The organism is Chryseobacterium sp. 27AL (assembly GCF_057815395.1).
Genome location: NZ_JBYRIW010000002.1, coordinates 1 through 57,671, shown reverse-complemented (window position 1 = coordinate 57,671; position 57,671 = coordinate 1). Strand labels below are relative to the sequence as shown.

At 36.4% G+C, this 57,671-nt stretch carries 53 protein-coding genes and 1 rRNA gene (1 of these 54 running past the window's edge); 35 read left to right on the top strand and 19 right to left on the bottom strand.

The features are described from left to right. The 9 genes in view from AC3WV0_RS05790 to AC3WV0_RS05750 are tightly spaced (at most 23 nt apart) and all read left to right on the top strand, a layout consistent with a single transcriptional unit that may run on beyond the window. Positions 1–48, top strand: partial view of a glycosyltransferase family 2 protein gene (locus tag AC3WV0_RS05790; RefSeq protein WP_488844816.1) — the 3' end only. The gene continues 717 nt to the left of window position 1, outside the view; only the last 48 of its 765 coding nucleotides appear in the window; its start codon lies off the left edge, out of view; its stop codon occupies positions 46–48. A gap of 4 nt (positions 49–52) precedes the next feature. Next, positions 53–1,042 carry a WaaS/CpsH family glycosyltransferase gene (locus tag AC3WV0_RS05785; protein ID WP_488844814.1) on the top strand — a complete coding sequence of 330 codons (990 nt, stop codon included), beginning with the start codon at positions 53–55 and terminating at the stop codon, positions 1,040–1,042. Positions 1,043–1,044: 2 nt separating this feature from the next. Continuing rightward, positions 1,045–2,232 carry a glycosyltransferase family 4 protein gene (locus AC3WV0_RS05780; protein WP_488844812.1) on the top strand — a complete coding sequence of 396 codons (1,188 nt, stop codon included), beginning with the start codon at positions 1,045–1,047 and terminating at the stop codon, positions 2,230–2,232. Positions 2,233–2,237: 5 nt separating this feature from the next. After that, complete coding sequence (locus AC3WV0_RS05775; RefSeq protein ID WP_488844810.1) at positions 2,238–3,269, top strand: glycosyltransferase family 2 protein; 1,032 nt, start codon at positions 2,238–2,240, stop codon at positions 3,267–3,269. A 6-nt stretch (positions 3,270–3,275) separates the two neighbouring features. Then, a complete protein-coding gene (locus AC3WV0_RS05770; RefSeq protein WP_488845356.1) occupies positions 3,276–4,256 on the top strand; it encodes a WaaS/CpsH family glycosyltransferase in 981 nt (326 codons plus the stop codon). Positions 4,257–4,279: 23 nt separating this feature from the next. After that, on the top strand, positions 4,280–5,380 hold the full coding sequence (gene glf, locus AC3WV0_RS05765; RefSeq protein WP_488844808.1) for a UDP-galactopyranose mutase: 1,101 nt from the start codon (positions 4,280–4,282) through the stop codon (positions 5,378–5,380). Between the two features lies 1 nt (position 5,381). Further along, the gene (locus tag AC3WV0_RS05760) at positions 5,382–6,233 is read left to right on the top strand and encodes a glycosyl transferase family 90 (protein WP_488844806.1); all 852 of its coding nucleotides are present in this window, start codon (positions 5,382–5,384) and stop codon (positions 6,231–6,233) included. Beyond that, positions 6,230–7,129, top strand: a complete 900-nt coding sequence (locus tag AC3WV0_RS05755; RefSeq protein ID WP_488844804.1) for a glycosyltransferase family 2 protein — start codon at positions 6,230–6,232, stop codon at positions 7,127–7,129. The genes AC3WV0_RS05760 and AC3WV0_RS05755 overlap by 4 nt, the downstream gene beginning before the upstream one ends. 9 nt (positions 7,130–7,138) lie before the next feature. Further along, positions 7,139–8,011 (top strand): glycosyltransferase family 2 protein, encoded by an 873-nt coding sequence (locus tag AC3WV0_RS05750; protein WP_488844802.1) that lies wholly within the window; start codon positions 7,139–7,141, stop codon positions 8,009–8,011. Between the two features lie 53 nt (positions 8,012–8,064). Here AC3WV0_RS05750 and AC3WV0_RS05745 read toward each other — a convergent pair whose 3' ends face one another. Next, positions 8,065–8,409 carry a phosphomannose isomerase type II C-terminal cupin domain gene (locus AC3WV0_RS05745; RefSeq protein WP_233112383.1) on the bottom strand — a complete coding sequence of 115 codons (345 nt, stop codon included), beginning with the start codon at positions 8,407–8,409 and terminating at the stop codon, positions 8,065–8,067. 123 nt (positions 8,410–8,532) lie between these two features. On the opposite strand from AC3WV0_RS05745, the gene gltX reads away from it, so the two are divergent. Next, positions 8,533–10,038, top strand: a complete 1,506-nt coding sequence (gene gltX / locus AC3WV0_RS05740; RefSeq protein WP_488844799.1) for a glutamate--tRNA ligase — start codon at positions 8,533–8,535, stop codon at positions 10,036–10,038. Between the two features lie 48 nt (positions 10,039–10,086). Next, on the top strand, positions 10,087–11,043 hold the full coding sequence (locus tag AC3WV0_RS05735) for an acetyl-CoA carboxylase carboxyltransferase subunit alpha (protein ID WP_488844797.1): 957 nt from the start codon (positions 10,087–10,089) through the stop codon (positions 11,041–11,043). A gap of 150 nt (positions 11,044–11,193) precedes the next feature. Here the strand turns inward: AC3WV0_RS05735 and AC3WV0_RS05730 are convergent, their stop codons facing one another. Further along, on the bottom strand, positions 11,194–11,898 hold the full coding sequence (locus tag AC3WV0_RS05730; protein WP_488844795.1) for a DUF6759 domain-containing protein: 705 nt from the start codon (positions 11,896–11,898) through the stop codon (positions 11,194–11,196). Positions 11,899–12,043: 145 nt separating this feature from the next. Between AC3WV0_RS05730 and tsf the strand changes: the two genes are divergently transcribed. The 9 genes from tsf (at position 12,044) to AC3WV0_RS05685 (ending at position 24,189) form a co-directional block, all read left to right on the top strand. Further along, the gene (gene tsf, locus AC3WV0_RS05725) at positions 12,044–12,868 is read left to right on the top strand and encodes a translation elongation factor Ts (protein ID WP_089998439.1); all 825 of its coding nucleotides are present in this window, start codon (positions 12,044–12,046) and stop codon (positions 12,866–12,868) included. Between the two features lie 75 nt (positions 12,869–12,943). Then, positions 12,944–13,225, top strand: a complete 282-nt coding sequence (locus AC3WV0_RS05720) for a T9SS type B sorting domain-containing protein (RefSeq protein WP_488844793.1) — start codon at positions 12,944–12,946, stop codon at positions 13,223–13,225. Positions 13,226–13,301: 76 nt separating this feature from the next. After that, positions 13,302–16,442 (top strand): T9SS type B sorting domain-containing protein, encoded by a 3,141-nt coding sequence (locus AC3WV0_RS05715; protein ID WP_488844791.1) that lies wholly within the window; start codon positions 13,302–13,304, stop codon positions 16,440–16,442. Between the two features lie 191 nt (positions 16,443–16,633). Then, a complete protein-coding gene (locus tag AC3WV0_RS05710; RefSeq protein WP_488844789.1) occupies positions 16,634–20,035 on the top strand; it encodes a T9SS type B sorting domain-containing protein in 3,402 nt (1,133 codons plus the stop codon). Between the two features lie 141 nt (positions 20,036–20,176). Further along, a complete protein-coding gene (locus AC3WV0_RS05705) occupies positions 20,177–20,965 on the top strand; it encodes a hypothetical protein (RefSeq protein WP_488844787.1) in 789 nt (262 codons plus the stop codon). 157 nt (positions 20,966–21,122) lie between these two features. Continuing rightward, positions 21,123–21,908, top strand: coding sequence for a DUF6759 domain-containing protein (locus AC3WV0_RS05700; protein WP_488844785.1), 786 nt, complete (start codon positions 21,123–21,125; stop codon positions 21,906–21,908). Between the two features lie 75 nt (positions 21,909–21,983). Beyond that, entirely contained in the window at positions 21,984–22,661 is a 678-nt protein-coding gene (trmB, locus tag AC3WV0_RS05695; RefSeq protein ID WP_312899867.1) for a tRNA (guanosine(46)-N7)-methyltransferase TrmB, read from the top strand. Positions 22,662–22,801: 140 nt separating this feature from the next. Continuing rightward, a complete protein-coding gene (locus AC3WV0_RS05690) occupies positions 22,802–23,443 on the top strand; it encodes a DUF6759 domain-containing protein (RefSeq protein WP_488844783.1) in 642 nt (213 codons plus the stop codon). A gap of 290 nt (positions 23,444–23,733) precedes the next feature. After that, entirely contained in the window at positions 23,734–24,189 is a 456-nt protein-coding gene (locus AC3WV0_RS05685; RefSeq protein ID WP_488844781.1) for a DUF6759 domain-containing protein, read from the top strand. Positions 24,190–24,265: 76 nt separating this feature from the next. Here the strand turns inward: AC3WV0_RS05685 and rpsB are convergent, their stop codons facing one another. The 3 genes from rpsB to rplM form a co-directional block, all read right to left on the bottom strand. Continuing rightward, entirely contained in the window at positions 24,266–25,027 is a 762-nt protein-coding gene (gene rpsB, locus AC3WV0_RS05680; protein WP_089998447.1) for a 30S ribosomal protein S2, read from the bottom strand. A gap of 207 nt (positions 25,028–25,234) precedes the next feature. Continuing rightward, positions 25,235–25,621 carry a 30S ribosomal protein S9 gene (gene rpsI / locus AC3WV0_RS05675; RefSeq protein WP_072883409.1) on the bottom strand — a complete coding sequence of 129 codons (387 nt, stop codon included), beginning with the start codon at positions 25,619–25,621 and terminating at the stop codon, positions 25,235–25,237. A 5-nt stretch (positions 25,622–25,626) separates the two neighbouring features. Continuing rightward, positions 25,627–26,082 (bottom strand): 50S ribosomal protein L13, encoded by a 456-nt coding sequence (gene rplM, locus AC3WV0_RS05670; RefSeq protein ID WP_027381190.1) that lies wholly within the window; start codon positions 26,080–26,082, stop codon positions 25,627–25,629. 319 nt (positions 26,083–26,401) lie between these two features. Here rplM and AC3WV0_RS05665 point away from each other — a divergent pair, with 319 nt between their 5' ends. Next, the gene (locus tag AC3WV0_RS05665) at positions 26,402–27,517 is read left to right on the top strand and encodes a DUF3667 domain-containing protein (RefSeq protein ID WP_488844779.1); all 1,116 of its coding nucleotides are present in this window, start codon (positions 26,402–26,404) and stop codon (positions 27,515–27,517) included. Here AC3WV0_RS05665 and AC3WV0_RS05660 read toward each other — a convergent pair. Continuing rightward, on the bottom strand, positions 27,514–27,846 hold the full coding sequence (locus AC3WV0_RS05660; protein ID WP_488844777.1) for a hypothetical protein: 333 nt from the start codon (positions 27,844–27,846) through the stop codon (positions 27,514–27,516). The two genes, AC3WV0_RS05665 and AC3WV0_RS05660, sit on opposite strands and share 4 nt — an antisense overlap. Before the next feature lie 266 nt (positions 27,847–28,112). Between AC3WV0_RS05660 and AC3WV0_RS05655 the strand changes: the two genes are divergently transcribed. Further along, positions 28,113–31,478: a methylmalonyl-CoA mutase family protein gene (locus tag AC3WV0_RS05655; protein WP_488844775.1), complete on the top strand. Its 3,366-nt coding sequence runs from the start codon at positions 28,113–28,115 to the stop codon at positions 31,476–31,478. Positions 31,479–31,584: 106 nt separating this feature from the next. Next, entirely contained in the window at positions 31,585–32,295 is a 711-nt protein-coding gene (locus tag AC3WV0_RS05650) for a Dph6-related ATP pyrophosphatase (RefSeq protein WP_488844773.1), read from the top strand. Positions 32,296–32,306: 11 nt separating this feature from the next. On the opposite strand, the gene AC3WV0_RS05645 is transcribed toward AC3WV0_RS05650, so the two are convergent. From AC3WV0_RS05645 to AC3WV0_RS05630, 4 genes are read right to left on the bottom strand one after another with little or no spacing between them, the layout of a single operon-like run. Continuing rightward, positions 32,307–33,032 (bottom strand): hypothetical protein, encoded by a 726-nt coding sequence (locus tag AC3WV0_RS05645; protein ID WP_488844771.1) that lies wholly within the window; start codon positions 33,030–33,032, stop codon positions 32,307–32,309. 20 nt (positions 33,033–33,052) lie between these two features. Then, entirely contained in the window at positions 33,053–33,670 is a 618-nt protein-coding gene (locus AC3WV0_RS05640) for a hypothetical protein (RefSeq protein ID WP_488844769.1), read from the bottom strand. Continuing rightward, on the bottom strand, positions 33,667–34,383 hold the full coding sequence (locus AC3WV0_RS05635; RefSeq protein ID WP_488844768.1) for a hypothetical protein: 717 nt from the start codon (positions 34,381–34,383) through the stop codon (positions 33,667–33,669). Before AC3WV0_RS05635 ends, AC3WV0_RS05640 begins: the two co-directional genes overlap by 4 nt. After that, positions 34,380–34,703 carry a PadR family transcriptional regulator gene (locus tag AC3WV0_RS05630; protein ID WP_488844766.1) on the bottom strand — a complete coding sequence of 108 codons (324 nt, stop codon included), beginning with the start codon at positions 34,701–34,703 and terminating at the stop codon, positions 34,380–34,382. Before AC3WV0_RS05630 ends, AC3WV0_RS05635 begins: the two co-directional genes overlap by 4 nt. A 192-nt stretch (positions 34,704–34,895) precedes the next feature. Here AC3WV0_RS05630 and ruvC point away from each other — a divergent pair, with 192 nt between their 5' ends. Continuing rightward, a complete protein-coding gene (ruvC, locus tag AC3WV0_RS05625) occupies positions 34,896–35,450 on the top strand; it encodes a crossover junction endodeoxyribonuclease RuvC (protein WP_488844764.1) in 555 nt (184 codons plus the stop codon). A gap of 54 nt (positions 35,451–35,504) precedes the next feature. Here the strand turns inward: ruvC and AC3WV0_RS05620 are convergent, their stop codons facing one another. Next, positions 35,505–35,915 carry a hypothetical protein gene (locus AC3WV0_RS05620; protein WP_488844762.1) on the bottom strand — a complete coding sequence of 137 codons (411 nt, stop codon included), beginning with the start codon at positions 35,913–35,915 and terminating at the stop codon, positions 35,505–35,507. Positions 35,916–36,084: 169 nt separating this feature from the next. Here AC3WV0_RS05620 and AC3WV0_RS05615 point away from each other — a divergent pair, with 169 nt between their 5' ends. Together AC3WV0_RS05615 and AC3WV0_RS05610 are read left to right on the top strand one after the other, a co-directional pair. Then, positions 36,085–37,155, top strand: coding sequence for a DUF4407 domain-containing protein (locus tag AC3WV0_RS05615; protein ID WP_488844760.1), 1,071 nt, complete (start codon positions 36,085–36,087; stop codon positions 37,153–37,155). Positions 37,156–37,256: 101 nt separating this feature from the next. Continuing rightward, the gene (locus AC3WV0_RS05610) at positions 37,257–37,454 is read left to right on the top strand and encodes a KTSC domain-containing protein (protein WP_488844758.1); all 198 of its coding nucleotides are present in this window, start codon (positions 37,257–37,259) and stop codon (positions 37,452–37,454) included. A gap of 115 nt (positions 37,455–37,569) precedes the next feature. On the opposite strand, the gene guaB is transcribed toward AC3WV0_RS05610, so the two are convergent. The 7 genes from guaB to AC3WV0_RS05575 form a co-directional block, all read right to left on the bottom strand. After that, the gene (gene guaB / locus AC3WV0_RS05605; protein ID WP_488844757.1) at positions 37,570–39,030 is read right to left on the bottom strand and encodes an IMP dehydrogenase; all 1,461 of its coding nucleotides are present in this window, start codon (positions 39,028–39,030) and stop codon (positions 37,570–37,572) included. A gap of 162 nt (positions 39,031–39,192) precedes the next feature. Further along, a complete protein-coding gene (locus AC3WV0_RS05600; protein ID WP_488844755.1) occupies positions 39,193–39,693 on the bottom strand; it encodes a DUF4252 domain-containing protein in 501 nt (166 codons plus the stop codon). Positions 39,694–39,705: 12 nt separating this feature from the next. Beyond that, a complete protein-coding gene (locus AC3WV0_RS05595; protein ID WP_488844753.1) occupies positions 39,706–40,974 on the bottom strand; it encodes a DUF4252 domain-containing protein in 1,269 nt (422 codons plus the stop codon). 64 nt (positions 40,975–41,038) lie between these two features. Beyond that, positions 41,039–41,713: a hypothetical protein gene (locus tag AC3WV0_RS05590; protein ID WP_488844752.1), complete on the bottom strand. Its 675-nt coding sequence runs from the start codon at positions 41,711–41,713 to the stop codon at positions 41,039–41,041. Next, positions 41,688–42,197, bottom strand: coding sequence for an RNA polymerase sigma factor (locus AC3WV0_RS05585; RefSeq protein WP_312902800.1), 510 nt, complete (start codon positions 42,195–42,197; stop codon positions 41,688–41,690). Before AC3WV0_RS05585 ends, AC3WV0_RS05590 begins: the two co-directional genes overlap by 26 nt. 99 nt (positions 42,198–42,296) lie before the next feature. Further along, complete coding sequence (locus AC3WV0_RS05580) at positions 42,297–43,457, bottom strand: GlmU family protein (protein WP_488844750.1); 1,161 nt, start codon at positions 43,455–43,457, stop codon at positions 42,297–42,299. A gap of 103 nt (positions 43,458–43,560) precedes the next feature. After that, positions 43,561–43,812 (bottom strand): type B 50S ribosomal protein L31, encoded by a 252-nt coding sequence (locus AC3WV0_RS05575; protein WP_002976190.1) that lies wholly within the window; start codon positions 43,810–43,812, stop codon positions 43,561–43,563. A 228-nt stretch (positions 43,813–44,040) separates the two neighbouring features. Here AC3WV0_RS05575 and AC3WV0_RS05570 point away from each other — a divergent pair, with 228 nt between their 5' ends. The 9 genes from AC3WV0_RS05570 to AC3WV0_RS05530 all read left to right on the top strand — a co-directional run bounded on the left by AC3WV0_RS05570 (position 44,041) and on the right by AC3WV0_RS05530 (position 57,162). Next, positions 44,041–45,450, top strand: a complete 1,410-nt coding sequence (locus AC3WV0_RS05570) for a hypothetical protein (protein ID WP_488844748.1) — start codon at positions 44,041–44,043, stop codon at positions 45,448–45,450. Between the two features lie 10 nt (positions 45,451–45,460). After that, positions 45,461–45,652, top strand: coding sequence for a hypothetical protein (locus AC3WV0_RS05565; RefSeq protein ID WP_488844746.1), 192 nt, complete (start codon positions 45,461–45,463; stop codon positions 45,650–45,652). Beyond that, positions 45,652–45,978: a nucleotide pyrophosphohydrolase gene (locus AC3WV0_RS05560; RefSeq protein WP_488844744.1), complete on the top strand. Its 327-nt coding sequence runs from the start codon at positions 45,652–45,654 to the stop codon at positions 45,976–45,978. Before AC3WV0_RS05565 ends, AC3WV0_RS05560 begins: the two co-directional genes overlap by 1 nt. Positions 45,979–46,065: 87 nt before the next feature. Then, a complete protein-coding gene (locus tag AC3WV0_RS05555) occupies positions 46,066–47,292 on the top strand; it encodes a 3-phosphoshikimate 1-carboxyvinyltransferase (protein ID WP_488844742.1) in 1,227 nt (408 codons plus the stop codon). Further along, the gene (locus AC3WV0_RS05550; protein ID WP_488844740.1) at positions 47,289–48,086 is read left to right on the top strand and encodes an SDR family oxidoreductase; all 798 of its coding nucleotides are present in this window, start codon (positions 47,289–47,291) and stop codon (positions 48,084–48,086) included. Before AC3WV0_RS05555 ends, AC3WV0_RS05550 begins: the two co-directional genes overlap by 4 nt. 152 nt (positions 48,087–48,238) lie before the next feature. Beyond that, a complete protein-coding gene (locus tag AC3WV0_RS05545) occupies positions 48,239–49,843 on the top strand; it encodes a BamA/TamA family outer membrane protein (RefSeq protein WP_488844738.1) in 1,605 nt (534 codons plus the stop codon). Between the two features lie 187 nt (positions 49,844–50,030). Continuing rightward, positions 50,031–53,171: a SusC/RagA family TonB-linked outer membrane protein gene (locus tag AC3WV0_RS05540; protein ID WP_488844736.1), complete on the top strand. Its 3,141-nt coding sequence runs from the start codon at positions 50,031–50,033 to the stop codon at positions 53,169–53,171. Between the two features lie 17 nt (positions 53,172–53,188). Beyond that, entirely contained in the window at positions 53,189–54,664 is a 1,476-nt protein-coding gene (locus AC3WV0_RS05535; RefSeq protein WP_488844734.1) for a SusD/RagB family nutrient-binding outer membrane lipoprotein, read from the top strand. 146 nt (positions 54,665–54,810) lie between these two features. Further along, positions 54,811–57,162 (top strand): phosphocholine-specific phospholipase C, encoded by a 2,352-nt coding sequence (locus AC3WV0_RS05530; protein ID WP_488844732.1) that lies wholly within the window; start codon positions 54,811–54,813, stop codon positions 57,160–57,162. 428 nt (positions 57,163–57,590) lie between these two features. Here AC3WV0_RS05530 and rrf read toward each other — a convergent pair. Next, positions 57,591–57,671 (bottom strand): 5S ribosomal RNA (rrf, locus tag AC3WV0_RS05525); the annotation flags it as partial.

Genomic DNA, 57,671 nt, shown 5'->3' with positions numbered 1-57,671 from the left:
TTAAGTGTTTTTGAAACTTATGAATCATTAAAAAAGGAGCAAAACTAAGTGAATGAAAATTTGTGTAATTAGTTTCGATTTTTGGGGATATGATTACTATATTGTTGACACGCTACGTTCTAAAAATATAGATGCCCGACACATTAAAATAGGCGACGTAACGCATTCCAATTTTAGTGAAAGGGCAGCCAATGCGGTAAGCAAAATTTTCCTTAATAAAAACCTGAAGACAGAAAAAAGACAAAAATTTGTCATCGATTCTCTTGAGCAACAGGGATATCAGGATCAGATCCTTGTCATGAATCCTGATACTTTTGATCTTTCTACACTTCAGGAAATCAGAAAATATACCGGGCGTCTTATAACTTATCTTTATGACAGCCTTGACAGGGTTCCGGTCGACGAAAAAAAGCTTGAACTTTTTGACAAAATTTTCTCATTTGATATCGCCGATGTGGAGAATTACGGCTTTGAAAAACTGACGAATTACATCTATATGCCGCTCACCCGGTGTGAGAAACAAAAACCTGAAATGGACTTGTTTTACATCACCTCTTATGACAATAAACGAGTGGAATTTATTAAGCTTTTAACCAAAAGATTACTGGAATTGAAACTTAAATTCCAGATTATTGTAATTGGTAAAAAAGGTTGGAAACATCAGTTGAAAAATGCTTTCATTAAGATCCCGGAAAATCTGCACATTATTTTCAGCATAAAAAAAATAAGTCATAAAAAGCTTCCGGAATATTACAAAAATTCGCGAGCTTTGCTTGATCTTACACGAGAAAACCAATATGGGTTAAGCTTCAGGGTTTTTGAAGCAATGGCTTTAGAAAAAAAGATTATTACTGATAATGAATGGATTAGAGATTATGACTTTTACAATCCGCAGAATATTTTGGTTTTAAATGAAACCTGCAGTAATCTTGAAAAATCCTTCTTTGAAACTCCATACGAGAAAATTCCTGAGGAGATTTATTATAAATACACGTTGGATCATTGGACAGATAAAGTGTTCGGACTCAATAAAAAAACTTAATAATGGGAATTATAAAGAAAATAAAAAAACACTTCAGAAGAAAAGAAAAACTTAAGGCTCTTGGTACACAGGAGATCATCAACATAACATCTTTTGACTCATCCAGAAAAACCATCCTGTTTGTATCCAGAGACTTCCCCACTCATGATAAAGATTCAGGGTCTAACAGACTCAAAGAAATTATTTTAATCTACAAAGATTTAGGCTATAACTGCATTTTATTTGCGCCTAATATGTTTGAAGATGATGCTTATGTAAAATTCTATGAACAAAAAGATATTATTGTATTTGTAGAAAATAATAAGTTCAACACTATTTATGATTTTATTACTGTTTTCAGAAAAATAGACTTCGTTTGGTTTAATGGTCCACTCGCATTAAATTTATTTTACAAAAAGATGAAAGCAATCTTGCCACATGCAAAATTCATGTATGATATGGTAGACATTCATTTTTTACGTTATAAAAGGGCTATCGAAATAGAACCAAACCGGATTTCATTAAAGAAAAAATATAAGCACTTCTTCCACCTGGAAACAGTTGTTGCACCTCAGCTTGACTATATCATTGCCATTTCTGATAAGGAAAAGGAGATCATGAGCCAATATGCGGATAAAAATAAGATCATCACTATCTCTAACATCCATTATCCTAAAATTGATATTTCTGAAAGAAAGGATTTTGCAACGAGCGAGGGAATTATTTTTATCGGATCAATTCATGAGCCTAATATTGATGCCGTAAAGTTTCTGTATGATAAAATAATGCCTATTGTATGGAAAACAAATCCTGAAATTGAGGTGAGCGTTATCGGGAATGTAGCCGACAAACTTGATCTTAAACTTTATCCTAAATTTAAATTTTTAGGATTTGTGGAAAGCATTGAAGATCATTTTATGAAATCAAAAATAATGGTTGCTCCGTTACGATTTGGCGCCGGAGTAAAAGGCAAAATAGGCCAGGCTTTCGAATATTTCCTGCCGGTCGTCACTACAGATATTGGCGCAGAAGGCATGCAGCTTGTAAATGAGAAGAATGTTCTGATCGCCAATGACGAAAAATCCTTTGCAGAAGCGATTATCCGGTTGAATAACGATGAGAAGCTGTGGAATAGGCTACGAGATCATTCTGTTGACAGTCTGAAACCGTTTTCAATTGCAGCAGTAAGTGAAACCCTGAAAAAAAATTAATTAAGATGAGTCTTTCGGTAAGCATTATTGTGCCATGTTATAACGCTTCGCATTACATTGCAGATGTTCTAATGAGCATTCAGAATCAGACTTATAAAAACATTCAGTGTATTTTAATTAATGATGGAAGCACAGATAATACGTGGGAAATGATCAAAAGTTTTTCGGATGAAAGGTTCGAAATGTATAATCAGCAAAATAAAGGACTTTCAGACACGAGGAATTTCGGGATAGAAAAAGCTAAAGGTGACTTCATTTTTTTCTGTGACAGCGACGATCTTCTTCCTCCAAAAGCAATTGAAACGCTCATTTCTGCTTACACCGGCAAAGAAGATATTATTATCGGTAAAACAGCAACGTATGCATGGAATAAGAAAGAAAATATTTCATTTTTGCCACATCCCGGCAAACAACAAATCATTTCCAACAACAATTCTGAAGTTCTTTTAAAAAATATTACAGAAGGCTTAAGCCCGATTGCTCAGAATAAACTTTATAAAAGATCATTTATAACAGAAAACAACCTGAAATTTCTAAGTGGAATTTATCATGAAGATGAATTGTGGTTCTTCGAAACCATGTTCAGAGCTCAAAATGTAGTTTTCATCCCGGAAACCACTTATCTCTACACCGTAGATAATGCGCAATCGATCACCAAAAAGAAAAGCGATAAAAATCTTTTAGGATATCTGAGCGTGATTAAAACCATTTATCATAATTATTATCTGAAATATCCAGACAGGAATATTAATGCATATTATATTGCCTATCTTAAGAAAATTATCATCGGAAACTTTAAACACGATTCTAATTATTCCAAAGAAGCAGTGCTCGAAATGGAAAAAACTTTTAAAGAAGTAAATCCTGCATTTAGTGATCATATTAATTTGAAAAACATTGATAAGACCTACTTTAAATACCTTAATAGCATCAGCCTGAAAAGCAGTGATGCCATAAAAAAAGAATATTTCAACCGTCCTGTCAGCAGTCTGAGAAAGCATTTTAAGATCATAATGTTCCGCCTTTTTAATTCCTAAATAATGATGACTAAAGAAAAATTTCTTCTGGTGATGCCTGATTATTCGGATTTCCCACGCCTTTTTCTGGATAACCTGAAAAGTACCGGCTTTGAGCCTTTTCTTATTACCGATAAGGTTTCGGAATTTAAATATAAAGGCTTGGAAAATATTAAGAATTTCTTTATTAAAAACATCTTCAGAAATAAAGAGTACAAACAAAGCCTCATCAAACGCCATTTCCTGGAAGAGCTTGAACGTAATCTTTCATCCATAGAAGGTAAGCTCGATTATATTCTGGTCATACGCCCCGATAACTTTCCGGTTTCATTTATCAAAAAACTGAAAGAAAAAGCTTCGAAACTGATCGCCTACCAATGGGACGGGATTGAAAAGTTTCCTGAGGTTAAAAAATATTTCGTTTTATTTGATACTTTTTTCTGTTTTGAAAAAGTAAAAAACCAACACAATATCAGGCAGATCACTAATTTTTATTTTGATCATCTTCCTCCTTTTTATAAACCCTACAATACGGAAAATCCGAGGTTATATTTCGTTGGATTATACTGGAAAAGCAGGGAAGCAAAAATCGACAGATTTATTGATGAAGTTTCTGGTTTCAATGTAGATCTGTCAGTATTTATACAGTATTTCCAAGAACCGGATAAGAAAAATACCAAGATCACTTATATTAAAGACAGGATCACATTTGAAGACAATCTGGAACTCGTGAAAAATTCTGACATTCTTCTCGACTTTGTAGATCCTTTACACAATGGCCTTTCCATAAGATTTTTCGAAGGCTTATACTATCGGAAAAAAGTAATTACTGATAATATTACGGTTAAAAATTATGACTTTTACCATCCTGATAATATCTTTGTCGTTGAAAACAATAATTATAAGAATATTGATACGTTTTTAAAGAAGCCATATCATGATCTGTCTGAAGATATTGTTAAAAAATACGGCTTCAGCAACTGGATACAAAAAATTATTAAAGGCTAAAAACGTTAGTAAAACATCAATACATGAAAAAATATCTGATAATAGGAAGCGGTTTTTCCGGAAGTGTTTTGGCAGAACAGCTCAGCAAGAATAATATTGTTCACGTCGTAGAAGAAAGGAACCACATTGGTGGAAACTGCTATACGGAAAAGGATGAGGAAACAGGAATTACAGTTCATCAATACGGACCTCACATTTTTAATACTGACAATACAGAGGTTTGGAACTATATACAGCAATTCTGTGAAATGGTTCCTTTTATAAATCGTGTAAAATCTGTATACCAGAAGCAGGTATATTCGTTGCCGATAAACCTTCATACCATTAATCAGTTTTTTCAAAAAGACTTTTCCCCAAAAGAGGCAAGAGAATTTATGGCATCACTAAGCGACACATCCATAGATATGCCACAAAGTTTTGAAGAACAAGCTTTAAAGTTTGTGGGCAAAGATCTTTATAAAGCTTTCTTTTACGGATATACAAAAAAACAGTGGGGCTGCGAACCTTCAGAGCTTCCCGCAAGCATCCTCAAAAGACTTCCGGTACGGTTTAATTATGATGATAACTACTACGCCATGCCTCTTCAGGGTATTCCCAGAAACGGCTATACGGAGATCTTTGAAAAAATGCTTGACCACCCCAATATTACAGTTACTTTGAATAAAAAACTTTCCGCTCAGGAAATCGATTTTTCCGAATATGACCATGTTTTCTATTCCGGTCCTATAGATGCTTATTTCGATTATAAGCATGGAAGATTAGGTTACAGAACCGTATTTTTTGAAAAATTTACTAAAAAAGGAGACCATCAGGGTAATGCTGTGATCAACTATGCCGATCAGGAAATCCCCTATACAAGGATTCATGAGCATAAACATTTCACACCTTGGGAAGAACACGAAAAAACCGTATATTTTAAAGAATTTAGCAAAGAAACTGGGGAAAACGACATCCCTTATTATCCCAAAAGACTACAGAGAGATATGGAAATGCTTGATAAATATATAATGGAAAAAGAACAGCTTTCTGATATTACATTCATTGGAAGACTGGCAACTTACCGTTATATGGATATGCATCATGTCATTGCAGAGGCACTGGAAATTGCTAAAAAATTCGTGTAAGATGTGGTTTAAAAAAAAGAAAATACAGGAGCCTGTAAAAGAATTATTAAATGTAAGAATACGAAACAGACAACTTGTAAGGGCAGAAAATTACAATTCTTTCCAAACCAGAGCTGAATCTTCCCTGAAGCAGATTTTGGATGCTATTGCAATGGGAATACCTGAAAAAGAAATCTTTTTCAGTCTTCATACCGGCGATTTCCCCACCAAAAATCTTGTGAAAGGGAATTTTTATTATTGCTGTGAAAGAAAAGAGGACCTCGATTTTGTATTTCCCGATTTTATTTTTGACCACTGGAAGCAGGCTGGCATTCCCAATTTTGCGGGGACAGTCTCAGAAATTTCAACAAGAGCTGAAAAGCCTTATGAGTATAAAAGAATGTTATGGATCGGCAACGTGCAGACTCACCTGATCAGAAAGAAAATCATACAGTATTCCGAAGAATTTCCGGATCTCATTGAAGCATATGACACTTGTGTAGATCAGGCTGTAGAAGGGAAAAAGGACATTCCGTACATTTCGTTGAAAGATCACACAAAATATAAATATCTGATTGACATTGAAGGAAGGGGCTACAGTGGAAGAATTAAAATGTTGTTATTCACCAAAAGACTTCTTTTTATCCAGGACAGGCAATGGAAATCTTATTATCACTTTGAGCTGGAACCGTATAAACATTTTATTCCCGTAAAAAATGATCTCTCCGATCTGATAAGGCAGATTCAATTCGTTGAAAAACAAGGCGATAAATATTATCATGAGATTGCACAAAATGCTTATCAATTTGCTATTGAAAATCTCCGGTACGAAAAAGCTGTAGGGAGAATACAAAAATTAATTTCACACCTATGAACAAATCCGGCACCATATGCACCGTTGTAGTTACCTATAATAGACTGGCCCTTTTAAAAGAATGTATACAAGGCATACTGAACCAGTCTTTCCCTATTGACAAAATAATAATTGTGAACAATGGATCTACGGATGGCACCGGCGACTATCTTCAGACGCTTGACCTTCACCAGTTCGAGATCATTACCCAAGGAAATCTTGGCGGGGCCGGAGGGTTTCATACCGGCATAAAACGAGCATACGAAAGTGGCTTCGACTGGATCTGGGTGATGGATGATGATGTAGAACCTTTCAGAGATTGTCTTGAAAACCTTTTACAGTTCCAAGAAAAATCAAAGTGTATGCACCCGCTTCGGGTCTTTAGTGATAATAATGAGGTTTTTAAATGGGAGCATTATTTTGACCACAGAACCTGTATGCCTATTATTCATCATAACATTTCTCTGGAACATAAAAATTATTGTTATGTAAATACGGCGTGCTTTGAGGGCATGCTTATCCACAGAGACATTATAGAAAAGATTGGTTTTCCGAAAACAGAATATTTCATCGCGGGAGACGACACCGAATACGGAATCCTGGCAAATCTTTACACGAATGTACTATACACAAAAAAAGCAGGGATGTACAGAAAAAGAACAGTGGTTTCTAATAAAATTCGTCCTTTACAGGCTTATTACGAATATCGCAACCTCTTTTTACTCAGAAAAAATATTAAGCCTTACTTTCCGGGAAGGTTTAGTTCCATATTTTATAAAAATTTATATAAAGACTGCTTTTCAAAAATAATGATGATCCTGAAAGGAAAAGAATATTCTTTTTCGGAAAAAAAACTTTTGATCGGCAAAATGATCAAAGGCATACAGGACGGAAAAAAAATTTACAAAAACAAATAATCAAAAAAAATGAACAGCTCTTTAAAAATCTCCGTTATTGTTCCCTGTTACAATCAGGCAATCTTTTTAGATGACTGCATACATTCACTTCTAAGCCAGACTTATGAAAACTGGGAGTGCATTCTTGTAAATGACGGCAGTACCGATAATACCGACCAAAAGGCTTTGGAATGGCAAAAAAAAGACAGCAGAATAAAATACATCAAGAAGCAGAACGGAGGTCTCAGCTCTGCAAGAAACTCAGGCATAGAGTATATAACCGGTGATTTCGTACAGTTCCTGGACTGTGATGACTTTTTGTATAAAGAAAAATTTGAAAAGTCTATAAATGAAATTAATCAGCCTGCCAATACGATTGTAATTACCGACTTCCAACGTTTTGATAATGATACTAAAACTAATCTTCCTCCTCACTGTAAGCTGAAGGATGACTACTTTAATCAAAAAGATATTCTGCTTAAATGGGACAACACATTTTCGATCCCGATTCACTGCGCTATCTTTTCACGTGACATTGTAGAAAAATATAGATTCAACGAAGATTTGAAAGCAAAAGAAGACTGGATTTTCTGGTTGCAGGCGTATGGAGATCACCCCAAAACCCATTTTATTAAAGAATATCTTATTGCTTACCGCATGAGTTCTGGAGGAATGACCAACAATGAATTTTTTATGTATGAAAATAAAACCAATGCAATAAATAAGCTGGAAGAAATTATTACTGACAAAGATTTATTAAGAGCATTTTTTCTACAAAATCTTCTTGCCACAATGAATGAAAATTTCCAGCTGATGGAAAGAATCAAACTTCTGGGCTATAAAAGGACAATGAAATATAAAATTGGTAAGGTTTTAAAAATAATCGGTATAAAAAATAATTAAAAAAATGGCTGTCGGAATTTTTCGACAGCCATTTTTTATGCTTGTTGCAAAGATTAACTTCTATCATACTCATCCTCAATCCTTACAATATCATCTTCTCCAAAATAAGTTCCCGTCTGCACTTCAATAAATACAACAGGCTTATCGGACAGATTCATCATTCTGTGCTTTGCACCAAGAGGGATGAAAATACTTTCTCCATATTTTAAACTGATCTCTTTATCATCCAGAACCACGGTAGCATCACCTTCGATAATGGTCCACTGCTCTTGTCTTTTGTGATGATATTGGTAAGAAAGCTTCTGACCCGGATTTACTTCAATTCTTTTTAGTTTATAATTGGGCTCATCTGCCAATACAAAATATTTTCCCCACGGCCTTTCCCCTATTTCTAACATAATTTACGTCTTTTTTTATTATACAAAAGTAAATATAAGGATTAAAAAACCAAGCAACCGAACCATTAAACATTCTTAAAAACATTTAATTTTAAGTAAATTTGCACAAAATTTAAATTGAAAATGGAGAAAGTAAGAGTACGTTTTGCTCCAAGTCCTACCGGGCCATTGCATTTGGGAGGCGTAAGAACTGCATTATATGATTATCTTTTTGCTAAAAACAAGGGTGGCGAATTTGTTTTGAGAATTGAAGATACCGACACCGCTCGATACGTGGAAGGTGCAGAAGAATATATTGAAGAAGCCTTGGAATGGTGCGGAATCATTGCCGATGAAAGTCCTAAAAAAGGCGGAAAATTCGCTCCATACAGACAATCCGAAAGAAGAGATATTTACGACAGATATAAAGAACAGCTCCTGAAAACGGATTATGCTTATATCGCTTTTGATACAGCAGAAGAACTTGATGTAATCCGTGCCGAATATGAAGCCAGAGGCGATGTTTTCTCCTATGACAACAGAACGAGAAATCAGTTAAGAAACAGCTTAACCCTTTCTGAAGAAGAAATTCAGAAATTATTGGATGAAAAGACTCCCTATGTGGTAAGATTCAAGATGCCGGTTGACAGAACTCTGAACCTTGAAGACATCATCCGTGGAAAATTCTCTGTCAATACCAATACTTTAGATGATAAAGTTCTGGTAAAAAATGACGGAATGCCAACCTACCATTTTGCCAACATCATCGATGATCACGAAATGGAAATTTCCCACGTCATCCGTGGAGAAGAATGGCTGCCATCTTTAGGTCTGCATACTTTACTGTATGAAGCAATGGGTTGGGAAGCACCACAGTTTGCGCACCTTTCCTTGATTTTAAAGCCGGAAGGAAAAGGAAAACTCAGCAAAAGAGACGGCGACAAATTCGGATTCCCTGTTTTCCCTTTGAATTTTACAGATCCTGCAACAGGAAATACATCTAAAGGATACAGAGAAAGCGGATATCTTCCGGAAGCATTCATTAATATGGTTGCGCTTTTAGGCTGGTCTCCTGCAGATGATAAAGAAATTCTGTCTTTGGATGAAATGGCAAAAGAATTTGATTTAAATAAAGTCCATAAAGCCGGAGCCAGATTCAGCAAAGAAAAAGCAGAATGGTTCAACCATCAATATATTCAGCAAAAATCTGATGAAGAATTGCTTCAAATTTTAAAAAGCTCAGATTTACATTTAACTCTTTCGGATGAAAAATTATTGAAAATTATTCATCTGATGAAAGAAAGAGCCACCTTCCCAAAAGACATCTACGAAAACGGAAAATTTTTCTTTGAAGCACCGGTTTCTTATGATGAAAAAGCTTCAAAAAAAGCTTGGAATGATGAAACATCTGCTGTTTTAGGAGAGCTTGCTTTAAATTTAGAAGGAATAGATTTTACAGCTGAAAATATAAAAAGTACAGTCCATGATTTCGCAGAAAATAAGGGCTTGGGAATGGGTAAAGTCATGATGCCTCTACGTTTGGCTTTGGTAGGAGAATTAAAAGGACCGGATGTACCGGACATCATGGAACTTCTTGGAAAAGAGGAAACTATCTCCCGAATAAACAATGCAATCAATAATTTTAAATAGATTCATATAATTTTTCATAAATTTGAAAGATTTAATTTACTTCAAGAAATGGAATATTTAAGTTTCGAACTTCCTATCAAAGAACTGATGGATCAACTTCAGACTTGTTCTTTAGTAGGAGAAGAAAGTGGTGTTGATGTAAAATTAGCATGTAGCCAAATCGAGGATAAGATTTTGGAAAAGAAAAAAGAAATCTACAGTAATCTTACCCCTTGGCAAAGAGTACAGCTGTCCCGTCATCCGGATCGTCCATATGCGTTGGATTATATCAATGGCATGGCAGATAAAGGCAGCTTCCTGGAACTTCACGGAGACAGAAACTTCGCTGATGACCCGGCTATGGTAGGAGGATTACTAACCCTGGATGGCCAGAAAGTAATGGTAATCGGGACTCAGAAAGGAAGAACAACCAAAGAAAGACAACACAGAAGATTCGGAATGCCGAATCCTGAAGGATACAGAAAAGCATTAAGACTGATGAAGCTTGCTGAAAAATTTCAGATTCCTGTAGTAACGTTGGTAGATACACCGGGAGCATACCCAGGTCTTGAAGCTGAAGAAAGAGGGCAAGGTGAAGCTATTGCGAGAAATATCTTTGAAATGGTACAGCTTAAAACCCCGATCTTTACCTATATCATTGGTGAAGGAGCCAGTGGAGGTGCATTAGGAATCGGTGTAGGAAACAAGGTATATATGTTGGAAAATACATGGTATACCGTAATCGCACCGGAAAGCTGCTCATCCATTCTTTGGAGAAACTGGGATCACAAAGAAGATGCAGCCAATGCACTTAACCTTACACCTAAAGATGCTTTAAGAGAAAAATTCATCGACGGTATCATCGAAGAACCACTGGGTGGGGCACACTATGATCCGGCAACTACATTTCAGCATCTGAAGACTTCTATTTTGCAGAATATCAAAGCGTTCTCAAAATTTACCGGTCAGGAGCTTGAAACTCAAAGACAAGACAAATTTATTGCGATGGGGCAATTTAAAGGATAAAATAAAGAAGGTGTATCACAACTAAACGATGTGGGTTGAGAATCGCTTAAACGAAAACCCTTCTCGTATAGGGATACAGTAAAATTTCATAAAAAAGGCCGTTTTCACGAGTTGTGAGACGGCCTCTTTTATTTTTAGTTCTCAATTTTATTATTCTCTCAGATTTAGTTCAATCTCAATATCCTTGTTGATTTTCTTTAATGATGAATATTTAGCATCACAAACCATCGTTGTCAGGATATATTCCCCTTTTTCTACCAGCAGGAAATTTTGTCCGTTAGCCGGAACATCAAGATTATAATATTTTTTTCCGTTGATTTTTACGATAAGATTGCACTTCGATCTGTTTTTGATATTGATATACGCTTCCTTATCCATCGGATCGTTATTAAACAGATGCGTGAGCATGGCTGCTGTTTTCTTATGCTGCTCACTTGTCCCGGATTTTTTGCCTGCAGCCCCGGTAACGCTGGCATAATTTACTGTTCGTTCAGGAGTGGCAGAACTGGCATTTGCCGCTAAAACTTTAGATTTATTCAGGCTGTTCTCATCAAGAACCATCTGCTTGATTTTATCTTCACTTATTGTTTTAATTGTCGGTTTAGCTTCAGGAGAATTATTGGCCATCACGATCTGCATCAGTTTTCTCTTAAAATAGTCCGTTCTGGCATGACCTGGATTTTGCTTCAGAAATCCCGCAACAATTCTGGCTTCCGCAGTTGCTTCAGCATCACTTTCCGTGTAGATAATCACGGTTTCCTTCTCTACAATAGCTTTTGTTTTAGCTTTTTTCTTTTTTTGCGAAAAACCAAGCGTAAATATGCATAAAAATATAAGGAGAAATATTTTCTTCATTAAGTAAACATTTAAAAATTTATTAAATATACAAATAACGCAAAAAGTCATTTTTTAGTTTATCATTAAAATCATTATCTTTGCATCGCTTTAAAATTAAGCTAAAAATTAATACTAATCTTAAATAAAAAAAATAATAGATATTATGTCTTATACACCAGTAGCTGCTGACGTAGCAAAATTGAGAAACCAAACGGGTGCAGGTATGATGGACTGCAAAAAAGCTTTAGTAGAAGCTGAAGGAGATTTCGAAAAAGCGGTAGATATCCTTAGAAAAAAAGGACAGAAGGTAGCTGCAAACAGAGCTGACAGAGAATCTACTGAAGGTGCAGTAATCGCAAGAGTAAACGAAGACAACACGTTAGGTGCTGTAATTTCGTTAAACTGTGAAACTGACTTCGTTGCTAAAAATGAAGCTTTCATTGAATTGGCTTATGAACTTGCTGAAATGGCGATCTTTGCTGCTACAAAAGAAGAACTTTTGGCTACAGATTTCCACGGAATCACTGTTGCTGAAAAATTAGTTGAGCAGACAGGTGTAATCGGTGAAAAAATCGAGATCGGAGCATTCGAAAGAATTGAAGGACCTTTCTTGGGAGCTTATATCCACGCAGGAAACAAAATCGCTGCTATCACTGCGCTTTCTGCTAACGTAGAAGGAGCTTCTGAAGCTGCTAAGGCTGTTTCTATGCAGGTAGCTGCTATGAACCCGATCGCTCTTGACGAAACTGCTGTTTCTCAGGCAACTATCGATAAAGAACTAGAAATCGAAAGAGAACTTCTTACAAAAGAAGGTAAGCCTGAAAATATCATTGAAAATATCCTTAAAGGTAAAATGCAGAGATTCTACAAAGACAACACTTTGGTACACCAGTCTTTCATCAAAGACGGTAGCATCACAGTTGCTGACTACGTAAAATCTGTAAATTCTGATCTTAAAGTAACCGGATTTGTAAGAGTAAGCTTATAATCCTTTTTCAGATTTAAAATATGCATCCCGGTGATCTTCTCCGGGATTTTTTGTATTTAGTTATTAAAGAATTTAGTGTTAAATCTTATTAATGCGATCACACCAAATGGAGACGGACTTAATGATTTACTTAATTATTCGGATTTAAAAATCAAACAAAATGTTTCTATTGAAGTCGTAGACCGTTACGGAGCACCTGTTTACAGATCTACAGATAAAAATTATACGTGGGATAGAAAAGTAAATGAAAGACCTTTGCCTACCGGAACATATTGGTATGTATTGAGGTGGACCGAACCCGACACCAAATTACCAGTTTCGTATTCCGGATGGATATTAATTAAAAATCGTGAATAAAAACAACTTTCTTAATGTTTTATTAACAATATACTGAATAAAAGTTTATTTTTGTAGAAATCATAATCCATATCACATGAGAAGATTTCTACTATCTTTTGTATTAATGCTTTTAACCATTAATACGGTTTTTGCGCAAAGAGATACAGAGCATTGGTTTGCACCGATGAAGAACAATACGGGCCTTATTGGCGGACAGAACAGCCAGTCCATTTATTTCTCTACCGATTCTGTCGAACCTTTCGATGTTGATATTTATAATAATAATCAGGTAATCGAAACAGTGACCGTCTCTAAAGGAAATCCTGTTATATACAATATTCCTATAACAAACGGAAATTCAAATATCATCACGCCATTACAGACCGATCTTTTCACGCCAATCACAAAAGGGCTATATACAAAGGGGCCTAAACCCTACTACGCCAATCTCAGATTTTCAATCCCCAGTCATGGAGAAATCTTAACATCTAAAGGAAAAGCAGGGATCGGTAAAAAGTTTTATGCAGCTGCAGCACCCATTACAGACGTTGGAGGAGGTGGCATCTATAATTTCATGACGGGAATTCTTGCTACAGAAAATAATACCGTTGTTACTGTTTCAGGATATGCATCCAGTGTAACATTTTCTAACGGTACCACGGGGGCCAATACCCCATCCATGTCTTTTACCCTAAATAAAGGACAGTCCTACATCATCGAAGGAGTCGGAAACCTATCTGGAAACGCAACTGGTTTTATCGGTGCTAAAATTGAAGCAGACAAACCTATATCAGTAACCAACGGTAACTTCAATGGTCAGTTTTCCTGGGGCTCTGTAGGTTTAAATTCTGATATCATTATGGACCAGTCTGTACCGGTAGAAAGATTAGGAAATGAATTTATTGTAGTAAAAGGAAACGGTAATATATCGGCCCAGATGGAAGATGCCCTGATCATTGCTACTGAAAATAACACAGAAGTGCGAATCAACGGCGGTCCTGTGATTGCAACCTTGAACGAAGGACAGTATTACAGAGTAAATGGCCCGAATCCGGCAGCTCCTGCTAATAATGTCAATTATATAGATCAGGGTAATGGGCATTACAACATGCACATTAAAACTTCTAAAAATGTGTATGTTTATCAGCTCCTTGCCGGTCTCGCAACGAGTATTGCAACTTTGGGGTACAATTATATTCCGCCTTTAAACTGTTTCCTGCCAAGAAAGATTGATGAAATTGCTTACATTAATAATCTTAACGGCAGTACGAATGATATTAAGCTGAATATTATTACAGAAGCTGGAGCTACTGTGACTTACAGTGTTAACGGAGGTAATCCGATCTCTCCGACAGCGGCACAGGGACCGTATCCCGTGCAGGGCACATCAGACTGGCAAACCTACTCGATCCCGGCATTATCTGGTAATGTTTCCGTTTATTCAACGAAAGCAGTAACTGCAGGTATTGCAGGAGGAAGTGGAGCGGTTGGCTACGGAGGATATTTCGCAGGGTTTTCATCCATTCCGGCAATTGCCAAACAATCGGGGGATTGTGTTCCGGGGATTGTTCTTGAGGTTGACGACAGCTTCGAAACGTACCAGTGGTATCTGAATGGTATTGCCATTCCGGGTGCTACGCAACACATTCACACTCCCACTCAGGCAGGAAATTACACTGTAAAAGTAACAATGGGAACATGTCCACCGGTAACGACTCCCATCTACAAAGTATTCTCATGTGTTACCAATACGACAGCTAACCTCAGCGCCTGTGCTACCAAAGTGATCACGCCTGCTTTTTCGTTCAATACATCTCAAACTCCGGTAGCAAGTACGGTAACCATACTTACCCATCCTACACACGGAACAGCTACCCTAAATCCTTCAAACGGACAGATTACCTACATTCCGAATGCTGGATATTTAGGTCCGGACACTATTGTTTATCAGTTCTGTGGTAATGCAGCAGAGTTTGTTGATTGTGAACACGTAACGTTAAATTTAAATGTTGTTCCTTTCATTTTAACGGATACAACCATTAAAGCATGTCAGTATAACGGCAAAGGGTTTTTCAACCTTACCACTGCCAATGTTACATCATACAATCCGGTAACGAAAAAGTTCTATCTTACTATGGAACATCTTAATGCCGGAACCAATGAGATTATCAATCCTGAAAACTATCTTTCGGCAGAAGGATTTGTATATGTAAAAGTTACAACCAACGAAGGATGTGTAGGAAGCGCTAAAATAACCCTATCATTCTTACCTTCACCGGTAGTAAATGAAGCGACATTGAGTGAATGCTTCCTGGAAAATCAGGAAACTAAGGCAAAATTCGATCTTACCATTGCCAGCGTAACAACTGAAAGCCCGGTAACGAAAAAATATTATCCTACCTTCGTAGATGCCAGCAACGGAACCAATGAAATACTGAATGCAGACACTTATATTTCGGGAGACGGAGCTGCCTACGTAAGAGTGTACAACAGCAATCAGTGTTATACTATTGCTAAAATAAATCTAAAGGTAATTCCTCCTAAAAGATCTGCTCTACTTACTGACAAGATCATCTGTATCGATGGAAGAACAAACATTGATGCGGGACCAGGATATGCCTCTTATGAATGGAATACGGGAGCAACCACTCAGGTACTGGAAGGTGCAACGGTAGGAGAATACTGGGTGATTCTGGAAGACAACGGATGCTTTGTAAAGCAGTTTGTACATGTGAAGAAAGCCGATGCCCCGGTAATTACAGAAATTGAAATTTCAAATAATACCGCTACCGTTCATGTAACTGGCGGATCAGGCCCATACCAGTATGCCGTGGATTCACCTACTAACTGGCAGGATTCCAATGTATTTACGGGACTTTCAAGAGGTCAGCACGTTTTCTATGTTAAAGATTTTTATAACTGTGCACCAATCTCTGTTGAGATCACTGTACCGAACCTCATCAATGCGATCACTCCGAACGGTGACAATAAAAATGACTTTATTGATTATAGTGAGCTTGCTTACAAAGAGAATCTTTCCTTTGTAGTTTACGACAGATATGGAAATAAAATTTTCACCGGAGATAAATTCAATAATTACAAATGGGACGGGAAACATTACGACAAAAAACTGATCACAGGGACTTACTGGTTCCATATCAACTGGAATGAACCTAATAAAGAAAAAACTCCGATCAGATACACCGGTTGGATATTGGTCAAAAATATTGATTAAATCACGATAATAAACATTTCATGGCTGTCTTTAAGGCAGCCATTTTTGATAATATTTATAATAAATTGTGGTTTAATAGCATTATTTGTATATGGATTTTATCTAATGATAATGACGGTTTAACGGTTTTTTAATATTTTCAATAAAACAATACATTTTATTATTAAATTTGTGATAAAAGTAATAACTGAATGAAGAAACTTCTATCTCTTTTATTTTTATTTTATTTTTTTACCTCTGCTTTTTCACAATTGGACAGGGAGCATTGGTTTGCCCCGATGGTTGACAGAACGGGAAACCCCAACCCTTATCAGAAGCTATATCTTTCTACAAACCGTACTACCCCATTTCCGGTAAGCATCTATAATAATAATGTTTTAATTGCAACTGTAAATATCAGTAAAAATAATCCTCAGAAAATTGATATTCCCAGGCAATATATTATTACAACCCAACAAACCGATTTATTTACCCCCACAACAAAGGGGCTTTATGTAAAGGCTGAATTTCCATTTTATGCCAACTTAAGATTTTCGGTGTATAATCATGCGGAGATCATAACCTCTAAAGGCATACCTTCTACCGGAAAGCTGTTTTATGCTGCTGTTGCACCTATTACTGTTAGCAATAATATTCTGAATTTCATGACAAGTGTGCTGGCAACAGAAGACAATACAACAGTCACTATTTCAGGATATAAGCCTGTGGTACAGTTTTCTAATGGGACAACCGGAGCAACCAATCCTACAATTACTTTTACGTTAAACAAAGGCCAATCATACATTATTGACGGTATCGGAAATATTACAGGAAACTCCGATGGATTTATCGGGGCAAAAATAGTTTCTGACAAACCGGTAAATGTCACAAACGGAAACTTTAACGGCCAATATGCCGGGAATTTCCCTCTCAGCTCAGATATTCTTATGGATCAATCTGTTCCGGTAGAAAGATTGGGTAATGAGTTTGCGCTTGTAAAAGGTAACGGAAGCATCGGTTCCAATATGGAAGGTGCACTTGTAGTTGCCACTGAAAACAATACAGAAATTCGTGTTAATAATGAAATACTGCCTATTGCTACGTTAAATATCGGGCAATATTTTATGATCCCTGATTCCAAATATCAGCTTCAGGGAAGTGGCCATTACAATTTGTATATAAGAACTTCTAAAAATGCCTATGTATATCAGGTTCTTGCAGGAGCAAGCACATCAGGGAACGAAGTAGCCACCGGTGGCTTTAATTTTATACCAGCGCTCAACTGTTATCTTCCAAAGCAAATTAATGAACTTGGTTTTATTAATGAAAATTTTGTTTATTCAAATGGAAATCCATCGGGGATTTTAAATATTCCCACAAAATTAAATCTTATAACAGAACGTGGCGCCGTTGTAACGGTAAACGGAGTAACGCCGCCTGCTTCTACAGGTCCTTTTAATATGACCGGAACCAATAACTGGGTGACGTACGGCATTCCAAATACTACAGGTACGATTACTGTCGTTTCATCCAAAGCGATCATGGCCGGCATCAATGCAGGAAGTGACGCCGTGGGATATGGAGGCTTTTTTGCCGGTTTTCCTACCCAACCGGTGATCTTAAAATCCGGCGGAGATTGCGTCCCGGGAATTGTATTAACAGTAGATCCTATCATTTACGATACATATCAGTGGTATAACAATGGAAATATCATTCCTGGAGCAACCGGCCCATCAATAACACCTGCGGGATCCGGATATTACACATGTTCTGTAACGATGGGAAGCTGTGCCCCATTAGTAACCGAACAGTATAAAGTACTGAACTGTACCAAACTTTCATCGATAAGTTATGACGTCTGTAATACAAAAACCATTACCCCCACATTTACAACGTCAACACAAACTCCTTCCCCTTCAACTGTTTCTATTGTTACAGCACCTACTTTAGGAACAGCTATCATAAATGCAGCTACCGGAATTATCACTTACACGGTAACCAGCCCCGGAACGACAGGAACCGATACATTCACCTACACTTTCTGCGGAAACGATCCGGATTTCCCGGATTGTGAAACTGTTACTGTCACTATTAATATCCAAGCCTTAACGGTTAATAATGCAACACTCAATGCCTGCGATAACGGATCCGGACAAGGCATATTTAATTTAACGACCGCCGTTGTTACAAATAATTCGCCGGTAACCATTACTTATTATCCATCTTTGCTTACCGCTCAAAATGAAACTCCCGGAACCAACATATCAAACCCTACTTCTTATTCTGCAGCCAATGGAACTATCGTTTACGCTGTAGTGAAAAACAGTCTTGGTTGTAAAAGTATTGCGCAGATTACCCTAAATCTGTATCCTTATGCTGTGGTAGTTAATAATTATACCGGATCATTTTGTGATGATAATCTGGATGGTATAGTAAATGTTGTTTTATCAAATATAACTCCTATTGTATTGAATAACCCGACTTATTTTACAGGAGTAAGATATTATGGAAACATAGATGATGCAAATTCAGGCAACAACAATACACTTCCTGACAACTGGTCTTACACGGCCACGACAACCATATACATCAGAGTCGATTCTCCGGATGGATGTCCTCCGGTAATCAAACCGCTTGTGTTTACGATAGGTAGTAAACTCCCTTTAATTAAAACAACCCATTCCGTTACGATATGCGATGATGATCTTGACGGCACAAAAAGTATTGATTTTTCATCATACATCAACCAGTTTACGGCAGATCCCGCAGTAACGGCAACATTTCATCCGACACTGTTGGATGCTCAGAATAATACTGCAGTGCTTACAAATCCTATTACGATTACAGGAGTACAGACAATTTACATACGTTTTGAAAAGCCTGGCTCCTGTCCTAATATTGCCTCTATCATTGTTAATATAAAAACACCTAAGCATTCTGTTCTTTTGGTGAATAAAGTCATATGCCCTAAAACTAGAACCCTATTGGATGCCGGTCCCGGATTTGACAGCTATTCATGGAGTACAGGCGCTACAACCCCTTCTATCAGCAATGTAGGTCCCGGAAATTATTGGGTTGATCTCATATTTGACGGCTGTACATACAGACAGAATGTGACCGTGACAGAATCTGTGCTACCCGCTATTACCAGTATAGAAATAAATGGCAGTACCGTAACCATAGGAGTAAGCGGCGGAACACCTCCTTATGAATATTCTCTTGATGGTAATAACTGGCAGAGCTCTAATGTTTTTGTAAATGTTCCGAGGGGTAATCATACCGCTCATGTTCGTGACTCCAACCGATGTGATGAAGTGACAAGACCTTTTGTAATCATTAACCTCATCAACACTATAACGCCAAATCTTGATGGTTATAATGACACGATTGATTATTCTTCTTTAATGGATAATGAAAATATTGTCTTCAGAATATTCGACCGATATGGAGCTGAAATTTTCCGGGGGAATAAAGAAAACAGATTCATCTGGGATGGAAGAATTACCGGAAGACCAGTCAACACAGCTACCTATTGGTATTTTATTAGTTGGACAGAATTCGGAGGAACTACGACCGTAAAATATACAAGCTGGCTATTGGTAAAAAATTATTGATTTAAATTTATCGTCAAATCATTACTTCGATTATAACATTCATTAACAATTTTTGAGCAAAGTTTAATATAACTTTAACCTGTTTTCACTACTAAAATAGGTATAAATTGATGCATTTCTGCTTAATTTTGCCTTAATTATATGAAGAAACTATTTATCCTATTGCTGTTGGTTTTTCTGATAAAAATTAACGCTCAGTCGTATTCCGGGGAAGTTTTTTTAAGAGATAACTCCGTTTTATATCTTAATCAGGTGTATGTTACCAACATTACTACTCAGAAGACCGTTCTCAGTGATTATAATGGTGATTTTAATATTTCTGCCAATCCGGGTGATATTATACGTTTTACGTCTATCGTTACAGAAAGAAAAGATATTAAACTGACACCCGAAATGATGGGCCAGAGAAATCTAATTGAGTTAAAAATTGCTTATCATGATATTCAGGAAGTCGTGATCAACAGATTCAAGCCTACAGGAAATCTGAGATATGATGTAAATGCTTTAAGAAAAGAAGACAAAGGACTGGCTATAAAAAAAGTAATAGGATTGCCCGAGCCTAAAGGAGACGGCACTCCTCCTCAGCTTCCGGTTGCAGGATTAAGAGATGGCGGACTTACCTTCAGCCTTGAGAGTATTTATGATATTCTTTCCGGTGAGCGGAAGAAAAAGCAACGCTACATGGCGTATGAGAGAATGAATAATTCTGTTACGCAGATTAAGAATTATTTAGGAAAAGACTATTTTACAAGGTTTAAAATACCTGAAAATCTGATTGATAATTTCCTTCAGTTTGTATATACTTCAGAAAATATTGAGCCGTATATCATGGCTGGTAATTTTGAAGCCATTAAAATTCCTATCGAAAAATATCTGCCGATCTATCAGCGAAGGCTAAGAAACTCGCATCTTCAGGAAATTGTAAAATAATCGAAATCTGTAGTAAAATGCATACTGATACAGCTGCAGTATACATTTTCGTTTTAAATTTAATTTTATCACAATCGAGTGCAGTATACAAAAAATACTTTAATTCCGTTATAATTCCAGAGGCTTGTAACTTATAATAATCTTTTAATATCTGTGAATGAAAAATATACTTTTGATTTTTAGCACTATTGTTTTCGTAAATATTTCGGCTCAGAAAAAAGGTAAAGACTACAGTGATATTTTAAAAAGCAAAAATATATACGAAATCAATGCATTTCTGAGAGACGCCCATCCGGATGATCCCAGAAGATCCGTACTGAAACCCCGTGTCATGGAAATGATGAAGGAATATATCAAAAATGCAAAGCCTGGCGATACCAAAGTAAGACAGATGCAGGACTGGCTCGCTATGCTGAAAAGACGTCCTTCCACAAAAATATCGTTTGAGGAATTCAATGCCAACATCCGAAAAAAACAAATCGCAAAATATCAGAAAGAATTACAGGTTGGTCAATCTGCGGTCGTTTACACACCCAGTAATCCACAGAATGTTTATATAGCGCCTACCGCTACACCAACTGTTACAACTGCCGCCATACCCGACACAGAAGCTTCAGAATTCAATATGTTAATGGCGGAAAATCCTGTAGAGCATAAAAATAAGACCGTAAAAATATTAAATTCACTTTTTGATAACGATCCTAATGCCAAAGAGTGCATTGTCATGATTGAAAATAAATCCGACTGCAATATTATTGTCAGGATAGAAGGCATAGGCATCACAAAATACAGGCTTCCTGTTCCAGCACATGGAGACAATTCTATTGTCGTGCAGAAAGGCGATTACCTTTTTACCAGCATCGTCTGCGGAGCGCAGTATGCCTCACAGAAAACTATACAGAAACCTTTAATGGTCGCACTCGGAAGTTCAGCCAGGAAATAATTTCTCAATTTAATTTTATCATGTAAAGAAAGCATCTAAAATTTTGTTATTTTTGCAAGATTTTAGAAATGTTTCATGGGTAAAAATAAAATAGCAAGATTCGCAGAAAATAAAATATTACCAAACGTTGTTCAGCCTACAAGAGAAGAAGCCCTGAACGGCTTCAATCTTAAAGGAAAATGGAGAACAGAGTTTTTTAAGAATGATCATCCAATCGTTCTGGAATTAGGTTGTGGTAAAGGAGAATATACTGTAGGACTTGCAAAAACTTTCCCTGAAAAAAACTTTATTGGAATTGATATTAAAGGGGCAAGGTTCTGGTTTGGTGCTAAAGAAGCTCATGAGAGCAATATGCACAATGTAGCGTTTCTAAGAACTCAGATCGAGCTGGTAGACTACTTTTTCGGAGAAAATGAAGTCGATGAAATATGGATCACATTCCCGGATCCTCAGATCAAATACAAACGTACCAAGCACCGACTTACACATCCTGACTTTTTAGACAGGTACAAAAAATTCCTGAAGCCCGGCGGAATTGTTCATTTAAAGACAGATTCAGAATTTCTACATGGCTACACCCTTGGCTTTCTACAGGGAGCCGGCTATGAAATTATCTCGGCGCATCATGATATTTACGGAGCTCCTGAATATGATCCGAATACACCGCATTTAAGGGATATTAAAACCTATTACGAAGAATTGTTTTCTGCTAAAGGAAAAACGATAACGTATATAAAGTTTAAAATTAATTAAAAACAAAAAAGATGAAAAAAACACTATTCCCGTTATTCCCATTCCAGATTATTGTATTTTAGGCAATTATTGTAGTTGCTCCAAAGGATATAAATTTTATATCCTCTTATTTCTATTTATAAAACACATTAACATCAGCTATGAAAAAAAACATCTTTATTATTTTATTATGCACCCTTATGGCGTGTAAAAGTTCTGGTATTGAAAACCGTTCCCATGACATTTTAGAAAGTACCGACATTAAGGAAATTGAAAATTATCTCGCTACAACACATCCGGACGATCCTAAAAGAAGCGTCCTGAAACCCAAGCTCATTGCATTGAAAAACGCTGAGTGGACCAAAGGTAAAAAGGATGCAAAACCAATGGAAGCCAGGCCGATTATATCTGAAATTCCGAGTGGTGCTATAAGAAAGCCGAACTCTGAAGAGGCTGAAGAATTTAAACGGCTCATTGCCTCGACTTCTCAAGAGCACAAAGACAAAACCGTAAAGCTTCTCAACGCCATGTTTGATGAAGACATCAACAGCAAGGAAATTATTCTGTTATTTAAAAATCAATCCGACTGTAATCTGGTGCTGAAGATTCAGGGAAAAGACTTTTACAACATGGCTGTACCCGCAAAAGGCGAAAATTTTATTGTTATAAAAAAAGGAACTTATACCTTGACAGGAAATGTTTGTGACGTGGTTTATTCTTCCAAAAAAGATCTTAGCAAGAGTCTTTTTCTGACAATAAGCAATCCTAAACCAGCAACAGCAAAAACTACAGGGAAAAAGTAAATGGCACTTTGCAAATTAAATCAAACCCGTGCGTCAAAATTCAGCTGGTAAAAAGGTCGATTCTTGCCTGTGCATTTTATCCTGGAAAAACGTTTCGACGCTTTAGATAAAACGTTTCGACGCTATAGATAAAACGTTTCGACGTTTTGGTAAAAAGGTCCCGTGGTTTTAGATAAAACGTCTCGACGTTTCGGACGAAAGGTTTCGACGTTTTGCCATGTCCCGCGAAAACCTTTATCCATCATTATCTGAACAGTAAAGACTATCTTTGTATTTATAAATGTATTGATATGAAGAAGTATATTTCGTTTTCACTTGTACTTATTCTGTTCCTGAACAGCTGCGGCAATAAAGTTTCTAAAACAAATTATCCTGTACGCAAACCTAATCCTGTTTCCACAAATACCGGAAGCAGTACCACTTCCGCGGCGCAGGTCGAAAGAGAATATCAGGCATTAATGAAAACATATAAATCTGAAACAGCTGAGGTTTTAACGTATTTATTGAATGATTCATCCAATGATCCCAAGACGTCAATCACCGTGGAAAACAAGTCCCGCTGCAATATGGTTCTTACCATTAGTGGAACTAATTATTTTAAAAAAGTACCTATTGGAGCCAATAAGATAGGAGCCGTAATGGTTCCAAAGAATCAAAATTACAATCTCTCAGGAATGGTTTGTAATGCCGTTTACCACAATACAAAATTTGTTTCAAGTTCTTACGAGGTAAAGCTTTCGAATTGATTAAAGCCTTTCAACGAAAACAAAAAACCGCTGAATTCAAAGAATTCAGCGGTTTTGTATGGTAAGAAAATCTTAATTATTCTGCATCGAAGTCAGCATCTTTATCAGCAGATACTACTTCTCCTTCTTCTTTAGATTTTTCTTTATCAGCTTTTCTCTGAGACTGACCTTCTTTGATAGCTTCAGAAACTACGCTAAGGATCATGTCGATAGATTTAGAAGCATCATCGTTTCCTGGGATTACGAAGTCTACTTTTCTAGGATCAGAGTTTGTATCAACGATACCGAAAACTGGAATACCTAATTTTTTAGCTTCAGTTACAGCGATGTGCTCTCTCAAGATATCAACTACAAATACAGCAGACGGAAGTCTCACCATGTCAGCGATAGAACCTAAGTTCTTCTCAAGGTTAGCTCTTTGTCTGTCTACCTGTAATCTTTCTTTTTTAGATAAAGTTTCGAACGTACCATCTTTTTTCATTTTGTCGATGGAGTTCATTTTTTTAACAGCCTTTCTGATAGTAACGAAATTCGTTAACATACCACCAGGCCATCTTTCTGTAATATAAGGCATATTAAGTTCAGAAGCGTGTTTTGCAACCACCTCTTTCGCTTGCTTTTTAGTAGCTACGAAAAGAACTTTTTTACCTGCAGAAGTTAATTTTTCTAAAGCGCTACAAGCTTCATCCAATTTAACAGCTGTTTTATGTAAGTCTACAATGTGAATACCATTTTTCTCCATAAAAATGTATGGAGCCATATTTGGGTTCCACTTTCTGGTCATGTGACCGAAGTGTACGCCAGCCTCTAGAAGGTCTTTTACATTTGCTTTTGCCATGTTTTTTGTTTTTGTTAGTTTACTTTCCGTCTTTTAAACAATCAACAACTTCTTTAGATGGGAGAAGCGTTTGGATGCTAAACGTAACGGGCAATTGGCGGTTTGCTTTTTGCTTTTGGCAATGGGCTTTGCGCCGAGATTAAGTTTAAATAAAATTTAATACATTTCTGTAGGCAATAGCTAATAGCCATTCGCCAACAGCAAATCTTAACGTTTTGAGAATTGGAATCTCTTTCTTGCTTTTTTCTGACCTGGCTTCTTTCTTTCCACCATTCTTGCGTCTCTTGTAAGTAAACCAGCTGGCTTCAATGCTAATCTGAACTCAGCGTTGATTTCGCACAAAGCTCTTGAAATACCTAATCTGATAGCTTCTGCCTGACCTGTATTTCCACCACCGAAAACGTTTACGGTAACGTCGTACTGACCAACAGTTTCAGAAAGGATAAATGGTTGGTTTAATTTGTAAACCATTACATCTGTAGAGAAGTATTCTTTAGCATCTTTACCGTTTACCGTAATATTACCAGTACCTGGCTTTACGTAAACTCTTGCTACAGAAGTTTTTCTTCTTCCGATTTTGTGAACTGTAGACATATTAATTATTTAAATTCGTTAACATTAATTGTTTTAGGCTGTTGAGCTTCGTGTTTGTGCTCAGTTCCTTCATATAAATAAAGATTCTTAAGGATAGCAGCTCCAAGTCTGTTTTTTGGTAACATTCCTTTTACTGATTTTTCCAATACTTTTAAAGAATCTTTCTTTTGAAGTTCAGCCGCAGTCATAGACTTTTGACCTCCAGGATATCCTGTATGCCAGATATAAGTCTTATCGTTCCACTTGTTTCCGGAAAGAGTTACTTTCCCAGCATTCAAAACGATTACGTTGTCACCACAATCTACGTGAGGTGTGTAGTTCGTCTTGTGCTTACCTCTCAAAATCTTTGCAACCGTAGAAGCTAATCTACCTAACGGCTGTCCTTCAGCGTCTACCACAACCCATTCTTTATTAGCAGTAGCTTTGTTCGCTGAAACAGTTTTGTAACTTAATGTATTCACACGTTTTAGTTAAAGATTAAACATAATTTTCCCCTAAAAGGGTGTGCAAAGGTACAAATTATTTTCGGAATGCAAAATATATTTGATTTATATATTGATATACTTTTCCTTATATATTCTTTTAATTGATTCTTAAATAGTCGCTTATAGCAAAAATTGTAAGTGCAATATGAATAAGAAATACGATTAACCAAAATTAAATAATTAACTTCTTATCGTGGCATTAATTAAATTTAATTTAAAAATTAATTACAAAAATTGAAGATACCATCATAATTTAAAGCAAATATGTATATTTGTTCTAAACCTTATATAAACTATGAGCCACGGAAAAATCAGAGCAGATAAAACCTGTCTTAATTGCGGTCATCTTGTTGAAGAAAGATTCTGCCCACACTGCGGACAGGAAAATACCGAAACAAAACAGCCGTTTCATTATCTTTTCACGCATTTTATTGAGGATTTTACGCATTATGACGGTCAGTTCTGGAAAACCATCAGGTATCTTTTGCTCAATCCTGGTAGGCTTACCAAAGAATATCTTGCAGGAAAAAGACAGACGTATGTCGCTCCGGTAAAGCTTTATATTTTTATAAGTTTCATAACCTTTCTTCTTCCCTCTTTATTTTCCGGCACTGAAGAATATGATGACAAGCAAAATAAGAAAGAGATCACGGCTAAAGAATTGAAGGAAAAACAAACGGAAAAGAGAATTACCAAATTTACAGACAGTCTTGCACTGCAGTTAAAGAGTAAAGAGAATATTAAAAATAAGGAAACAGAAACCTATAAAGATGCCAAAATTACGCAGGTCAATGGCAATGATATAGAAACTGATGCTTTATCAGAAACCAATGATGGAAAAATGAGTGTTCTGGGGGCTACCAATATGAAGCAGTTTGATTCTCTCTATGCAAAAAAAGTCAGTGATCGTCGTGTTTTTGATTTCCTGAGGCCTTTTGCATCAAAAGTATTTCATCTGCAGGAACAGGGTCTGGGAAAGGAGGAAATTCTCAACAGATTCTCTGAAACTTTTATCCATACACTTCCAAAGGCTCTTTTTGTGTATCTTCCTATTTTTGCTTTTTTCCTATGGATTTTCCACAACAAAAAGAAATGGTGGTATTTTGACCATGGCATATTTACACTCCATTATTTCTCTTTTCTGTTATTAGGGATCCTTATTCTGATATTCTTTAACAGGTTTCTCGATATGATTCCGGACAATATTTTCGTTACTGTCTTACAGATATTAGCTTATATGGGTGGTGTTATCTATATATTTATCTACTTTTTTATAGCACACCACCGGGTATATGAAAGCTCAAGAGGAATCAGTGTGATAAAAGGGTTTTTACTGCTGATCATAAACTTTATAGGAATTATATGCATGCTGCTTTTACTGATGTATATCAGCTTTATGATGATGCATTAATTACGAAGTGTTTTACTGGCCCTGAAGCTTGCAATAAGATAATAAGCAACAAAAACCGTAGAAAATTTCAGGACAGAAGGTATTGCCAATTCGAGATTGAATAATAAAGCACCAACCGCTACCAAAACGGCCATTGCCAAAAAAGACAAACCTAGCTTTTGAGGCAGTGTGAAATTGGGCGTATCCAGATAATAGGCAGTTCCCCAGGCAAAACCAAATGCAATGGCATAATAAATATCAAGTCCTATATTCTCTGAACTGTAAAAGAAATAATTAATTAAAAAACTTAAAACCGTTCCCAATAAAAAATAGAGCAATGCCTTTTTCATATACTTTAAATATGATGCAAAAGTAGAGAAATTAATTTGAGAATTTAAAAGGAGGTAATTTTGAAATTAATATTCTATTTTTTTAAATTTTTCCACCATACACTAAATCTCAGTCTCAACCTTATCCTAAACGAACGTTTGTTCTATTGGAAAAATGCTTAAAATATAAATTTCATTTAAAATATTAAAAATCAAAACATTAATCACAAACTAAAGGTTGTTATTTTATTGTTATATTTGGAATTCAGAAATTTTCTAGATTTTTTATGGAAACCCAAAAATATACTCCTAAAAACAAAGTAAGAATCGTAACAGCTGCGTCGTTATTCGACGGACATGATGCTGCGATTAATATTATGCGTCGTGTGATCCAGGGAACAGGATGCGAAGTCATTCACCTTGGACATGACAAATCTGCTGAAGAAGTTGTCAATACAGCGATTCAGGAAGATGCCAACGCGATTGCCTTAACATCTTATCAAGGTGGTCACAATGAATATTTTAAATACATTTATGACCTTTTAAGAGAAAAAAATTCTCCGCAAATCAAAATTTTTGGCGGCGGCGGCGGTGTTATTCTGCCTGAAGAAATCAAAGATTTAATGTCTTACGGAATCGATAGAATTTATTCCCCAGATGACGGTCGTGAGCTTGGATTACAGGGAATGATTGACGATTTAGTCCAGAGATCAGATTTTGCAACGGGGAAAGAGGTGACAGCAACAGATTTGGATTCAATTAATTTCGAAAATCCTACGAGTATTGCTAAAATCATTTCAGCTGTGGAAAACTTTTCCGATGAAAAGCCTGAATTAATACAAGCCATCGACGAAAAATCAAAAGATTTACACATTCCGATTATTGGGATCACCGGTACTGGTGGGGCAGGAAAATCTTCATTAACAGACGAGCTGGTAAGACGCTTCCTCCGTTCTAACACCGATAAAAAGATTGCGATCATCTCTATTGACCCTTCAAAAAAGAAAACCGGAGGGGCGTTATTGGGAGACAGAATCCGTATGAACGCGATCAATGACCCGAGAGTTTATATGCGTTCGATGGCGACGAGAGAAAACAACGTTTCTGTTTCTCCGTTTATTCATTCCGCTTTGAATGTGTTGAAATTAGCTCATCCTGATGTTATCATTTTAGAAACTTCAGGTATCGGACAATCCGGTTCAGAAGTTTCTGATTTCGCAGATGTTTCCATGTATGTGATGACTCCTGAATACGGAGCTTCCACACAGCTGGAAAAAATCGACATGTTGGATTATGCTGATTTGGTTGCTTTAAATAAATCGGACAAAAGAGGTGCACTTGATGCGCTTCAGGCGGTTAGAAAACAGTTCCAGAGAAATCATTTGCTGTGGGAACAGCCGTTGGACGAAATGCCGGTCTATGCGACAAAAGCATCTCAGTTCAATGATCATGGAACGACCGAATTATATAACAGATTGGTATCTAAAGTCAACGATACCCTTCGACAGGCTCAGGGTAACAATGCTCCTCAGTTTCAAACCTTTATTGAACAAGAAGTTACAGACGAAGTAACGATCATTCCTCCGAAAAGAGTACGTTACCTTTCTGAAATTGTTGAAAATAACAGACAATATGATGCTACCGTTGAAAAGCAGGCTGAATTAGCAAGAAAAATGTATCATATTGAAGGGGTAAAAAATTTCCTTTCCAACGAAACTTTAGACGCTGAATATCAGAAGGCTGAGAAAGAACTTCAACAGGAAAATATCGACTTCCTGAAAACTTGGGATGATACGAAGAAAGCTTTTCATGAAGAGTTTTATTCATACTTCGTAAGAGGAAAAGAAATTAAAGTTGAAACCTCAACAGAATCTTTATCCCACTTAAGAATTCCAAAAATCGCTTTACCAAAATACAACGATTGGGGCGATCTGATCAAATGGAAAGGCCAGGAAAATCTTCCGGGAAGCTTCCCTTACACCGCAGGAATTTATCCTTTCAAAAGAACAGGAGAAGACCCAACAAGAATGTTTGCCGGAGAAGGAGGTCCTGAGAGAACCAACAGAAGATTCCACTACGTTTCTGCGGAAATGCCGGCAAAACGTTTGTCTACAGCGTTTGACTCGGTAACATTGTACGGACAAGACCCAGCTTTACCACCGGATATTTATGGGAAAATTGGAAATGCAGGAGTTTCAATTGCAACATTGGATGATGCTAAAAAACTGTATTCAGGATTTGACTTGGTAAATGCATTGACTTCAGTTTCAATGACGATCAACGGACCGGCTCCGATGCTGTTGGCTTTCTTTATGAATGCTGCTATTGACCAGAATGTTGAAAAATATATTGCAGAAAATAATCTTGAGGCTAAGGTTGAGGCTAAGCTTAAGGAAAAGTTTGACGATAAAGGGTTGGCAAGACCAAAATATAACGGTGAATTACCGCCTTCCAATAATGGTTTAGGTTTAAAATTATTGGGAATCACCGGAGACGAAATTATTCCTGCCGATGTTTATGCTGAAATTAAAGCCAAAACTATTGCAACCGTTCGCGGAACGGTTCAGGCAGATATTTTAAAAGAAGACCAGGCACAAAACACCTGTATTTTCTCAACTGAATTTGCCTTGAGATTAATGGGCGACGTTCAGGAATATTTTATCAAAGAAAAAGTAAGAAACTTCTACTCTGTTTCGATCTCTGGTTATCACATTGCGGAAGCGGGAGCCAATCCGGTTTCTCAGCTGGCATTTACATTAGCAAATGGTTTCACGTATGTGGAATATTATTTGTCAAGAGGAATGGATATTAATGATTTTGCACCAAATTTATCCTTCTTCTTCTCCAACGGTATCGACCCTGAATACTCTGTAATCGGACGTGTAGCAAGAAGAATCTGGGCAAAAGCCATGAAACTGAAATACGGAGCTGACGAAAGAAGCCAGATGCTGAAATATCACATCCAGACTTCCGGACGTTCGCTTCACGCTCAAGAGATTGACTTTAATGATATCAGAACGACTTTACAGGCGTTATATGCAATTTACGACAACTGTAATTCACTGCACACGAATGCTTACGACGAAGCGATTACGACTCCAACTGAACAGTCTGTACGAAGAGCGATGGCGATTCAGCTGATCATCAATAAAGAATTAGGGTTGGCGAAAAACGAAAATCCGCTTCAGGGTTCATTTATTATTGAAGAATTGACAGATTTGGTGGAAGAAGCTGTTTATGCAGAATTCGACAGAATCACGGAAAGGGGTGGTGTTTTAGGCGCTATGGAAACCATGTATCAGCGTTCAAAAATCCAGGAAGAATCGATGCATTACGAATGGCTGAAACACACGGGAGAATATCCGATCATTGGTGTAAATACGTTCCTAGGAAAAGACGGTTCGCCAACAGTACTTCCTGGAGAAGTAATCCGTTCGACGGAGGAAGAAAAACAAGCTCAGATTGAGACTTTACACAACTTCCAGAAAGCGAATGAAAATAAGTCGGATGAAGCATTAAAACAATTACAACACGCCGCTATCAATCAGCAAAACTTATTTGAAGTGATGATGGATGCCGTGAAATATTGTTCATTAGGACAGATTACCAATGCTTTGTTTGAAGTAGGCGGTAAGTACAGAAGAAATATGTAGGTCCGTGGCCGGACTGGCATTTTAAAATACTAATGCTTAAAAAATTATAAATCAAACCTCAAGGAATTTTCTTTGAGGTTTTTTGTTTAAATAGTATGTTTGCGAGATGAAACCCAAAGCCATCTTCAACTGGAGCAGCGGAAAAGATTCTGCGTTTGCCCTATATAAAATTGTAAAAGAAGACCAATTTGAGATCACTTCTTTGCTCACAAGTATTAATAAAGAATTCCAAAGAATATCCATGCACGGTGTTCACGTTTCATTGTTGGAAAAACAGGCTGAAAGTTTAGGATTTCCGTTAATTAAAATGGAACTTCCGCAAGAACCAACCATGGAAGAATATCAGGATATCATGAGTAAAACCATGAATGAAATTAAAGCTAATAGCGTTACCCATTCTATTTTTGGAGACATTTTCCTGGAAGATTTAAGAAAATATCGAGAAGATCAATTAGAGACTGTAGGAATTAAGGGGATTTTTCCCCTATGGAAAATCAATACCACTGATCTTATCCATGATTTTCTGGATTTAGGTTTTAAAACAATCGTGACTTGTGTGAATGAAACTTATCTTGACAAAAGTTTTGCCGGAAGAATTATTGATGAAAATTTTATTAAAGATTTACCTGAAAATGTAGATCCCTGCGGAGAAAATGGTGAATTTCATACGTTCACTTTTGATGGACCGATTTTTAAGAAACCTATTGATTTTGAAATTGGTGAAATTGTTAAAAAAACTTATCCAAAACCAAAATCTGATACCGAAAGTGATGGTGGTGAATATGTTTTCTGGTTTTGTCATCTGGCTTTACAATGAAAAAGCATTCATTAATTTACCGAAAGATTCAAGAAATTTCTCATTTTATTTAAGCTTTCCCTGTGTTTTAAAAAGTTAATCATGAGAAAAATAGTCATTACATAAAGCACATACGGAAAAACCAATGCGATGGACAATGAGAAAGCTGAAAAGGGATCATCTGTTTTGAAAAATGTAAAAATATACCTGTCATCTCTTAGAGTGAGCTGAAATAGTAAATTGATACATAGTGCAAAGATGCCAAGATTTTGCTGATATACGGTATAGAAAAGCTTCCCCTGGTATTTAAAATCGTTTCTGACATACTTCCGCACATCTTTGCTGAAAACCCAGCACAAAAATGGAACCAGTAAAAATAATGAATGGTATAATTTTAAAAGACTGTTGTAAACCTCCTGATCTGCCGATATAAAAACCAGACCGGCATTCACTAAAAAAGCAATAAATCCTAGAAGTAAGGATTTTCTGATAATATTATTATACTTTTCCTTAACAATTCTTTTTAAAATTACAGGAATTCCTCCGCTGTAAAACACAGAATACGTGGTTGTTTTAAATTCATTTTCCCAGATCTTTTGTGTTTTATGGAAAGCTTCTTCAAAACTTACATTCTCATTAGCCTGGATATCTGAAATCTGTGAGATCATATGATCTTTCACTTCCAGTAAAATATCTAAGGGCAGCCTGTGAAGAATGAGATAATCGGTTACCTGTTGCTCCTGTTCTTTAAATGACATCTTATTTTAACATTAAATTTTTATAATAGAACATTAAGTCTCTTGGAATTAAAATATAAAAGCTGAAACTGAATGGCTAAAGAATACATTAAAAAGAACTTTGCAATCTGAAGATCAAGCATTTCCCAACGATCTGTTGTAAAATGATATCCGAAAGAAAACACCACCAGTCCAAAAATGATATTTCTCACTAATAAAGGATGAAAACTCATCGAAATATACTGCGAGAATTTCATACTTTTTTTAAGAAAACTATAGAGAATGAAGGCAAACCAAATTCCTGTCAGCAATATTTGCAATGTGATGAAAAAATCAGGATTTATATAATACAATATAAAAGATGCTCCGGCAAATACAAATGAAATAAGTGTCATTTTGCGGAATCTTTGGTGCAGGATTTCTCTTTCGATTTTCGCTATTCTTTTAAATGAAAAGAAATCAGCCTTCACCATTTCCAACTCATTTCTCCAACTGATTTTTGTAGCCAGAAATGCTTCCTGAAAACTATACCCCTTATCTTCCATCAAATTGGAAATCTGCAGGATAAAATGATCTTTTATTTCGGAATGCAACTTTGAAGACAATTTTTTCGAGTGTAAATATAATCCGATAGCGTTCTGTTGCTCTAATGTTATCATGAGAAATATTTTTTTACTGTTTCAAGTTTTCTAATATTTTCTATTAAAGAGAAATAAGAGAATAGATATAACGTCAAAAAAACAATACCTGCAAGAATACTTTCAGCAAAAAATAATGTTGTTATCTTTTCCTGGGAACCAAAATTTATATAATCATAAATTAACACATATGAATTCTTTGGAAGATCAATTAAATTATCTACAACAAGCGTAATGATAAAAATTAACATCGGATGAATGAAATTATTTAAAACCATATTTCCTCTGTAATTCTTATTTTCCATGCTTTTCTGACGGATATACAGCACGATTATCTCAAGGAGTAAACAGAAAGCTACAATTTTAATGATTTTATTAATATTTAAATACCATTCCTTATTAAAAGCAAATGCTAAAATGATCTCTATGCAAATAAATAAAAATGCAATTGAAATTGATTTTAGTAACATATTTTTATTATTCATCTTATCAATTTCATAAGCTATCCTTGTAATTTTTTGTTTTGAAAAAGGATTTTTCTTAACCATACTAAGATCTGCACTCCAATATATTTTTACTTCTTCAAAAGCATCTTCGAAATCCAATTTTCTATCTTTTTGAATTTCTGAAATCTGAGAAATCATATGATCTTTTATCTCGGTTAAAAGTTTTCCTGAGATTTTTTTGGACAGTAAATATTTTCCAATTTCTCGTTCCTGAAAAAAAGTTATCATATATTAAAAATCGTATTTAGGTTAAACAAATAGTTTTTCATTTCGGCTTCCTGCTCTGCCTGCTGTTTTTTTCCCTTGTCTGTCAAAAGATAATATTTACGGTCTCTCCCGTTGATCTTTTGCACTTCAGAAATGATCATCCCTTCTCCTTCCAGCTTATGCAAAAGTGGATAAAGTGCCCCTTCTGTCATCTCAAGCTCGCCTTGGGTAAGTTCTTTTGCACGTTGTGTAATCTGGTAACCATACATTTTTACTTCCTTCGCAAGAAGCTTAAGAATGATGTTTTGCAGTGTTCCTTTATAAAGGCTATTCTTTTTCAATGTCTGATTTTTATACCTAGCAAATTTATACATAATTTTCTTATGTATGCAAATTATTTTTATATTTTCTGAAATGTAAACTATAAGCTAACACAACTAGCTTTTTAGGTTAACCATTAAAAACACATGATCATAAGAGTTAAGATACTAATTCCTTAAAATACCATTTTAGAAAGTTATATCTTTGCTCTGATGATTGCAGAGAAAATAATTTTAGGAATTGACCCGGGAACAACGGTCATGGGGTTTGGTATTATTTCCGTAAAAAAAGGTAAAATGGAAATGATATCCATTCATGAATTATTGCTAAAAAAATATCCTAATCATGAGACTAAGCTGAAGTATATTTTTGATAAAACTTTAGCCTTGATTGATGAGTTTCATCCCGATGAAGTTGCTCTGGAAGCACCTTTTTATGGCAAAAACGTGCAAAGTATGCTGAAATTGGGAAGAGCACAGGGTGTTGCCATGGCAGCCAGCCTTCACCGGAATATTCCTATTACTGAATACTCTCCGAAGAAAATTAAAATGGCCATTACCGGAAACGGAAATGCAAGTAAAGAACAGGTTGCCGGAATGCTGCAAAGTTTACTGAATTTAAAAGAATTTCCTACAAAATATCTGGACGCTTCCGACGGACTGGCCGTAGCCGTATGTCACCATTTTAATTCCGGAACCATTGCCGATACAAAATCTTATACCGGTTGGGAAAGCTTTCTAAAGCAAAATCCTGATCGTTTAAAATAATTCCCACAAATATAGTTTCAGGACATAATCTGTGGGAATCATAAAAATTAAAAATTATTTTGATTTGTATTCCTGAGGAGTAATTTTAAAATCCGTGGTCGGCTTCCCGTTCTTATCATAGTAAGTATACACCATCGTCACATCGTTATCGCGAAACTCTTTGATGTCGGGAGAGGTTTTGATCACTTTCAGCGCTCCTTCCTTTGCAGTGTTCTTAAAATCCTCAATCTGTTCAGGGCTTACACTTTCTTTTTCATCATCAGTTAATGTGTAATTATATCTGAAAATTTTTCCGGGCTGGGCAGATACGCTGTCCAGACGTACTCCATCAGCAAGATTCTGTGGTGTGGTTTTGTTGATATTTGCTGCAACTTCCTTAAGATCATCATCAATTGTTTTCTCTTTATTACAGGAAGATAAAGTCAGTGTAAGACACAGCACCGAAAGGCTCATTACATTTTTCATATTTAAAATTTTAGTGATTGCTACTTAAAGATAAGAATATTTTCTTAATTAAATTTAATTTATTGATTAACAGTGAAATAAGTTAATATTTAAATATACTTGGTAAAACATAATACTATCTTTTACATTGGTATAATTTTTAATAGTACATTTGTATAAATTTTCTGTCATGAAAAACAATCAACAAACTATAAATCAGGTGAATCAAAATATAAATTGGTTCCAGAAGTTTCTGATGGCCTGCTCCGGAGGGAATATTCACATTTTACGGAAGACGCCCAGCGAATGGAATAAATTTGCCGGAATCGGCGGAATCGTTTTATTTACGGCTGTTTTCGCAACATTATCTGCAGGATATGCAATGTACACTGTATTTGATAATATCTGGTCTGCAATTGGCTTTGGGGTGCTATGGGGATTAATGATCTTTAATCTGGACCGCTATATCGTTTCTTCCATTAAAAAAACAGGAACCTGGTGGAATCAGGTTTTAATGGCCATTCCCAGACTTATTTTAGCCACTTTTTTAGGAATTATTATTTCTAAACCTTTAGAACTTAAAATCTTTGAAAAAGAAGTTAACAAACAGCTGAATACCATTATCCAGAGAAATAAGAAGCAGCTTCAGGGCGAAATGAACGGTAGAATCCTCCAACAAAGCGGACCTTTTGAAACTGAAAAGAAACAAATCTCAGAAAAAATTGCCAATTATCAGAAATCTTATGATTCTGCATCAGTAGAACTCGAAAAAGAAATTTTGGGAAAACAATCCGGATTAACGAGCGGTAAAGAAGGTTTCGGACCTAATGCAAAACGTAAACAGGAACTAAAAGAACAAAGACGTCAGGATCTTGAAAATTATCAGAAACAGGTTGCTCCAAGATTGGAATATCTTGATAAGGAAATTTCAAAAGTGTATACTAATTTAGAAACTGAAAGAAAATCTACCGAAACTTTTGAAGATAAGTTCAATGGTTTTGCAGCAAGACTGCAAGCCTTGGACGAACTTGGTAAAAATTCTGCCATTATTGGTCTGGCCGCCACATTCATAATGGGACTTTTCATTTGTCTGGAAATCTCTCCTGTTTTGGTTAAATTGATCTCTCATATCGGACCTTACGATTATCTTCTTGAAAAAACAGAAAATGATTTCCGCCTCTATTCTAAGGAGAAGGTAGAAAAAGGAAATGCTTTGACAGATTTCAGGATCGATGATTTTAAGGATAAATTAGGCAAATAATTCATTTAAAATATCTCACCATCAACCTTTCGGAATTCTCCGGAAGGTTTTTTTTATGAATAAACAATATCTTAAGGAATATTTTTTGTTCTAAATATTGTATGCCGTCATCAGTAGTCAATAAATATCTGTATTTTCCTGAGACTGAAATTTTAAGAATAATTTATCAGTCGGGCGCAGTATATGACTATTTAAAAGTACCCGCAGAAGTTGTTGAAAGATTTAAAACGGTACAATCAAAAGGAAGATTTTTAAATTATGTTATCAAGCCGAAATTCAAATATAAAAAGATTGAATAACAATAGTTTCGAAAAAAACTTATGATTTCGTTTCGGGGCGCGGGCTTCGCCCGCGCCCCGAAACGAAAATAAGGCTGTCGATCGACAGCCTTATTTATCTATTATTTAAAAATTCCTACAAAGAATAATTCGGAGCTTCCTGTGTGATGATTACATCATGAGGGTGAGACTCTTTCAATCCGCTTCCTGTGATCATTACCATTTTGGCTTCTGTCTGTAAAGCTTCAATATCTTTAGCCCCACAATATCCCATTCCGGCTCTTAGACCTCCTGTCAACTGGAAAATAACATCTTCCAATTTACCCTTACTCGGTACTCTTCCTTCAATTCCTTCCGGAACGAATTTTTTAGCCTCACTCTGGAAATATCTTTCTTTTCCCCCTCTCTTCATCGCAGAAAGGCTTCCCATTCCCTGATAAGTTTTGAATTTTCTTCCCTGGAAAATAATTTCTTCACCCGGAGCCTCATCTGTCCCGGCTAAAAGCGATCCCAGCATTACCGCTCCTGCCCCGCTTGCTATTGCTTTTACTATATCTCCGGAAAGCTTAATACCTCCATCTGCAATAACTGCAACATTTTTGGTTTTGGCATATTCATAAACGTTATAAATAGCAGATAACTGAGGAACTCCTACTCCGGCAACGACTCTTGTTGTACAGATAGAACCTGGTCCGACACCTACTTTAAGAACATTCGCTCCTGCTTTGATCAAATCCTCAGCTGCTTCAGCCGTTACAATATTTCCACCCACGATATCAAGATCCGGGTATGCTTTTCTGATTTCTGAGATTTTATCTAAAACACCTTTAGAATGTCCGTGTGCAGAATCGATACCGATAATATCAACACCTGCTTTTACCAATGCCTCAATTCTTTCAAGAGTATCTTCTCCTACTCCAACGCCTGCTCCAACGATTAACCTGCCGTTTTGATCTTTGTTGGCATTTGGATATTCCAGCTGATTATCAATATCTTTAATAGTGATTAATCCTACCAGTTTATTTTCAGCATCAACGATCGGAAGTTTTTCCACTCTGTTCTTCAGTAGAATTTCTTTGGCTTTTTCGAGGTTGGTATTTTTATCTGAGGTGATGAGATTATCTTTTGTCATGATCTCTTCCACTTTCATATCAAGGTTTTCCTGATATTTCACATCTCTGTTGGTGATGATTCCTATTAAGGTGTTTTCGGCATCAACAACCGGCAACCCGGAAATTTTATATTTCGCCATTGTATCTTTTGCCTGAGCCAGCGTATGGTCTTTTGAAAGAGTCACAGGATCAGAGATCATTCCGTTTTCAGAACGTTTTACTCTGTTTACTTGTGCAGCCTGCTCTGCAATGGTCATATTTTTATGAATGAAACCCAAACCGCCCACTCTTGCCAGTGCAATTGCCAGTTCAGCTTCCGTTACTGTATCCATCGCAGCAGAAACTATAGGAACATTCAGCGTAATTTTGTCGGTAAGTCTTGATTTTAATGAAACCTGATTAGGTAAAACTTCTGAATAAGAAGGGACTAGAAGCACGTCATCGAAAGTGATGGCTGTCTCTACAATTTTGTTATGAATAGACATCTTTACTTTCTTGCAAAATTAAGGTTTTTTGATGAAATACGAAAATCGATTTTAATAGTTTAAATAAAACTTAATAATCAATAACTTAAATTAAAAACCATTTCCGATTAAGAAATGGCTTTATACAAAATAAATTTAGAATATGATTGAATATGAAAATGTCTACTTATCGTTTGCGGAAGCAATCATTCTTGAAATATCATCTGCTGTAAAACTTCCTTTAATATCAACAAAAACAAGTTCTTTGTCTGAGTTTACCGTAATCAGCATATTTTTAATAGCATCGCCTTTCTGCTTTACCCGAATGTTGACATTGTCACCATCGTGCTTTATAGTTGCCCATTCTTCATAATTATTGTTATTCAGATAGCTGGCAAAATCTTTCAGCATATTACGGTCTCCGTTTTCCACAGTCATTACTTTTATCTTGGAAACTTTTCGTACCATTCTGATAAGCTCTTCATCTTCACCGCCTTCTCTTAAAGCTTTTTTGATGTAAGGCTTCGCCAGAAACAACGGAACATTTATGCTTACGAACTTAACCCCCTTAAAATCATGTCCCGATTCTGAAAAGTATGCCATATTCGGTCTTTCTGAAACGATGCAGGACTGCATGAAGAACATTACGGAGAGGATGAGAAAAAGATTTTTTATTATTTTCATGGCCTTTAAATTTTAGTTAATTTGTTTCAAGCTTCCGCCTGATGTTTTGTTGATATTGGAATTTATGACAGGATTTCCTTTATACTTTATTGTTCCTCCTGAAGAAGCCGTCGCTTTTAGTCTCTCTACCGCATGACCTGATACAACCGCGCCTGATGTTGCTTCTGCTTCAAGTTCATTAAACTGAAATTTTTCCGCATTACAAACCGCTCCACTGCTCACATCTATTGCGCCTACATCAACTCTTCCGCTGAGATTTGCTACCGCACCGCTTGATACCTTAATATTAATCAGTTTAGAATTGATGGTAGAATTTATAATGGCTCCCGAACTCACTTCCACTTTTGCATTATTTGAGATATTGAAATTACCATTAATCACAGATCCTGATGAAAGATCAACTGAAACTGCATTTTCGTTTATATTATTGATTGCATTGAAAACAGCCCCCGAAGAAGTCTTAATGTTATCAACTCTCGGCGCAGATACATTTACACTGATATTTTTAAACTTTAAATTTCGCTGTCCTTTATTGTCGATATATACTTTCAAAACCCCGTTATCAACTTTTGTGATGATGTACTGAAGCTTATCAGCATCTGCAATCACCTTTACCGAAGTTGGGTTTTCCTGTTTGAAGTTGACAACAACACCGGTACTTACATGAACTCCTCTGAATTCTCCTACACTCCTTAATTCACCATTAAGATAAGAAGAGGTATTCTGGGAAGCAAAGCTGTTTCTTGCATTGGTTGAAGAATTTGTTTTGGTTTCTGTCGAACTAATGAGTTTATTAATATCATCCATTGAAAGTCTACCGTCAAGTTTTATTAAAATACTTTCTTCACCGCCACTGTCAATGCTTAATAAGAGATCATCCAGAATTCCGTCCTTTTCTTCCGCTGAAAGGAATTTTATTTTCGCGCCATTGCTGGTCATGGTCATGATCTCACTGTAATTGAGATTGCTTAAATAAGATCTTATATCCCTGTTGATCTGCGCAAGTTTTTGCCCATTCATAGAGCTTGCATCCTCAGGCTTCTCTGCGATGAACACCTTCAATCCATTTATTTTTGATAATAAAGGTTTGATCTGATCGAGTTCGGCATCACCTAAATTCAGATTGCTGAGCATTCCAAACATCGGTTTTGCGATTTTTATGGAAGTTACCCCTTCTACTTCCTGATACTTATCAAAAAGCTGGTCTAGTTTATCCTGCTGCCCGTACACATTGAAAAAATGTGAAAAGGCAAATGCGAATAGTATGAATATCTTTTTCATGAGTCAATTTTATTTTTTTTGATTATTAGTGCCTGATCAGGTGCATAATCTTTTTAAAGGTTAATTAATAATCGTCGTCAACGACTTTTGGTTGTACTAATTTTTCACTGACGTTATTTGCAAATATTTGGAATGAATACTTAGTCACATTAATAGCTTCTTCCACATTTTCAATTCTTTTTCCGTTCACAATAACGTAAGAATCTTTGTATCCTGTGGAATCTTTTGAAGCTTTCTGATAAGAGGAATTATAAACAAATCTTGGTTTTCTTTCTTTTTTAAGTCTTCCCCTTTTCGGTAAAATTTCATCTAAATAATCCTTTTCAGCCATTGTGTTTTCCTGAAACAGAGAATCTTTTTTAGCTCCGGAAACAGAATCCGACACTTGGGTTACAGCAACCTGAGCCTGATGCTCGCTGTTCTCTTCAATAAAATTATTCTTCTGTAGTTTAATCTGATTTTCCACCAGCTGAGACTGCTCTTCAATGTTTTTATTATTATAATTAAATATAAATCCAACGCTTAGCAACACGATTACACTCGCCGCCATCCAGAACCACTTTGGAATTGAAGGCCGGCTTTTGCTGTCAATCGGAATAATAGGAGCTTCATTATTCTCTTGTACCTCATCTTTACCTTCCGCTTTTTTCAGAAAATCTTCGAAATCCCAGTCCATCTTTTCTTCCTTTAAATGTTGGAAGATCTCGTTATATTTATCTTGAAATTTGTCTTTGCTCATAGCTCATCAATTGTGAGATTTGTTCTTTTACTTTTTGTCTTGCCCGCATCAGATTTACTCTTACTGCGTTTTCTTCCATTTCCAGCATTTCTGCTATTTCCGAAACTTCATATTCTTCTACATCTTTCAAATGGATAACCATCTTTTGTTTTTCCGGAAGCTGATTGATGAAACCAATGATTTGTTCCTTCAGATTATTCACTTCCATACTGTAAAGCTCTGACCTGTGAAGCTGCATATCAGCAAATCCCATCTTTACATCATGATGCTTCAGCCTGTTCAGACATTCGTTCCGGACTGCTTTCAATGCATAAGATTTCAAATTTCCGAACTGCTCCAGCTCATCTTTTTTCTGCCAGAATTTGATCATCAGATCCTGCACCACGTCCTCTGCCTCATCACTACTCATGACGAACCTTTTCGCAAAGCGATACATCTCATTTTTGAGAATGAATACCGTACTTTTAAAAGTTTCTTGGGTCATAAGTTTTGTTTCTATAAGTAAGACAATCAGATTTTACATAATATTACATTTAAAGTAAAAAAACTTCAAAAAAATTTGAAGTTTCCTTTATTGATCGGTTTAATACGTATCAAAAATATGTTTTAAAATCGCTTTATCTTCATCTCTCAAAGTCACTTTTCTTCTTGCCATAGCGCGTTCTGCGACTTCATAGGCTTTATCTAATTTGAATTTTTCGTCGTCTTTAAAACCACCCCACGAAAAATTTTCAACTAAATTCGGAGGAAAACCTTCTTTAAAAATATTGGAAGCCACACCTACCACTGTTCCTGTATTCAGTTGGGTATTGATGGCCGTCTTAGAATGATCTCCCATGATGAGTCCGGCAAACTGCAATCCCGTATCTTCAAAAGCTTTTCTTCTGTAATTCCATAACCTTACATTTCCATAATTATTCTTCATGTTCGAAGAATTGGAGTCTGCTCCGAAATTACACCATTCCCCAATGACCGAGTTTCCGATAAAACCATCATGTCCTTTATTGGAATACGCGAAAATAATAATATTGCTCACTTCTCCTCCAACTTTCGAATGAGGGCCAATAGTGGTTGCGCCGTAAATTTTTGCTCCCAGGTTAAATTTAGATTCTTCACAAAGTGCAATCGGACCACGCAAATGGCAGCCTTCCATAACTTCAGCATTTTTACCTATATAAATTTTCCCTGTTTTTGTATTGAGTGTTGAAAATTCAATCTGAGCCCCCTCCTCGATAAACAGATCTTTCTTATCTCCTAAAAATCCGTTAGTAGAAGAAAGCTCCTGGGAAGCCCTGTCTTTTGTAAGCAAATCAAAATCAAAATCAATTGCTTTATGATTATAGGTAAAAAGATCCGCTGGCTTTTTAAAGAACACAAGCTCCTCTTTAATGTCGGTCATCTTTTCAATCTGATGAAGAGAAAAACCGTCCATATTAATTTTTGCAGCAATCAATTCATCTTCATAAACCAACGCTTCTCCCTGTTTCAGTTCTTTTATTTGTCTAATGACATTTTCCGTCGGTAAAAAATTCGTTACCAGAAAAAGACTTTCTTTTTTTTCAGGCTCCGGAAACTTTTTCTGCAGATAAGCTTCGGTGAAAAAAGAAATTTCGGTGTTTTCTAAAATTTTCTGCCACCTTTCGGAGAAGGTAAGTATTCCGCACCGCATTTCTGCAACAGGCCGTGTAAAAGTTAGCGGAAGAAAATCTTCCCAATATTGTGCATCTGAAAATACTAGTTGCATCGTTCAGTTTAAATTTAATGTTAAAATTCAAGTCTAACAAAAATACAATAAAAAAAGTCTTCCGAAAACCGAAAGACTTTTAAATATTTTTAATGTCAAAAAATTACTTAGCGAATTTTTTGTATTTGTTCATGAACTTATCAACTCTACCTGCAGTGTCAACCAATTTCACTTTACCAGTGTAGAAAGGGTGAGAAGTTGAAGAGATTTCCATTTTGATCAAAGGATACTCTTGTCCTTCATACTCGATAGTGTCTTTTGTTTCTGCTGTAGACTTGCAAAGAAATACTTCGTCGTTACTCATATCTTTGAAAACAACAAGTCTATAATTTTCTGGGTGGATTCCGTTTTTCATGTGTAAATTTCTTTTTTTGTTAATGTCACATGTAACCTTGCGGTTTCATAATACAATGTTAAAAATTAAAGTTTGCTTTCGAAATAGTAATGGATATTTCTCTGCTAATTTTAGGTTGCAAAAGTACAATATTTTTTTGAATTTGCAAATATGCTGTCAATATTTTTTTCTTCATAAGAAATTCGAAGTATTTTCGTTACATTTGAAATTTATTAAACTTTAATTTCGATGAAATTCAAATTATTACTGGCTTTTTCTTTCTGGATGCTTGTTATGGCTGTATCTTGTAATAAGGATGACATCAGTTTTGATGCACCTTCGCAAAAACTAAGTTTTTCCAGAGATACGGTTTTTTGTGACACGGTTTACCATCAGGTTCGTTCTGAAACGTATGCAGTGAAAGTTTATAACAATGAAGATAAAGACATCCTGATCCCGAGAATTCATCTTGAAAAAGGATCTTCATCATTATATAAGATCAATGTAGACGGAAAGCCCGGATATGATTTTAAAGATGTACCTCTCAGAAAGAAAGACAGTCTTTACATTTTCGTGGAAATTGCTCCTGAAGCTACCGGCCCTGAAGCTATCGCTGAAGACAAAATCCTTTTCGACAGCCCTGCCGGACAGCAAAATGTAGTTTTATTCTCCGTTGTACAGGATGCGGAATTTTTTATTAAAAGTTCATCCAATCCCAATATCATCACTTCAGATGCAACCTGGAATAATGATAAGGCTAAAATCATTTATGGTGACTTAACAATTGATGAAAATGTAATCCTGAATATACAAGCCGGAACCAAAGTATATTTTCATAAAAACAGCGGAATGAAAGTATTATCCGGAGCGACTTTAAATATTAACGGAACTTTGGCTAACAACGTTACCCTTCGCGGAGACAGAAATGATTCTGCCTACGATACCATTCCTAAAAACTGGAATTCTGTTAAAATGGAACCCGGATCTAATTTAAATATGAATTATGCAAGACTTTTCGGTGGAACAAGAGGGCTTGAAATGAAACAAACCAATGCAACCATCAACAATTCATTTATTCATACTTTTCAGGAGTACGGTATTTATGCTGTTGCTTCTACGGTAAATGCAAAAAACCTTGTGATGAATAACTGTGGAGAATCGGCGATCGGAATCTTTAAAGGTGGCACTCACAATTATGTACATTCTACCATTGCCAATTATTCTGATCTTCTGCAATCTTACAACAGAAACGGAATTTTTGCAACCAACGAATGGAAAAACGAGTCAAACCAAACAGAACAAGGCGCTCTGATCTTAAATGTAAGAAACAGCATCGTCTATTCCGACCGCGACAATTCCGTGTTTTTTGAACAAACTCCGGGACAGCTTTTTAATTTTGTATTCGAAAATTGTCTGTTAAAATACTCCACCCAATCAGAAGCAGGTTTTCTGGATACAGCTCCGAGTGTAATTCAGCTGGTTAAAAACCAAGATCCGCTGTTTGTAAATTATTTTGCAGCACAAATGAATTTAAGAGTAAAACAAAACTCTCCCGCTATCGGAAAAGGAAGTACAGCTGTTGCTGCAACGGTTCCTACGGATATTGCAGGTAATTCAAGGACCTCAAATCCTACTTTGGGTGCATATCAGTATCAATAATTATAGGTAAATGGATTTTAATATTGTAAAAATAGGAGGATTTATTGTGTTATTCTTATTATACATTATGATAAGAAAACTCTTCAGTACATTTGCAGACTTTACTGAAAAAATAGGGCAATCTATCGGGGAGGCAGAAGAAATCAGCCACCTGAAAGAAAAGATCAACAATCTTGAAATACAGATCAATAATAAAAAATAATGGAAATCACGAATCTGCAGCAGCAAGTTGATGAATGGATCAAAACCATCGGCGTCCGTTATTTCAATGAACTCACCAATATGGCCATGCTGACCGAGGAAGTTGGTGAAGTGGCACGGATTATTGCAAGAAGGTATGGAGAACAAAGCGAAAAGGAAAGCGATAAAAGCAAAGATCTCGGCGAAGAGCTTGCGGATGTATTATTTGTCACTTTATGCTTAGCCAATCAGACCGAAGTCAATCTGCAGGAAGCTTTCGATAAAAAAATGAAAATAAAGACGGATCGCGATAAAGAACGCCATCAGAATAATGAGAAATTAAAATAATGCAGGAAGATGGATGATGGAAGACGGAAGTTTAATACAGCTAGTGAACTTCCCGATCCCAGCCTCCAACTTTTTTACTTGAAAATAATGAAGCTAGAAAAATCACAATTAAAAGAAAACCGGACCATACAGATCAGCGGTTCGAAAAGTATTTCGAATCGTTTGTTGATTTTAGAAAGTCTGTTCAGCAATATACAAATCGGAAATCTTTCAAATTCCCAGGACACCAGTCTTCTGAAAAAAGCTTTATCAGAAAGTTCAGAGGTGGTGGATATTCATCATGCCGGAACTGCAATGCGTTTTCTTACCTCTTATTATTCTATTCAGGAAGGTAAAACAACGATTCTTACCGGTTCAAAAAGAATGAAAGAAAGACCCATTAAAAATCTTGTTACCGCTTTACAGAATCTCGGTGTAGAAATAGAATATCTTGAAAATGAAGGGTTTCCTCCACTAAAAATAAAAGGCAGAAAAATCATTCAGGAAAAAGTAGATGTTCCTGCTAATATATCAAGTCAGTTTATCACTTCCCTCCTCTTAATCGCTGGAAAACTGGAAAACGGACTGGAAATAAACCTCGTTGGCGAAGTTACTTCAAGATCATATATTGAAATGACTCTCAATATTTTAACCAAGTTTGGAATTAAAAACAGTTTTGCCGGAAATACGATTAAAGTAGAACCATTTATAAATCATCAGTCATCCATCATCAATTACGAAGTAGAAAGTGACTGGAGTTCTGCTTCCTACTTCTACTCTTTTGCCGCTTTGGGAAGAAAGACCATTCATCTGAAAAGTTTTTATAAAAAATCTACTCAGGGAGATTCTGCCATTGCAAAAATTTATGAAGATTTTTTCGGCATTAAAACCATTTTTACTGAAGATGAGCATAAAATCACCTTACAGCTTGACCCTGATTTTATATTTCCTGAAAAGATCTTTTTGGATATGAATAACTGTCCCGACATCGCTCAAACGCTTTGTGTAACAGCTTCGGCTTTGAAGATATCTTTTGAAATTTCCGGTTTGGGAACATTAAGAGTAAAAGAAACCGACAGACTTTTAGCCTTACATCAAGAATTAAAAAAGCTGGGAACAGAAACAGAGTTTACGGATCTTACCATTAAATCAATCAGCTTTAGTGAGCCTGAAGATAATATTTCCATTAAGACTTATCAGGATCACCGGATGGCAATGGCATTTGCGCCGTTCTGCCTTATTAAAGAATTACATATTGAAGATGAAGGTGTTGTTGAAAAATCCTATCCGATGTTTTGGGAAGATTTAAAAATTATTTTAACTGAGAATTCATGAATACAAAAACAATAATCATCACCGGAACCTCATCAGGAATTGGTTTCGTTTTAGCAGAATATTTCGGAAAAAAAGGTCATAAAGTATATGGCTTAAGCAGAAAGCACACCGAAAGCCCGCATTTCAAATCTATTCCGACAGATGTTACAGATAATGAAGCGGTTCAAAATGCCATTGACGAAGTTTTAAAAACTGAAACCAGAATCGATGTTCTGATCAACAACGCAGGAATGGGAATGGTTGGCGCTGTGGAAGATTCCTCAAAAGAGGATATTTTAAAATTATTCAACCTGAATTTAGTCGGAGCCGTACAAATGATGAGTGCCGTAATGCCGAAAATGCGCGAGAATAAATTCGGACAGATCATCAACGTTTCCAGCATCGGAAGTGAAATGGGACTGCCTTTCCGAGGGTTTTATTCGGCTTCAAAATCTGCTTTGGATAAAGTAACAGAAGCCATGAGATATGAAGTTTACCCTTGGAATATTCATGTTTGCTCGCTGCATTTAGGCGATATCAAAACCAATATTGCTGAAAACCGTGTGCGGACAAAAGTTTCAGAACCATATAAGAATGTTTTCGATAAAGTGTATGCTTTAATGAACAGTCACGTTGGTGACGGAACCGAACCTTTGGAAGTTGCAGAATATGTCGATCAGCTTTTGCTTAAAAATAAATGGAAAGCTCATTATTATTTTGGTAAATTCGGGCAGAAAATCGGGGTTCCTTTAAAATGGATTCTTCCGCAGGGAACTTATGAAAATCTGATGAAGAAATACAATAAACTGGCTTAGTTTCAGTTATTAAAACAAATTTAAATTAAATATATTTTAAACCATTAAGATTTATTTTAAGAAGTTAAGATTAATAAGAATAACAATATCACAATAATAATCTTAACTTGAATTAATAACTTAATTGATCTTAATGGTTTAAAAAATTACCGTTGAAATTAATTCTAAAAATATTTTTTATCCTCTTCTGCGTTTTTATTCAGGCGCAGAAGAAGCCTTATTTTCTTATTGATTCGGAAACAAAAGTGAAAAAAAAGGTGAAAGACTCTGCTTCTGCCGTAAAGTTTCTGGATTCATTGGCTCAGAACAACTATTTTTTCACCCAGCTGAAAGAGGTCAGGAAAAAAGGTGACACTACGGAAATTGTTTTTCATAAAGGGAAAAATTTTAACGAAACCTACGTCAGACTTTCAGATTCTATTTCCGGTAAAATAAAAGGTGAAAAGGAGTTTTTTACTAAAAATTTAGATTCCACCAAAAAGAATATTAACAAAAGATATATTGATGATGGTTTTGCATTCAGCAGAATAAAATCTAAATACAAAGGACAGAAAAACGGCTATCCCATTGTAGAGCTCGACATCAATAAGAACGATAAAAGAACCATCGACGGATTCGTGGTGAAGGGCTATACCAGTGTTCCGAAAAGGTTTATGAAAAATCTTGAAAAGGAATTTAAGGGAAAAACTTACGATGACAAGAACCTTCTTGCGATCAACAAGTCTTTTCAAAGCCATCAGTTTATTTCTCTCGAACGGCCTCCGCAAACCATGTTTACAAAAGACTCCACCAGTATTTTTCTTTTCATGGAAAAGAAAAAAACCAACAGCTTTGATGGGGTAATCGGGTTCGGAAATGACAAAACAGATAAATTTACCCTGAACGGAACCCTGAATGTTAATTTCAGGAATATATTCAACAGTTTCGAAACGATCAATCTTTACTGGCAGCGGAATCCGGATAAAGGACAGACCTTTGACCTACAGACCGACGTTCCTTATCTTTTCAAATCTAATGTCGGATTGAATATGAAGGTAAATATCTTCCGTCAGGATTCTACGTTTGCTAATGTAAAGGCGCTTCCTGCTTTTTATTATCACCTTAATTCAAGAAATAAAATCGGTCTGCGGGGAACTTTTGAAAGTTCCAGCATTATAGACACCTTATATGTGCAGGGGAAAGATTACAACAAAAAAGGGATCGGGATCTGGTTTGAAATGGTAGAACCTACCGATATTGATCTTTTCCTTTATAAAACCAGAATCAACGCAGGATACGATTACCTTGCCACAAAATATACCAAAGATAATATCAACTCTCCGCAAAATCAGTTTTACTTTTTCGGGGAACACAATTACCATATCAATGGAAATCATTTCCTGAACCTCAAGGCAGAAGGAGCAATGATGGATTCAAAGATTGATTTCTCCGCCAATGAATTATACCGCTTCGGGGGCTGGAATTCGATGCGCGGATTCAATGAAAATTCCCTGGCAGCAGATTTCTATTATTACGGAGGTTTAGAATACCGGTATCTCATCGGGAGCCAGGCCTTTTTTGATGTCTTCGGACAGTATGGACAGCTCAACAATAAGTCTCTCAACGTAAAGCCCAAACTCTACAGTGTCGGGCTTGGATTCAATTTCTTTATTCCGATCGGGCTCATGAGCTTCCAGCTTTCTAATGGTAATGAGTTTGGAAATCCTTTTAAGTTTAATGATATTAAAATTCATTGGGGGATTTTGAGCAGATTTTAAGGTAAAATATCTCTGATACCATATAAATAATACTTTAGAAAAAAGTAAAATTCTCTGGAATAATGGGCTTTCCGAGCTTTATTTTTATGTTAATTTTCATTATTGTCTCCTATTGAAATTATATTTTTATTTTAATATCAGCGTAAAACTGTGGTAATAAAGCCTGTCTAAATTTGCCTTTAAAAAAATGAAGAAGACTTTAGCAACTTTTGCGGTTTTTCTGCTTCCCCTTTATCTTACGGCACAGGAAATTAACATTTCTGGAAACGTAAAATCCGAAAATGGTACCGATGTTTCAGGTGTCAATATTACAGATAAAAATACCGGAAAAACGGCTGTTACCGATGAAAACGGTAATTTCACCATCCCGGCGAACCCGAAAGATATTCTTGAATTTTATTCTCCGGAATTTTCTGCTTACACAATTGAAGTTTCAGCCAGAAGAAATTATTCGGTCGTTCTTAAAAAAGTAAATGAAAAACAAATCGAAGGCGTTGTCATTACCGCTTTAGGGATTGCCAAAAAGAAAGAAAAAATCGGATATTCCACACAGGAAGTAGGGACAAAACAATTTGAAGCCATTACCACGCCTAGCATCGGGAATTTATTTTCAGGGCAGGTTGCCGGATTAAACGTTTCGAATCCCACAGGAATGCAGCAGGCACCACAATTTACCTTAAGAGGAAATACCAATCTCGTTTTCGTGATTGATGGTGTGATTGTAGAAAAAGAAGTTTTTCAGAATCTTGACCCGAATAATATAGACAATATCAACGTACTGAAAGGAGCAACGGCTTCAGCGCTTTATGGCTCGAGAGGAAGATTCGGAGCAGTACTGATTACGACGAAAAGCGCAAAGAAAAAAGGATTTACCGTTGAGTTTTCACAAAATACGATGATCTCCGCAGGCTTTACCAATCTTCCAAAAACACAGACTGAATACGGAAATGGTTCTCACGGTAAATATGAATTCTGGGACGGAGCTGATGGCGGTGTAAATGACGGCGATATGATCTGGGGACCGAAATTTGTACCGGGATTAAAAATCGCGCAGTGGAACAGCCCGATCAGGGACAAGCAGACCGGACAGATCGTTCCGTGGTACGGTGCAGTGACCGGAACACAATACGACGACAAATCCAGATATGAAAGAGTACCCATCGACTGGAAATATCATGATAATCTCGACATTTTCCTGAAACCGGCCGTTATCAATAATAATAATTTTGCCATCAGCTATAAAAACAATAAAGATGTTTACAGGCTTTCGGGGAACTTTATGAATTATGATGACCGTGTTCCTGAATCTTATCTTCAGCGATACGGAGTAAATTTTTCATCTGAAAATCATTTGGGAGAAAAATTAATCTTTGATACGAAATTTAATTTTAACCAGACCTTCACTCCGAATATCCCAAATTACGATTACAACCCGAGCGGCCATATGTACACGATCCTGATCTGGATGGGAGGCGATGTAGACGGAAGAGACCTTAAAAACCACCTATGGATTCCAGGAAAAGAAGGCAGGGCACAGGCCAACTGGAACTACGCCTGGTACAACAACCCTTGGTTCGGCGCAGAATATTACAAGAATAAAAACAGAACTGATATCATCAATGCGCAAACCGGTCTGGAATATAAAGCAACAAAGGATTTTTCTGTAAAAGGTAAAATTTCAATCGTTGAAAACCACAACAAGCAGGAAATCCTGAGCCCGTATTCGTATTTCAACTACAGTGCGCCAAGAAGCGGAGGATACATTCTGAACGATACCAAAACATGGAATCTCAACTATGATGTTTTAGCCACCTATAAAAAGAAAATCTCCGAAAATTTTGATTTTACGATCAATGCCGGAGGTTCTGCATTTTACTATAAAAATGATATCGACAACGCTTCGACAGACGGTCTTAAAATTCCTGAACTGTATACCTTAGACAATTCCATAGGAGCCGTAAAATATTATGATTATTTAAAAGAAAAACTCATCTACAGTGCCTATACAACCATTGATGTCGGCTTGTACAATGCTTTTTTCCTGAATGTTTCCGGACGTAACGACTGGTCTTCTACTTTACCGAAAGCAAACAGATCGTATTTTTACCCTTCGGCATCATTAAGTGCAGTGATTTCGAATTTGGTTAAAATGCCGGAATCAATCAGCTTATTAAAATTATCTGCTTCATGGGCAAAAGTGGCGTATGACTTTCAGCCTTACTCCATCAGAAATTACTATGTCAACAACAGCGGGATCACCTTTAGTGGAAACCCTACGTTTTATTATCCAACCACTTTAAACGTTGAAAACACATTAAAGCCGGAACAGACAAAATCTTATGAATTGGGGCTAAGTGCAGGACTATTCGACAACAGAATTACGCTGGATGCCACCTATTTCAGAACACTGGATTATAATAACATCCTTCAGTTTCCAAGCGCTCAGTCTTCAGGCTTTACCTCACAATATGTCAACGGCAATGAATACACTACGAAAGGTTTCGAAGTGTCTTTAGGGCTTACTCCTGTAAAAACAGCTGATTTCACATGGAAATCGTTGATCAACTGGAGTACCTACGAACAGAAACTGACTTCCATCTACGCTGATATGCCAAATTACAATAACATCAGATTAGGTGAAAGAATGGACAGCTATTATGATTACACTTGGCAAAAATCTCCGGATGGAAAAGTAATCCTGAACGCCAATACAGGAATGCCGACCAGAGCCAATACTCCTACTAATCTCGGACACTTCAATCCTGACTGGACTTTTGGATTTAACAATACCTTTAAATATAAAAAGTTTAGCCTGAATATAGGCATTGATGGAAGCATAGGCGGAGTCATGAGATCGCAGGTCGTAGAAAAGATGTGGTGGGGCGGAAAACATCCGAATTCTACCGCATACCGTGATCTTGAATATGCCAACCCAGGAACATATTACTTCGTACCGGATGGTGTCAATTACAATCCATCTACGGGAACATATACCCCTCATACCAAAGCCATCAGTTTTCAGGACTGGGCGCAAAACTATCCTTACCAGGCAAGGGTGACGGAAGATGAAAGTGAACTGTTTGCCAATGTTTTCAACAGAACCTTTGTAAAGCTGAGATCTGTAATTCTTGAATACGATTTCTCATACTTACTAAATCCAAGAGGAATGGTAAAAGGTTTTACAGCCAATATTTCCGGCTACAATCTCGCTATGTGGAAAAAATCCAAAAACCTTTACTCAGATCCCGACTACAAAATCGGAACAGGAAATGATATCCAGGATCCTTCCAGCAGATGGATCGGAGTTGGGTTTAATCTTAAATTTTAATTAAACATATATCAGAAATGAAAAATATTATAAAATCAGTTTTTGTTGCAGGATTTCTGTCGCTGGTTTCCTGTGAATCTAATCTCGATACCATCAACGAAAATCCAAATGATCAGGCAAGCATAGATCCCAAATATCTCTTGACCTATGTATCTTCCAACGCTTTTCAGGTAAATGGAGATAATATGTACGCTTCAAGAATGATGATCGGTACCGACGGAGAAAACGTGTACCAATATCTGAAATGGAACGATGCTTCTTTCGACACTTATTCGAAAGGGCTTCTCAATACGGTAAAAATGATGCAGGAAGCAGAGAAGATCAATAATAAAAATTACCAGGCCATCGGTAAGTTTTACAGAGCATATTATTTCTTTAATTTAAGTTTAAAATTTGGAAGCATCCCGTACTCAGAAGCTGTAAAAGGTGAAGCAGGAATTACACAGCCGAAATATGATTCCCAGGAAACGGTAATGGCAGGAATTTTAACGGAATTGAAAGAAGCCAACGATTTAATTAATGCTAATGATAAAATCGAAGGAGATATTATCTACAAAGGAGATGCTGCAAAATGGAAAAAGCTGATCAACTCTTTCAGACTGAAAATATTAATCACAATGTCTAAAAAGGCAAGTGTGGGGACTTATAACGTTGCTACGGAATTTGCATCTATTGCAGGCAGCCAGCCTTTAATGACATCCATCGCTGATAACGGAGAGCTGAAATTTGCAGATGTGGCAGACAGCCGTTATACGATGTTCAATAACAGTGGATATGGTTCAAGCTTGTATATGGCCAATTATTTTATTGATTTGTTTAAAGCCAGACAGGATCCGAGACTGTTTACTTTTGCAGCACAGACAACAGGAGCAAAAGAAGCAGGAAAGCCAATTACCGATTTTTCAGCATACAACGGAGGAAATCCCACATCTCCTTATTCAGACAATGCAGCACTAATCACGGCAAAAAATATTTCGAAGGTAAACGACCGTTTTTACAAAGATGCCACGAATGAGCCTTCATCAGTTTTAAGCTATTCTGAGCTGGAATTCATTTTAGCGGAAGCTACGGCCAGAGGATGGATATCCGGATCACCAAAGACACATTATGATAATGCTATTAAAGCAAGCTTTACGTTTTATCAGACCTATGTTAAAAATCCGGGGCAGTACTTTACAGGATTTAATGTCAATAATTATCTTGCAACTTCACTGGTTGTTTATGATAATTCCGCTTCACTGTCAGCACAGCTTGAAAAAATCATTACTCAGAAATATATGACTATGTTTCACCAGTCACAATGGACTTCCTATTATGACTATCTGAGAACGGGATATCCGAACTTCCCTTTACAACCGGGAGTTTCGGCACCCTTCCGATTCAGGTATCCCCAGTCGGAATACAATTATAACAATGCCAATCTGCAAGCTGCTTTGACGGCACAATACGGAGGAAATGACAATATTAACGTTAAACCTTGGTGGCTGCAGTAAGAACTTGTTCAAGAATTCCGGAAATACTTTTCATTAAGAAAACAGAAATTAAAGTTTAAAACAGATTATCAATAATTTTTAACATTAAATTAAAAGAAATCGCAGGAAAACCTATTAACTTGCGGTTTCTTTCTATTACATATCCTATGAACAGAAGAGAATTTTTAGAAAAATCAGGTCTTTTGCTGGCTGGGTTGGGAACTTCAAGTGTTCTGCATCCTGCCATCCTGAAGGCTTTAGAGATTGAGCCCGCAGCTTTATCCACCTTTTATGATGCGGAACATGTAGTAATTCTTATGCAGGAAAACCGCTCTTTCGATCATGCATTCGGTGCGTTAAAAGGTGTAAGGGGATTTTCTGATCGCAGAGCTTTTATAAAACAGGACGGGCATTCCGTATTTTTTCAGAAAAACGATGCCGGGAAATATGCTGCTCCTGCCCGCCTGGATTTAAGAAATACAAAGTCAACATGGATGAGTTCGCTTCCTCACTCCTGGAACAACCAGCAGCAAGCTTTAAATAAAGGAAAATACGATCAATGGCTGCAGGCGAAGGCTTCAGGAAATAAAGATTACAAAAATATTCCTTTGACCCTGGGGTATTATAACCGTGAAGATCTGCCTTTTTATTATCAGCTGGCAGATGCCTTTACAATTTTTGACCAGTATTTTTGTTCTTCATTAACGGGAACTACACCCAACAGGCTTTTCCACTGGTCCGGAACTTTACGTGAAGAAAAAAACGGAAAAGTAAAGGCCAATGTTTACAATGAAAATATTGATTATGATAAAAACCATCAGGCAAGATGGAAAAGCTTCCCTGAGATTCTGGAAGAACAGAATATCTCGTGGAAAATATATCAGAACGAAATTAGCCTGCCAAAAGGAATGTCTGGTGAGCAGGAAGCCTGGCTTAGCAATTTTACCGATAATCCGATTGAATGGTTTTCAAAGTTTAATGTAAAATTTTCAAAAGGCTACCATCAGAATATTCCCAACATTATTAATTATCTGCAAAATGAAATTGAAAAACATCCTGATCAGAAAGAGAGACTTAAAAAAATAATAGCAGAGCTGGAGGAAGATAAGATAAAATATCATCCCGATCAGTTTAAAAAACTTTCGCAGCAGGAAAAAAATCTCCACGAAAAGGCATTTACTACCAATATCAATGATCCTAATTATTGGAATCTCGAAATTGGCCAGGATGAAAACGGTGAGAGACTGGTGGTTCCTAAAGGAGACGTTTTACATCAGTTCAGAAAAGATGTTGAAAGTAAGCAACTCCCGCTGGTTTCATGGCTTATTGCTCCGGAACATTTCTCTGATCATCCCGGATCGCCATGGTATGGCGCATGGTATATTTCGGAAGTCTTGAATATCCTGACACAGGATCCCGAAACCTGGAAAAAAACGATATTCATTATTAATTATGATGAAAATGACGGCTATTTTGATCATGTTCTGCCTTTTGCTCCACCTTTAAATCCTGGCCAGCCTGTTGATATGAACGGACCGGATGGCGTGGAATATGTGAACAGAGCTCAGGAATATATGTCATCACCAACAATAAAAGACCACGAAAAAGTAGAAGGTACGGTGGGATTGGGATACCGGGTACCGATGATCATCGCATCACCATGGACTAAAGGAGGATTTGTAAATTCTGAGGTCTCGGATCACACTTCCGTTTTGATGTTCCTGGAAAAGTTTATCCGGAAAAAATTTAATAAAAACGTTACTACAGACAATATCAGCGATTGGAGACGCGCAATATGCGGGGATCTGACTTCAGCCTTTAATTCATCCCAAATAAAAATTCCGGAAATGGATTACCTGGATCAGAAAGAATATGCGAAAACGATCAATTCAGCGAAGAATAAGCCCATTCCCGATCTGAAATGGTATGAGGAAAATGAGCTAAATGACCAACTTCTTAAAATTCAGGAACGGGGGATAAAGCCGTCTAATGCACTCCCTTACAATTTTCACGTCAATTTTGAAAATGGAGAGATCAAAATGCTCAATTTAAAAGAAAAAGCAGTTCCTCTTATCATTTATGACAGAACAAAATTTGAGGCCGATGATTTTTATTTTTCCTATGCTTTATATTCAAAACAGAAATTATCACATCCTGTAACTTCTGAGATCTATGATTATGAGGTTTTTGGCCCGAATGGTTTTTACAGACACTTTAAAGGTAACGATGCTCCTGAACTAGAAATTTCGTTGAATAATCTTCCATCAAAAAATACGGTTGAAATTATTGTTAAAAAGAGTAAAAAAGAAAGCATCACCAGAAAGATTACTTTTGAAAACCTTTATGAAAAGAAAAAAATGCAAATTTCATTATTAACGATACAAGAAAAAATTATTGTTGATTTAAATAAAACCAAAGGCTGGTATGATTTGAAAATAGAATCTGAAAATAATATCTGGTATTTTGCCGGCCGTTTAGAGACCGGTAAACCATCAATTTCCGATCCGCACTGGAGCTGAAATAAGAAAGAAATATGAATATATACATTTTAAGAGGCTGCTCACTTTCGGGACAGCCTCTTATCTTTCAACAGCAGGTATTGTCTAGTACCGTTAATTCCAAAAGACAGAACAATAATATGAGTAATTGGTGATAATTATAAAGCAACATTACAGATTTGAGGTTAGTAATCTTATTGCTGATTTGGGTTTTGGATTATTGTTATTGCTTGTTAGCTGTTGTTTAATTCTGAAATTTTAAATCTTAAATCTTAAACCTTAAATCTCCCGGTCTCTTCTCGTTAGTCCCTTTTACTTTTTCCCTGGCTCTTTGTCATTGGGGTATCCGGTTTACCTTGAATTTTGAATCTTGAATCTTGAATCTTGAATCTTGAATAGTATAAAACGCAAAAAGTCTCACACATTGCTGTATGAGACTTTTAATAAAAAACTGGCGGCGACCTACTCTCCCGCTATTCGCAGTACCATCGGCGCTGGTGGGCTTAACTTCTGTGTTCGGAATGGGAACA

Coding starts and splice junctions, on each gene's coding strand:
- AC3WV0_RS05575 (WP_002976190.1), bottom strand. CDS start 43,812: ATGAAAAACGGAATCCACCCAGAAAATTATAGACTTGTTGTTTTCAAA.
- AC3WV0_RS05650 (WP_488844773.1), top strand. CDS start 31,585: ATGAAACCCAAAGCCATCTTCAACTGGAGCAGCGGAAAAGATTCTGCG.
- AC3WV0_RS05655 (WP_488844775.1), top strand. CDS start 28,113: ATGGAAACCCAAAAATATACTCCTAAAAACAAAGTAAGAATCGTAACA.
- AC3WV0_RS05785 (WP_488844814.1), top strand. CDS start 53: ATGAAAATTTGTGTAATTAGTTTCGATTTTTGGGGATATGATTACTAT.
- AC3WV0_RS05590 (WP_488844752.1), bottom strand. CDS start 41,713: ATGAGCAAAGACAAATTTCAAGATAAATATAACGAGATCTTCCAACAT.
- AC3WV0_RS05570 (WP_488844748.1), top strand. CDS start 44,041: ATGAAATTCAAATTATTACTGGCTTTTTCTTTCTGGATGCTTGTTATG.
- AC3WV0_RS05540 (WP_488844736.1), top strand. CDS start 50,031: ATGAAGAAGACTTTAGCAACTTTTGCGGTTTTTCTGCTTCCCCTTTAT.
- AC3WV0_RS05615 (WP_488844760.1), top strand. CDS start 36,085: ATGAAAAACAATCAACAAACTATAAATCAGGTGAATCAAAATATAAAT.
- AC3WV0_RS05585 (WP_312902800.1), bottom strand. CDS start 42,197: ATGACCCAAGAAACTTTTAAAAGTACGGTATTCATTCTCAAAAATGAG.
- AC3WV0_RS05745 (WP_233112383.1), bottom strand. CDS start 8,409: ATGTTAGAAATAGGGGAAAGGCCGTGGGGAAAATATTTTGTATTGGCA.
- AC3WV0_RS05640 (WP_488844769.1), bottom strand. CDS start 33,670: ATGATAACATTAGAGCAACAGAACGCTATCGGATTATATTTACACTCG.
- AC3WV0_RS05770 (WP_488845356.1), top strand. CDS start 3,276: ATGACTAAAGAAAAATTTCTTCTGGTGATGCCTGATTATTCGGATTTC.
- AC3WV0_RS05660 (WP_488844777.1), bottom strand. CDS start 27,846: ATGAAAAAGGCATTGCTCTATTTTTTATTGGGAACGGTTTTAAGTTTT.
- AC3WV0_RS05595 (WP_488844753.1), bottom strand. CDS start 40,974: ATGAAAAAGATATTCATACTATTCGCATTTGCCTTTTCACATTTTTTC.
- AC3WV0_RS05555 (WP_488844742.1), top strand. CDS start 46,066: ATGAAGCTAGAAAAATCACAATTAAAAGAAAACCGGACCATACAGATC.
- AC3WV0_RS05760 (WP_488844806.1), top strand. CDS start 5,382: ATGTGGTTTAAAAAAAAGAAAATACAGGAGCCTGTAAAAGAATTATTA.
- gltX (WP_488844799.1), top strand. CDS start 8,533: ATGGAGAAAGTAAGAGTACGTTTTGCTCCAAGTCCTACCGGGCCATTG.
- AC3WV0_RS05645 (WP_488844771.1), bottom strand. CDS start 33,032: ATGTCATTTAAAGAACAGGAGCAACAGGTAACCGATTATCTCATTCTT.
- AC3WV0_RS05715 (WP_488844791.1), top strand. CDS start 13,302: ATGAGAAGATTTCTACTATCTTTTGTATTAATGCTTTTAACCATTAAT.
- AC3WV0_RS05730 (WP_488844795.1), bottom strand. CDS start 11,898: ATGAAGAAAATATTTCTCCTTATATTTTTATGCATATTTACGCTTGGT.
- AC3WV0_RS05685 (WP_488844781.1), top strand. CDS start 23,734: ATGAAGAAGTATATTTCGTTTTCACTTGTACTTATTCTGTTCCTGAAC.
- AC3WV0_RS05750 (WP_488844802.1), top strand. CDS start 7,139: ATGAACAGCTCTTTAAAAATCTCCGTTATTGTTCCCTGTTACAATCAG.
- AC3WV0_RS05665 (WP_488844779.1), top strand. CDS start 26,402: ATGAGCCACGGAAAAATCAGAGCAGATAAAACCTGTCTTAATTGCGGT.
- AC3WV0_RS05775 (WP_488844810.1), top strand. CDS start 2,238: ATGAGTCTTTCGGTAAGCATTATTGTGCCATGTTATAACGCTTCGCAT.
- AC3WV0_RS05535 (WP_488844734.1), top strand. CDS start 53,189: ATGAAAAATATTATAAAATCAGTTTTTGTTGCAGGATTTCTGTCGCTG.
- AC3WV0_RS05565 (WP_488844746.1), top strand. CDS start 45,461: ATGGATTTTAATATTGTAAAAATAGGAGGATTTATTGTGTTATTCTTA.
- rpsI (WP_072883409.1), bottom strand. CDS start 25,621: ATGTCTACAGTTCACAAAATCGGAAGAAGAAAAACTTCTGTAGCAAGA.
- AC3WV0_RS05705 (WP_488844787.1), top strand. CDS start 20,177: ATGAAGAAACTATTTATCCTATTGCTGTTGGTTTTTCTGATAAAAATT.
- AC3WV0_RS05600 (WP_488844755.1), bottom strand. CDS start 39,693: ATGAAAATAATAAAAAATCTTTTTCTCATCCTCTCCGTAATGTTCTTC.
- AC3WV0_RS05560 (WP_488844744.1), top strand. CDS start 45,652: ATGGAAATCACGAATCTGCAGCAGCAAGTTGATGAATGGATCAAAACC.
- AC3WV0_RS05550 (WP_488844740.1), top strand. CDS start 47,289: ATGAATACAAAAACAATAATCATCACCGGAACCTCATCAGGAATTGGT.
- trmB (WP_312899867.1), top strand. CDS start 21,984: ATGGGTAAAAATAAAATAGCAAGATTCGCAGAAAATAAAATATTACCA.
- AC3WV0_RS05620 (WP_488844762.1), bottom strand. CDS start 35,915: ATGAAAAATGTAATGAGCCTTTCGGTGCTGTGTCTTACACTGACTTTA.
- AC3WV0_RS05580 (WP_488844750.1), bottom strand. CDS start 43,457: ATGCAACTAGTATTTTCAGATGCACAATATTGGGAAGATTTTCTTCCG.
- guaB (WP_488844757.1), bottom strand. CDS start 39,030: ATGTCTATTCATAACAAAATTGTAGAGACAGCCATCACTTTCGATGAC.
- AC3WV0_RS05690 (WP_488844783.1), top strand. CDS start 22,802: ATGAAAAAAAACATCTTTATTATTTTATTATGCACCCTTATGGCGTGT.
- AC3WV0_RS05530 (WP_488844732.1), top strand. CDS start 54,811: ATGAACAGAAGAGAATTTTTAGAAAAATCAGGTCTTTTGCTGGCTGGG.
- ruvC (WP_488844764.1), top strand. CDS start 34,896: ATGATTGCAGAGAAAATAATTTTAGGAATTGACCCGGGAACAACGGTC.
- AC3WV0_RS05780 (WP_488844812.1), top strand. CDS start 1,045: ATGGGAATTATAAAGAAAATAAAAAAACACTTCAGAAGAAAAGAAAAA.
- AC3WV0_RS05635 (WP_488844768.1), bottom strand. CDS start 34,383: ATGATAACTTTTTTTCAGGAACGAGAAATTGGAAAATATTTACTGTCC.
- AC3WV0_RS05610 (WP_488844758.1), top strand. CDS start 37,257: ATGCCGTCATCAGTAGTCAATAAATATCTGTATTTTCCTGAGACTGAA.
- AC3WV0_RS05700 (WP_488844785.1), top strand. CDS start 21,123: ATGAAAAATATACTTTTGATTTTTAGCACTATTGTTTTCGTAAATATT.
- glf (WP_488844808.1), top strand. CDS start 4,280: ATGAAAAAATATCTGATAATAGGAAGCGGTTTTTCCGGAAGTGTTTTG.
- AC3WV0_RS05755 (WP_488844804.1), top strand. CDS start 6,230: ATGAACAAATCCGGCACCATATGCACCGTTGTAGTTACCTATAATAGA.
- tsf (WP_089998439.1), top strand. CDS start 12,044: ATGTCTTATACACCAGTAGCTGCTGACGTAGCAAAATTGAGAAACCAA.
- rpsB (WP_089998447.1), bottom strand. CDS start 25,027: ATGGCAAAAGCAAATGTAAAAGACCTTCTAGAGGCTGGCGTACACTTC.
- AC3WV0_RS05710 (WP_488844789.1), top strand. CDS start 16,634: ATGAAGAAACTTCTATCTCTTTTATTTTTATTTTATTTTTTTACCTCT.
- AC3WV0_RS05735 (WP_488844797.1), top strand. CDS start 10,087: ATGGAATATTTAAGTTTCGAACTTCCTATCAAAGAACTGATGGATCAA.